The following is a 57,671-nucleotide window of genomic DNA, read 5'->3' on the forward strand; positions in this document are numbered from 1 at the left end:
CTCCCCGCTTGCCCAGTCTTATCAGTTCGAGCGCCAACTCAACCAACTGTTCGGGCGGTTCAGGGAGAATCCGGCGTGGGGACCCAAGCTACTTCTCGGTCGCAAGACCTGGATCCACACGGTCGCCCACGCCGGGCTCTCGGCACCCAAGGTGCCAGATTGGCAAGAGATAAGATCCACGCCATGCGTGGATGCGCGGGATACGGGTTGCCGGCCAGCGGCCGGCACTACCAAAGGCAGTAGATCCACGCCATGCGTGGATGCGCGGCATACGGGTTGCCGGCCAGCGGCCGGCACTACCGGAGGCAGTAGATCCACGCCATGCGTGGATGCGTGGGATACGGGCTGCCGGCCAGCGGCCGGCACTACCAAAGGCAGTAGATCCGCGCCATGCGTGGATGCGCGGGGTACGGGTTGCCGGCCAGCGGCCGGCACTACCGGAGGCAGCAGATCCACGCCATGCGTGGATGCGCGGCATACGGGTTGCCGGCCAGCGGCCGGCACTACCGGAGGCAGTAGATCCACGCCATGCGTGGATGCGCGGCATACGGATTGCCGGCCAGCGGCCGGCACTACCAAAGGCAGTAGATCCGCGCCATGCGTGGATGCGCGGGATACGGCTTGCCGGCCAGCGGCCGGCACTACCTGCCAACGGCTACCTCAACCCTTGTAGCCGTTGCTGATCGGGTAGCGACGCTCACGACCGAAAGCACGGCGCGACACCTTCGGGCCTGGCGCGGCCTGGTGCCGCTTCCACTCGCTGATGCGCACCAGGCGCAGCACGCGGTCGACCACGGCCGCGTCATAACCGGCGGCAACGATCTCCGTGCGCGACTGCTCCTGGTCGATGTAGCGGTACAGGATGCCGTCCAGCACGTCATAGGCCGGCAGCGAGTCCTGGTCCAGCTGGTTCTCGCGCAGTTCGGCCGACGGCGGGCGGCTGATCACCGCCGGCGGGATCACCGGCGCGCCGCCCACGGTGTTGCGCCACTTGGACAGCCCGAACACCTCGGTCTTGTACAGGTCCTTCAGCGGCGCATAGCCACCGCACATGTCGCCGTAGATGGTGGCGTAACCCACCGCGTACTCGCTCTTGTTGCCGGTGGTCAGCAGCAGGCCACCGAACTTGTTGGCCAGCGCCATCAGGATCACGCCACGGCTGCGCGACTGCAGGTTCTCTTCGGTCACGTCCGGCGCAGTGCCTTCGAACATCGGCGCCAGCGATTCCATCAGGCCCTTGAACGCCGGCTCGATCGAGACCGCTTCCAGCTTCACGCCCAGTGCCTGGCACTGCTCGGCGGCGAGATCGTTGGACATGCCGGCGGTGTAGCGCGACGGCAGGCGCACAGCGGTGACGTTCTCGGCCCCGAGCGCGTCGACCGCCAGCGCCAGTACCAGCGCCGAATCGATGCCACCGGACAGGCCCAGCCAGACCTTCTTGAAACCGTTCTTGCGGCAGTAGTCCTGGATGCCACGGGTCACCGCGCGCCAGGCCAGCGCGTCCATGCTCTCGTCGCCGTCGTCCATCCACACGTTCGGCATGAAGCGGCGTGTTTGGCCGTCGTACTCCACCACCAGCCACTGGTCGACGAAGGCGGCGGCGGCGGGGTGCACCGTGCCGTCACCATCGGCCACCACCGAGGCGCCATCAAACACCAGCGCATCCTGGCCACCGACCACATTGAGATAGGCAATCGCTGCCCCGCTCTCGCGGGTGCGTGCGGCCAGCACCGCATCGCGCTGGGCGTGCTTGCCGCGCTCGTACGGCGAGGCATTGGGTACCACCACCAGCTGCGCGCCGGCGCGCACGGTGTCGGCCAGCGGCTCGGCGAACCACAGGTCCTCGCAGATCAGCAAACCCACCGGAATGCCGTTGACCTCGAAGACGCAGCTGCCGCCGTCCGGATCAACATCGAAGTAGCGGCGTTCGTCGAACACGGCGTAATTGGGCAGCTCACGCTTGCGGTAGGTCTGCTCGACCAGCCCGTCGCGCAGCACGCTGGCGGCGTTGTAGACCACCGCGCCAGCCGCCTGCGGCCAGCCGACCACCGCGGTGATGCCGCGGCAGGCTGCGGCAATGCGCATCATTGCCTGCTCGCACTCGTACAGGAAGCCCGGGCGCAGCAGCAGGTCTTCCGGCGGATAACCGCTCACCGCCAGCTCGGGGAACATCACCAGCTCGGCGCCGTACTCGTCGCGCGCCTGGCCGATCATCTCGATGATGCGCTCGGTGTTGCCGGCGACGTCGCCGACCGGGAAGTCGAACTGCGCCATCGCGATGCGGATCGAAGCCATGGGAATCCAGCCTGTGGTTGCAATGCTGCCATTGTAGCGCTGCGCCATGCGCGCGCCGGGCGCGCTCGCTGCGTGGACAGCCACGGCTCAGTAGATCCACGCCATGCGTGGATGAGCTTGCCGGGATGGCCAGGGCGCCAGACGCAGAAAGGCCGCCCGGAGGCGGCCTTTCTGTTTCAGCAGCCGGCCAGCGGCCGGCCCTACAGCATCGTCTGCCGGAGGCAGTCGATCTTATTTCACCAGCTTGGCGATGGCAGCGCCCAGGTCGCCCGGCGAGCGGACGGTGACAACACCGGCAGCTTCCATGGCGGCGAACTTGCCTTCGGCAGTGCCCTTGCCGCCCGAGGCGATCGCACCGGCGTGGCCCATGCGCTTGCCGGCCGGAGCCGACGCACCGGCGATGAAACCGACGACCGGCTTCTTCACGTGGTTCTTGATGTACTCGGCACCGGCTTCCTCGGCGTCGCCGCCGATTTCACCAACCATGATGATGCCTTCGGTCTGCGGGTCTTCGTTGAACAGCTTCAGGCAGTCGACGAAGTTCAGGCCGTTGATCGGGTCACCGCCGATGCCGATGCAGGTGGACTGGCCCAGGCCGACTTCGGTGGTCTGCTTGACCGCTTCATAGGTCAGGGTGCCCGAACGCGACACGATGCCGATCTTGCCCGGCTGGTGGATGTGGCCCGGCATGATGCCGATCTTGCACTCACCCGGGGTGATGACGCCCGGGCAGTTCGGCCCGATCAGCACGGTGTCCGGATGCGAACGGGTCAGCACGTTCTTGACGCGCAGCATGTCCAGCACCGGGATGCCTTCGGTGATGCAGACGATGACCTTGATGCCGGCAGCAGCGGCTTCCAGGATCGCGTCAGCCGCGTACGGCGGCGGCACGTAGATGACCGAGGCGTTGGCGCCGGTGCTCTGCACGGCGTCGGCAACGGTGTTGAAGACCGGCAGGTCGATATGGGTGGTGCCACCCTTGCCCGGGGTCACGCCGCCGACAACCTGGGTGCCGTACTCGATCATCTGAGTGGCGTGGAAGGTGCCCTGCTGGCCGGTGAAGCCCTGCACGATCACCTTGGTGTTCTTGTTGATCAAAACAGACATTGGAATTCCTTGGTGTCGGTATCAGGCGGCGTTGTTGACAGCTTCAACGATCTTCTTGGCGCCATCGTTGATGTTGTCAGCCGGGATGATGGCCATGCCGCTGTCACGCAGCAGCTGCTTGCCTTCTTCCACGTTGGTGCCTTCCAGGCGCACCACGACCGGAACCTTGACGCCCACTTCCTTCACGGCGGCGATGATGCCTTCGGCAATCATGTCGCAGCGGACGATGCCGCCGAAGATGTTGACGAAGATGCCTTCGACCTTGTCCGAGGACAGGATCAGCTTGAAGGCTTCGATGACGCGCTGCTTGTTGGCACCGCCGCCCACGTCCAGGAAGTTCGCCGGCTCGCCGCCGTTGAGCTTGATGACGTCCATGGTGGCCATGGCCAGGCCGGCGCCGTTCACCATGCAGCCGATGTTGCCGTCCATGGTGACGTAGTTGATGTCCAGTTCCGAAGCGATCACTTCGGTCGGATCTTCCTGGGTCTTGTCGCGCATGGCGACCAGGGCCTTCTGGCGGAACGCGGCGTTGTCGTCGCTGTCGAACTTGCCGTCCAGCGCGTACAGGTTGCCGTCGTCCAGGATGGCCAGCGGGTTGATTTCAACCAGGGCCAGGTCCTTTTCGTTGAACAGGCGGTACAGGTTCACCATGATGCTGGCGAACTGGCCGGCCTGCTTGGCGGTCAGGCCCAGCTTGAAGCCGAAATCGCGGCCGTGGTAACCCTGCACGCCTTCGACGAAGTCGACGTTCAGCGAGTGGATCAGCTCCGGGGTTTCAGCAGCGACCTGCTCGATCTCCACGCCGCCTTCCGAAGAGGCGATGTAGGTGATGGTCTTGGTGCCACGGTCGACCAGCACCGACAGGTACAGTTCCTTGACGATCTCGCCGGCGGTGGTCACCAGCACCAGGTTGACCGGCAGTTCAACGCCAGCGGTCTGGTAGGTGGCCATCTTGGTGCCGAGCATCTTGGCCGCAGCGGCCTTCACGTCGTCGGTGGTCTTGCAGAACTTGACGCCGCCAGCCTTGCCGCGGCCGCCAGCGTGGATCTGCGCCTTGACCATCCAGGGGCCCTGGCCCAGGGAGTTGGCAGCGGCAACCGCTTCGTCCGGGGTCGCAGCGACCTTGCCGGCCGGGACCGGGATGCCGTACTCGGCAAGCAGTTGTTTTGACTGGTATTCGTGGAAATTCATGCGTCACCGTGGGAATAGGAACGACCGCACGCAATTCCTCAGGGCCCCGGCGGGGCGCCGGCATGGACCGCGGCGGGCCCACTATTGTGGCCGAGCCGGCGCCGGGGCGCAAAGAAGTCTGTACAAAACGCCAGACGCGGGCAGATTTCCACCGTCATTCAGGCAGTTGCACCCGGGCCGGGGCTGGCCACCGGTGTCCGCAACGGGCCAAATGCGCGATCCGGACCACTTCGGCGGCGCCCGGCCGGGGGCCCTATACTGCCCTTCGCAAACGCGACGTGCCGGCCCGACTTCAGGGGACGCCGGACAGGCCCGCCGCAGAATCCAGACCCAGGCAGCCAGAAGGGGAGTTCCGGCGTGTCACCCAGTGCTTCATTGATTGACCGCATCGAATCGATTCCGCGGCGTGAACTGTATTTCTTCGCGCTGTACCGGGTGCTGATCGCTACGGTCATTGCCGCCCTGCTCTACAGCCCGTTGTCGGCCATGGTCGGCGAAGCCCACCACCCGCGGCTGGCCGATGTCGTTGCGGTCATCTACCTGGCCCTGGCGCTGCTGGCCCTGGTGGTCGGCCGCAACGAACGCTGGCTACGCCCGATCGTGGTCAGTGGCGTGCTGGTGGATATCGTGGCCGCCACCCTGCTGTCGCACGCCCTGCCCGGCGCCAGCGCCGGTATCTCGATGTCGCTGCTGTTCAACATCGCCGCCGCCGCCACTCTGCTGCCGCTCAGCCTGGGGCTGGGCCTGGCGCTGGCCGCCAGCCTGGCCACCGGCGTCGAGTACACCTGGAAGCTGCTGGAAGGCGGCGACCCCACCCGCACCCTCGCCGAACTGGCGATGTTCGCTACCAGCTACCTGGCACTGGCCTTCATCAGCTACCAGGTGGGCAACCGCGCCCGCCGCAACCAGCAGCTGGCCAACCAGCGCGGCGACGAAGTGGCCAACCTGTTCCAGATCAACGAACTGATCATCCGCCGCATGCGCACCGGCGTGCTGGTGGTGGACGCCGACAACCGCATCACCCTGGCCAACGAAGCTGCCTCGATGCTGCTGGGCGACAACGACGGCAACGGCGAAAGCGGACGCCTGGACCTGGCCAGTGCCGCACCGGAACTGGCGCGCCGGCTGCAGCGCTGGCGCAATGGCTGGGCACAGGACGAACTGCCGCTGCAGCTCAACCCCGACCAGCCGGAAGTGCAGCCACGCTTTGCCCGCCTGCTGGCCGGCAGCGACCTTGCGCTGGTGTTCCTGGACGATTCCAGCGTGGTCTCGCGCCGCGCCGAATCGCTCACCCTTTCCGCCATGGGCCGCTTCTCGGCCAGCCTGGCCCACGAGATCCGCAATCCGCTGGCGGCGATCAACTATGCCGTGCAGCTGCTCGAGGAAGGCACCGGCTTCAACGAGAGCGACCGCCGCCTGCTGCAGATCATCCGCCAGCAGTGCCAGCGCACCAACGGCATCGTCGAGAGCGTGCTGGGCCTGGCACGGCGCGAACGCGCCACGCCGGAGAACGTGGACCTGGTCGCCTTCGTGCGCCGCTTCGTGCTGGAGTACAAGCAGGGCCAGACCCTGGAGACCGACAGCATCGAACCGATCATCAGCGACACATCGGTGATGGCCCAGGTCGACGCCAAGCATCTCTACCAGGTGCTGACCGTGCTGGTGCACAACGCACTGAAGTACGGCCGCATCGGCCAGCAGCCTGCACGGGTGCGGTTGCGCGTGGCCCAGCACGAACGCAGCGCGGTGATCGACGTGATGGACCGTGGCCCGGGTATCCCGGAGAGCGTGGCCGCGCAGCTGTTCCGGCCCTTCTTCACCACGTCCGAGCATGGCACGGGACTGGGCCTGTACATCGCGCGCGAGCTGTGCAGGGCCAACCAGGCCCGCCTGGACTACATCGCGGTGCCGGCCGGTGGCTCCTGCTTCCGCCTGGTGCTGCCCGGTCCACATACGCTGCTGCCGAGCTGATCCCCATTATGTGCGTCAAACATTTGTCGCTTCCAGCCCCCTCGTTTATCTTTCACGCCCATGAATGAAACCCGCAGCGCCCTCGTCGTCGACGACGAACGCGACATCCGCGAACTGCTGGTGCTGACCCTCGGCCGCATGGGGCTGCGCATCAGTACCGCCGCCAACCTGGCCGAGGCACGTGAGCTGCTGGCCAGCAATCCGTACGACCTGTGCATCACCGACATGCGCCTGCCCGATGGCAACGGCATCGAGCTGGTCAGCGAGATTGCCCAGCACTACCCGCGCACGCCGGTGGCGATGATCACCGCATTCGGCAGCATGGATCTCGCCGTGGAGGCGCTGAAGGCCGGTGCGTTCGATTTCGTCAGCAAGCCGGTGGACATCTCGGTGCTGCGCGGACTGGTCAAGCACGCGCTGGAACTCAACAACGCCGAGCGCCCCGCACCGGGCCCCAACGCCGAACAGGGCGGACGCCTGCTGGGCCACTCGCAGGCCATGGATGTGCTGCGCACCACCATCGGCAAGGTCGCGCGCAGCCAGGCGCCGGTCTACATCCTCGGCGAGTCGGGCGTCGGCAAGGAGCTGGTTGCACGCACCATCCATGCCCAGGGCGCGCGCGCGGCCGGCCCGTTCGTGCCGGTCAACTGCGGCGCCATTCCCGGCGAGCTGATGGAGAGCGAATTCTTCGGCCACCGCAAGGGCAGTTTCAGCGGCGCACACGCTGACAAGCCTGGCCTGTTCCAGGCTGCGCACGGCGGCACCCTGTTCCTGGACGAAGTGGCTGAACTGCCGCTGCAGATGCAGGTGAAGCTGCTGCGCGCGATCCAGGAAAAGTCGGTGCGCGCGGTGGGCGCGGCCACCGAGGAGCCGGTGGATGTCCGCATCCTCTCGGCCACCCATAAGGACCTGGCCGAGCTGGTCGAGGACGGGCGCTTCCGCCACGACCTGTACTACCGCATCAACGTGATCGAACTGAAGGTGCCGCCACTGCGCGAACGCCGCCAGGACCTGCCCGAACTGGCCGCCGCCGTGCTGGCCCGCCTGGCCCGCAGCCACGGCCGCGCCACCCCGCTGCTGGCGCCCTCGGCGCTGGAAGCCCTGGCGCAGTACGCGTTCCCGGGCAATGTGCGCGAGCTGGAGAACATCCTGGAACGTGCGCTGGCCCTGGCCGAGGAAGACTGCATCGGCGCCGATGACCTGCGCCTGCCACAGCACGCGCCGCGTGCTCCCGGCAGTGCGGCGCCCGCCGAAGCGGTGGCCGACCTGCAGCCGGGCAGCGCTGCCCTGCCCTCCTACATCGAGCAGCTCGAGCGCAGCGCCATCCAGCGTGCGCTGGAAGAGAACCGCTGGAACAAGACCCGTACCGCCGCGCAGCTGGGCATCACCTTCCGTGCGCTGCGCTACAAGCTGAAGAAGCTGGGGATGGAGTAAACCCGGGGGCCGGATCCCTTTCCAAAGGAAAGGGCTCTGACCCGGCGCGTACGACCGAACTGGTAGTGCCGGCCGCTGGCCGGCAACCCCATGCATCGCGTCATCCACGCATGGCGTGGATCTACCTCAATCCTTGGTGACGCGGTTGATCTCGGCCAAGCTGGTAATGCCCGCCGCCGCCTTCTTCAATGCCGACTGGCGCAGGTCATTCACCCCGATCTGCTGCGCCGCCTCGGCAATCTGCAGCGCATTGCCACCGGCCAGCACGATGGTGGCGATCTCATCGGTCATCGGCATGACCTGGTAGACGCCGGTCCGGCCCTTGTAGCCCTCGGTGCATTCGTCGCAGCCCACGGCCTCGTACAGCTCGATGCCCGCATCCAGCTGCGCCTGGGTGAAGCCTTCGGCCAGCAGCGCATGTTCGGGCAGGCTGGACGGTCGCTTGCAGTTGCCGCACAGGCGACGCGCCAGGCGCTGGGCGATCACCAGCGTCACCGAGCTGGTGATGTTGTAGGGCGCGATACCCATGTTCATCAGGCGCGCGATGGTCTGCGGCGCATCGTTGGTATGCAGCGTGGACAGCACCATGTGGCCGGTCTGCGCGGCCTTGATCGCGATCTCCGCCGTTTCCAGGTCGCGGATTTCGCCGACCATGATGATGTCGGGGTCCTGTCGCAGGAACGAGCGCAACGCCGCGGCGAAGGTCATGCCGCGCTTGTTGTTCTGCTGTACCTGGTTGACGCCGGGCAGGCGGATTTCCACCGGGTCTTCGGCGGTGGAGATGTTGCGCGTCTCGTCATTGAGGATGCCCAGCGCGGTATACAGCGACACCGTCTTGCCCGAACCGGTCGGGCCGGTCACCAGCACCATGCCGTACGGCTTGTGGATGGCATCCAGGAACAGCTTCTGCTGGTCCGGCTCGTAACCCAGCTTGTCGATGCCCAGCTTGGCCGCGCTGCCATCGAGGATACGCAGCACCACCTTCTCGCCGAACAGGGTCGGCAGCGTGCTGACGCGGAAGTCGATCTGCTTGGTCTTGGACAGGTTGAGCTTGATGCGGCCGTCCTGCGGGACGCGCTTCTCGGCGATGTCCAGCTGTGCCATCACCTTCAGGCGCGCGGCAATGCGCTGGTTCAGCTTCACCGGCGCGCGCGCCACCATCTTCAGCAGGCCGTCGATGCGCAGGCGCACGCGGTAATCGTCTTCGTAGGGCTCGAAGTGGATGTCCGAGGCGCCCTTGCGGATCGCATCGACCAGCACCTTGTTGACGAACTTCACCACCGGGGTGTCGTCACCCTTGGCGTCGATGCCGGAATCGCTGCCGGTGGCGCCGAGATCCTCGTCGCCGGCCGCCACGTCCAGGTTGCCCATGCCATCGTCATCGCCACCCAGGGCGTCGCCGAGAGTGTCATGGCTGGCGTGCCACTGTTCCAGCGTGCGCCGGATCTGGTCCTCGTCGACCAGGATCGGCTCGACCACCAGATTGGTGTGGAACTTGATCTCGTCCAGCGAGTGGGTCGGGTTGCTGGTGCCGACGAACAGCTTGCCACCGCGCTTGAAAAGCGGCAGCACGTTGTGCTTGCGCAGCAGCTCCTCGCTGACCAGGCTCATCGCGTTCTGGCTGGCGTCGAAGGTGGACACGTCGAACAGCGGCATGCCGAACTCGACCGCGTTGGCGGCGGCCAGCTGCGAGGCATTGACCAGCTTGTTCTGCGCGAACCAGGTCGGCAGTGGCTGGCGCGCGGCGGCGGCCTTGGCCATGGCGTCGCGGGCGGTGGCCTCGTCCAGGGCCCCGTCCTGCACCAGGCGACGGGCCAGGCCGGTGATGCCGACAAGATTGGCGGTGGTGACAGCGTTCATATGAATCCTTGGCTCATGGGGTCATGCCATGCCGTGCGTCTTGCACGGACACCGCACGGGGCAGCAGAACCCGCCGCGACCCAATGGCCATCGGCATCGCCAATCCATGAGCAACACTGCCTTGCCCGGCACTCCCGGCCCGGCAGGCACGATCCTGACTCCCCCGGGGATGATAGCCCCGTCAAGGGGCAGCCAGCATCCCATCGGATGCGCTGAAGTGTGATCAGCAGCCGGTCGGGCGATAGCGCGCTTCGAACGCGCTGCCATCGCAGCTCCAGATGCCCTCGGCGGAGCGGCGCAGGATCAGGTCCTTGCCGTCCAGCGCGCTGTGTCCCTTCAAGGTGCAGCTGATATGGCCGACGCCGGAATCGCTGAGTTCGGCTTCGACGTTGGAGCAGTGGGCGTTCTGGGCGCCACCGATGAACTCGGGGGTGATCAGACTGGCCGGACGGTTCTCGTTGACGAGGATTTCCACCTTGGTCTTTCCCGGCGTGATATCCGCAAGTGCCGCCGCCAACTGGGTGCGCACGACGTATGGCTGAAATGCCACAGCCGCAATCGCCGCAAGGATGGCGATGATGGCCACCACGATCATCAGTTCGATGAGCGTGAAGCCCTTCTGCGTGTTCATGACTCCCCCTGTTTAATCCAGCAATCCCCATTGCTGCGTGCTGACTGAATTTTGTATCTCGGTCAGCACAAGGCCCGCCGAAGCGGGCCCTGTGTCAACTCTGATGACAGCTACAGGAGCAGAAAATTCCTATGCCTGTCACGTCAAGAGTATTAGGTACCAGTGCAGCCCTTCGGACGGAACTTTTCCGCCACACTGGTGGTAACACAGGCGAAGCCACCAGCAGTGGTGATAGCGCCCGTAGCGGCATTTACAGTAGAGTCGGTGTAGGTCAAGGCAATGGTGGACTCGCTACCAATACGGCCCGGATCACGGATGGTGCAGGTCATGCCATCACCGTCCACTGCGATCAATGAGCAGCTACCCGTCGAAGTGCCCTGGAAACCGGCGCTATTCGGATTCGGATCACGGCCCGCGCTCTTCTCCATCTCGAACTGGGTCTTGTGCGAGGCCAGGTCGGCCAGCGCAGCGGTGACCTTCGACTTCGAGGTGTAGTCCTGGTAGGCCGGCAGCGCGATGGCGGCCAGGATGGCGATGATCGCGACGACGATCATCAGTTCGATAAGGGTGAAGCCCTTCTGGTTCTTCATTGGTACATCCCCAAGATAGTGGTGGTTGAGTTCAGTGCACGGGATCGGACCGGGCTGTGCCGGTTGAGCGGGCCCCATGCCCTGCGGGTGGATCAACGCAGGTTGCGTGCCAACCCCGGCACGCCTCCCCCTGGATTTCCCCGCGCCCATGATGGCAGCAATTTCGCGGATGGGAACCCCCCGCATCCGAATCTGCGATGGACGCGGCAATGTGACGCAGTGCGTCACCTTTGGTCGGCACCCGGCACGAAATCGCACGCTGGGCCGCCTGCCAACTGCCCATCCGGCCTTGAACCCGCTACCATCGATGGCTAGTTACCCGCCTGGGGATGGCGGGTCTTGGGGAGCCAACATGTCTGTCAGTCGCAGTGCGATCAAGAAAGAGCCGGTGGCGCGTGCCACCATGGAGCTGCAGCCGTTTGTCTGGGAGGGGACCGACAAGCGGGGCGTGAAGATGAAGGGCGAGCAGCTGGCCAAGAACGCCAACCTGCTGCGCGCCGAGCTGCGCCGCCAAGGCATCAACCCGGGCCAGGTCAAGCCGAAGTCGAAGCCGCTGTTCGGCGCTGCCGGCAGCCCGGTCAAGCCCAAGGACATCGCCTTCTTCAGCCGGCAGATGGCCACGATGATGAAATCCGGCGTGCCGATCGTGTCGGCGCTGGACATCATCGCCAGCGGGCACAAGAACCCGCGGATGAAGAAGCTGGTCGACACCATCCGCACCGACATCGAGGGCGGTTCCTCGATGTACGAAGCAGTCAGCAAGCACCCGGTGCAGTTCGACGAGCTGTACCGCAACCTGGTGCGGGCCGGCGAAGGCGCCGGCGTGCTGGAAACCGTGCTGGACACGGTGGCCACCTACAAGGAAAACATCGAAGCGCTGAAGGGCAAGATCAAGAAAGCGCTGTTCTACCCGATCATGGTGGTCGTGGTGGCCATGCTGGTCAGCGGCATCATGCTGGTGTTCGTGGTGCCGCAGTTCGAGGACGTGTTCAAGAGCTTCGGCGCCGAGCTGCCCGCCTTCACCCAGCTGGTGGTGAACCTCTCAAGATTCATGGTGTCGTGGTGGTGGCTGATGCTGCTGGTCGCGATCGGTACAGCGGTCGCTCTGGTCATGTCCTACAAGCGCTCGCCGAAGATGCAGCATGCAATGGACCGGTTCGTGCTGAAGGTGCCGGTGATCGGGCAGATCATGCACAACAGTGCCATCGCCCGCTTCTCGCGCACCACCGCGGTGACCTTCAAGGCCGGCGTGCCGCTGGTGGAGGCGTTGGGCATCGTGGCCGGCGCCACCGGCAATACCGTGTACGAAGAGGCGGTGCTGCGCATGCGCGACGACGTCTCGGTGGGTTACCCGGTGAACATGTCGATGAAGCAGACCAACCTGTTCCCGCACATGGTCATCCAGATGACCGGCATCGGCGAAGAGGCCGGTGCGCTGGACGCCATGCTGTTCAAGGTGGCCGAGTACTATGAGCAGGAGGTCAACAATTCGGTGGATGCCCTGAGCAGCCTGCTGGAGCCGATGATCATGGTGTTCATTGGTACCATTGTGGGCGGCATGGTGATTGCCATGTACCTTCCCATCTTCAAACTCGGCGCCGTCGTCGGATAACACATACATGGCTTTTCTCGACCAGCATCCTGGCCTCGGCTACCCCGCCGCGGCCGCCTTCGGACTGCTGCTGGGCAGTTTCCTGAACGTCGTCATCCTGCGCCTGCCCAAGCGGCTGGAATGGCAGTGGAAGCGCGATGCGCGCGAAGTCCTGGAGGAACCGGACTTCTATGAGCCGCCCCCACCGGGGATCGTGGTCGAGCCGTCGCACTGCCCGCACTGCAAGCACAAGCTGAGCTGGTACGAGAACATCCCGCTGTTCAGCTGGATCATCCAGGGCGGCAAGTGCCGCCACTGCAAGGCGCCGATCTCGCTGCAGTACCCGCTGGTGGAGGCGCTGACCTCACTGCTTGTGGTGGCCTGCGTCTGGCAGTTCGGCTTCGGCTGGCAGGGTTTCGGCGCCATCGTGCTGACCTGCTTCCTGATCGCGCTGTCCGGCATCGACCTGCGCACCCAGCTGCTGCCGGACCAGCTCACCCTGCCGCTGATGTGGCTGGGGCTGATAGGCAGCATCGACAACCTCTACATGCCGGCCAAGCCCGCCCTGGTGGGCGCGGCGGTGGGCTATCTGTCGCTGTGGACGGTCTGGTGGCTGTTCAAGCAGCTGACCGGCAAGGAGGGCATGGGCCACGGCGACTTCAAACTGCTGGCAGCGCTGGGCGCCTGGTGCGGGCTGAAGGGCATCCTGCCGATCATCCTGCTGTCGTCGGTGCTGGGCGCCATCATCGGCTCGATCTGGCTATACAGCCGGGGCCGTGACCGCGCCACGCCGATTCCGTTCGGCCCTTACCTGGCCATTGCCGGCTGGTTGTACTTCATGTGGGGTGCGCCGCTGGTGGAGCAGTACATGGTGATGAGCGGGCTGCGCTGAGGGGAGTCCCCATGAGCCGCTATGTGGTTGGCCTGACCGGTGGCATCGCCTCGGGCAAGAGTGAAGTGACCCGGCGCTTCGAAGCGCTGGGCATCGTGGTGGCCGATGCCGACCTGGCCGCCCGGGCCGTGGTGGCTGCCGACAGCCCGGCGCTGGCCCGCATTGCCGAGCGTTTCGGCGCCGACATGCTGCTGGCCGACGGCAACCTGGACCGGGCCCGCCTGCGCGCCCACGTCTTTGCCGATCCGGCCGAGCGGACGGCGCTGGAAGCCATCACCCACCCGGCCATCCGCCTGCTGATGCAACAGCAGTGCGAGCAGGCTGAGAGCCCCTATGCGATTGCGGCCATTCCGCTGCTGACCGAGGTGGGCGGGCGGAAGGCTTACCCTTGGTTGGACCGGGTATTGCTGGTGGATGCACCGGAAGCCGTGCAGCATGCCCGGCTGATGCAGCGCGATGGCATTGATGCTGCGCTGGCCGACCGGATGATTGCTGCGCAGGCCAGCCGTGCGCAGCGCTTGGCACTGGCCGATGACGTAGTGGTCAATGATGGGCAGCCGGAGGACCTGCAGGTGCAGGTGGAACAGCTGCATGCGCGGTATCTGGGCTTGGCCGGGGCTTGAGGCCTGGTTGCCGGCCAGCGGCCGGCACTACCGAAGCGCATCCATGCGTGGCGTAGATCTACTGGCCGATTCGATTGCCGGCCAGCGGCCGGCACTACCAAAGCGCATCCATGTGTGGCGTGGATCTACTCCAGCTGCTGGCGGGCGTAGCGGGCCAGTTCGCGGGCGCCCAACAGCAGGCCGTCGACCACATCGGGATTGAGCTGCTGGCGGGCGCCACCCTGCTCCCGCGCGATTTCGGCAGCGTGCAGCAGCTGGATCAGGGTATTCAGGCCGGCAAGCGTGCGGCTGAGACCAGCCATCGTGGCGGCCTGCGCCGGGCTGCCCCCCTGCACATCCAGCCGCTGGCCGTCGGCGGCGTCGCCGCCATCCATGCGCGCCAGCAGGGCGGGCAGCAGGTCCCTGGGGTCATCCAGCAGAACTTCGACCCGCTCGGCGACGTCGGCAGGCAGCAGGTGGGCGGCATCGCCGATCAGGGCGTGCAACTGGGGGAACAGCGGGCGGGTGGACATGATGAAGCTCCTCGCAGACGGCAGGCCACCTGCAGATGCAAGGTGGCGGACGGTGCGGGTTGGCGTACCGGAGACCCAACAACTCAAAAGCGAAGGAAAAAGACTCCAGCGGATTCTGGCGAATCCCCACGCACCGTCCGCCAAAGCGAGGGCAGACGATGCATTTTCCATGATGAGCTAGAGCACATCCGGAGCTTTTGATTTGTTGGTTTTTTTCAGGACGCCAATCCCGGCCAAGGCACCTGCCCCGGCCAGGTCATCAGGCCATCGCCGCGCACGGCAATCTGTAAGGAAATTCCCAAGTGCGGCGCGGGCTTGCCAATGCGTGCGTTGGAACACGCGCGGGGCGCGGCAGCGATCACGGTGGTGTCGTGTCGGGCCTGTGATGCGATGTTCGCGTGCGGGAGATTCAGTGGCACAAGCGACACAGGGCGTGATGCAAGGTCGGCAGGGTCCGTGCCGACCAAGGTCGGCACCCACCAAAGCAGGGCCGCTTACAACGGCTTCGGCGAGAACGTCAGGGTGGCGATCACGCCACGCTCGCCACCGGGGCGCACGCTCACCTGCCAGCCGTACAGGTCGCACAGACGGCTGACGATCGACAGGCCGATGCCGCCGCCCTGCGAATGACCAGCGTGCGTGCCGCGGTAGCCACGCTGGAACAGCTTGGCCGCGTCTTCCTCGCTCAGGCCCGGGCCGCTGTCGGTCACCGACACCGAATTGGCGCCCACGAAGACGCGTACTTCGCCATCCTGCGAGTACTTCACCGCGTTGCCGATCAGGTTGCCCAGCGCCACCGACAGCGCCGCCTCGGGTGCATCGATCACCAGGTTGCGCTCGCCTTCCAGCAGCAGCTCCAGCGGCTTGCCACCCAGCTGCGCGCGGTGCGCATCCAGCAGCTGCTCGGCCACGCGGGCCACGTTGCTGGTGCCCTGCCCGCGCTCGTTGCGCGACAGCAGCAGCAGTGCGCCGATCAGGTCGCTGCACTGCTGCTCGGCACGCTGGATACGCTGCAGGCGCTGCAGCACCTTCTCGTCCAGGCCGGGCCGGGTCAGCAGCAGCTCGGTGGCACCGCGGATCACTGCCAGCGGCGTGCGCAGTTCATGGCTGACGTCTGCATTGAACTCGCGATCGCGCTGCACCACTTCGGTCAGCCGCGAGGAATAGTCGTCCAGCGCCTGTGCCAGCTGCCCCACCTCGTCATCGGGAAAGCGCGGCGCCAGGGGCTCGGGCTCACTGGTACCGCCGCGGTACGCACGCAGCCGCGCGGCCAGGTCCGACACCGGCTTCATCACCTTCGACGCCGACCACCAGCCCAGCACCAGCGACAGCACGCTGAACACCAGCACCGACAACACCAGCGCGCGGTTGAGCTGCTTGCCGCCGCGCACGCTGTCGGTCATGTCATAGGCGAGGAAGAACCAGGCGTCGTCGGCCTTGCGTACCGCCAGCTTGTAGGCATACGGCTGCCCCTGCTCGTCGGTGCCACTGAGGTTGTAATTGCCGTTCTGCAGGTCGGCCCACTGCGGCCACGACTCGCGGGCCTTGTCGAACTTGTCAGCCGAGTAGGCGTACGCCCGGATCTGCTGCACGGGCACTGCCGGATTGCGCCCCGGATGCTCGTAGAAGCGCCGCGCATACTCTTCGATGTTGTGGTTGATCACGTCTTCCACCAACTGGTTTTCCACCCGCATGCGGGCCCAGTTGGTGGCGAACGCGAACAGTGTCGTCAGGCAGAAGCCCAACAACACGAACGAGACGATGATGCGGCTGCGCAGGCGCCGCCGGTATGGCGTGCGCCGGCGCTCCCCCTTGGCTGCCACGGAATCAGGCTTCCGGGGTGGCGATGCGGTATCCGATGCCATGGCGGGTCTGGATCAGCGGCACTTCAAACGGCTTGTCGACCACCGCACGCAGGCCATGGATATGCACGCGCAGCGAATCCGAATCGGGCAGTTCCTCGCCCCACACGCGGGTTTCCAGCTCCTGGCGGGTCACCACCGCCGGTGCCGCTTCCATCAGCGCCTGCAGGATCTTCAGCGCGGTCGGGTTGAGCTGCAGCAGCTTGCCCTGGCGGCGCACTTCCAGCGTATCCAGGTTGTATTCCAGGTCGCCGGTTTCCAGCACGCGGGTCTGCACGCCCTTGCCGCGGCGCGACAGGGCGTTCAGACGCACTTCCACTTCCTGCAGCGCGAACGGCTTGATCAGGTAGTCATCGGCACCGGAATCGAAGCCGGCCAGCTTGTTGTCCAGCGAATCGCGGGCCGTCAGCATCAGCACCGGGGTCTGCTTGCGCGCTTCATTGCGCAGCTTGCGGCAGACCTCGATGCCGTCCATGCCTGGCAGGTTGAGATCCAGCACGATCGCGTCGAACTCGTGCACCACGGCCAGATGCAGGCCGGTGACCCCGTCAGCCGCGAAGTCCACCGTATGCCCCCGGTCCTCCAGATAGTCGCCCAGGTTGGCCGCAATGTCGCTGTTGTCTTCGATTACCAGGATTCTCACTGTCACCTCTAATTGACTGTACTGCCGGCGCGCATGACCTGCCTCATGTCCTGCTGTGCCCGTTCCTTCTGCCGAGCGCGCTCGGCAACGGTCATGCACTGCGTCGTGGTCCGGTTGGAACCGATGGGCTTTTCACGTTGGCATATTAGACGACTATCTTCACGCGCCTGTGTCAAAACCGTGTTCACGACCTGCTGATCGTTGAAGACCTGGGTTTGCACCGGTTCAGGCATGGAATCGCGTGCCGGGTACTGCTCCACCGCTGCGCGCATGCGTGCCAGGGCGTCGTTGACGCGGGTGCGCTCGTCCTGCTTGAGTTCCGAATAGGTTTCGCCGTCCTTGAGCTCCACCTCGATACGCGCGATCTGCTGCTGCAGCGGCTGGCCGGGCACGAACACGTCCTTGCCCCTGGATGCCGATGCGGTACTGACCAGGGCGAGTCCTGACAACAGGACGGCCGACATCAAAGCCTGTTTCATGGCAAACAAATCCTTGTCTGTGGCGAATCCCGACTCTATTCGCACCCCCTTCACGCCAGCAAGTGCCAATGGTCGGGGCAGCGGAAGCCCTACCGCGAGCTGGCAGGGTTGAAGTTGTTGAAGGTGCGCTGGTCGTTCAACAGCGCCTTGCCCTTTTCCTCGATCCGGCGGCGCTCGGCCACCGTCAGGCAGCGGCTTTTGGGCATGTTGCTGCCGGTACTGCGCGTGTGCTGGCAGATCTGCCGGCTGTCCTCGTGGGCGCGGGTGAGCAGGGTATTGATCCGCTCCTGGTCGTTGAAGACCTCCCCCTGCACCTGCGGCGGCAGTTCCTGCACGCTCTGGTGGCCGCCCATCCTCGCGGTGATCCGGGCCAGCGCTTCGCGCACGGTGCTGCGGTCATCAGCGGAAATCTCGCTGTAATCGCCATCATCCAGGGCCTTTTCGACCTGGCGCACCTGCTCGGCCACCGGCGACTGCCGGTCCATCTGCACAACGGCTTTCTCCGGCTTGGCCGCAGCAGATCCGGCCAGGCCCAGCAACAACGCGATCATCGTGATGCGGTACATCGCCAGCCTCCGATCCATCCAGGAACGATGGGGGCCACTCTACGGCCGTCACGCCACCTCCACAAGGGACAGCGGGCAGGCATAAAAAAGACCCAGGCGGTGCCCCCGCCTGGGTCTGAAGTTGTATCCCGATACCGATCCTGCTGAGAGGCAGAGCTGCGGTTCGCTGAAGCCTACGCGTGGGCCGATTAAAGGCTTGTTAAAGCCGGCCTCATCCGCCTGTGAGAATCTCAAGGCGCTGAATAATCAGGGTTTTTTAAGCTTCTCGACGTGCTCGATGATGCGCGTGGCCACGTCCACCCCGCACGCAGCCTCGATCCCTTCCAGCCCCGGCGTTGAATTGACCTCCAGCACCAGCGGGCCGCGCTCGGAGCGGATCAGGTCCACCCCGCACACTGACAGTCCCAGCGCCTTGGCCGACCGCACCGCCACCTGCTGCTCGGCACGGCTGGCCTTGGCCGCCACCGCCGTACCCCCGGCATGCAGGTTGGAGCGGAAGTCACCTTCCGGCGCCTGCCGCTGCATCGAGGCAACCACCTGGTCACCGACCACGAAGCAGCGCAGATCGGCGCCCTTGGCCTCGCCGATGAATTCCTGCATCAGGAAATTGGCGTACAACCCGCGCAGGGCCTCGACAATGCCGCGCGAGGCGCTGGCCTTCTCGGTCAGGATCACGCCGCGCCCCTGGGTACCCTCGTTGAGCTTCACCACATGCGGCGGTGGGCCCAGCATGGACAACAGGTCGACGGTGTCGTCGGGGTTGTCGCCGAACACAGTGACCGGCATGTCGATGCCCTTGGCCGCCAGCAGCTGGTGTGCGCGCAGCTTGTCGCGCGAACGCAGGATCGCGTCGGACGGATTCGGGGTGCGTGCACCCATCAGTTCGAACTGGCGCAGCACGGCCGTGCCATAGCGGGTGATCGAGGCACCGATGCGCGGGATGACCATGTCCACGCCGGTCATCGGCCGGCCCTTGTAATGCATCGAAAAGCCATCGGCGGCAATGCGCATGTAGCAGCGCAGCGGATCGAGGATGCGCACGGTGTGGCCGCGCGCGCGCGCCGCCTCGACCAGCCGGCGGGTGGAATACAGGGAACTGTTGCGGGACAGGATGGCGAGCTTCATCGCGGCAGGATCGGGCGGCAGGCGCGCAGCATAGCGCGGGCGTGTGGCGGGCGGATGATGCCCTGCGGCGTGGCTTGCTCAGGCGCAGGCGGCACACTGCGGGGCAGGCCAGACCGCAAGGAAACCCGATGTCGATCACCGTATTCCCGCGCTTCTCCGAAGTGGATGTACTCGGCCACGTCACCAACACCGCCCTGCCCGTCTGGTTCGAGGAAGGCCGCCAGGAGATCTTCCGGCATTTCAGCCGCGAGGCCAGCATGCGCGACCTGGCACTGATCCTGCGCCGCTACGAGATCGACTTCCTGCAGCAGATACAGGCGGGACACGAAGCGCGCATCGAGACCCGGATCGAGAGCATTGGCCGCTCCTCGCTGTCGATCGTGCAACAGGCGTTGCAGTTCGAGGCCCTGGTAGCCAGCGGGCGCTGCGTGATGGTTCATTTCGACTACACGGCCAACGCCTCGCGCGAGATCGATGCGGAGCAGCGCCAGGCGTTGTCGGGGCTGTTCACCGAGGAATATGCACAGTCGCTGCGGGAAACGAGCGCGCGCGCCGCCGAGGCCTGATCAGCGCGAGGGAAGGCGCAGCCTGAAGCGCCCATCACGGGCGCGCAGCGCCAACCCGGTTTCACGCCATTCCACAGGCAGCTCCAAGGCTGTGTGGCGCGTGGGGTTTCGATGGACGGCATCGAACTCCCAGCGTTCCTCATAGGCTTCGCACTGGAGTGTGCCGTCATCGTCAGCATCGATCACATTGATCCAGGCCACGCTCCGGGCCTTGCCGAAGCCGCCCATCGCATGACGGGCAAAGGCTTGCCAACGACCCTGCCAGCAGACAAGCCACACGCCCTCGATGGGTCGCAGGTTCTCATCAAGCACACTGCCGGCCACCACCAGGCAGCGTCCCGACGGGCTCGCGATCACCGTCTCCAGATCACAGGCGTGGCGACCACTGGAGGCGTCGTCAAGGTAAAGGGCATACGGGCAGATGCACGCGAACAGCGCCGGATGCGCGGTCACGCGCAGATCCTCGGGAAGCAGCGGGACCGCGCGCAGCACCCGGGCATCAGGCAGGACGTGCCTCAGCTCCCGCGGCACTCCGGCGGCCAGCGCCGGATGTCCCTGCTCCAGCCATAGGCCCCGGCAGGGATGCAGCTGGGTCATGCCGCCGGGCTGGCTGCGCAGCCACGCCTCCGCACCGGCGTCCCCATCGGACTGCTGGCGCTCGCTCAGCTGCTGCCGGAACAGGCCGGGAGCAGCCGCAAGCACCTGCACCGTCTTTTGGCGCTCGTCGTAGACGATCACTGCTTCGCATCGATCAACATACCCGCTGGCCAGGCGCAGCGCGCCTCCCGGCAGGTCCTGCCATTCACCACTGGCATCACGACTGCCTCCAGTGGATACGCCTTCGACGATGGCGCCATCGCGCAGCATCTGCGTGCTGTACGCCGGTCCGCCCATGCCCAGCTCGCCCCAATCCAACAGCACATCATGTGCGGGCGGCCGTTCGGCAAAGGGCTTCATCGATCGCGAGTGCAGGCGTGAGCCGCCCACCGCATCGCCGACCAGATCGATGCGCTGCAGCGCGCCCCCCAGCGCAAGGCACACGGCAAGGCCGACAATCACTCCCAGAGGCGACCACCAGGCCACACAGACGGCGACCAGGGCCAGGAACGGCAACCACTGGGTGTAGCGCCGCAGGGCGGTTCGATCAAGGGACATGCGGATGAGAGAGGCGCCCCAGCGAACCGTCCACGTCTTCAATGCCGATCCGATCGATTGCGGCCGATGCCGGTTCAAGCATCCTGCGCTCCTGGAACTGCGCCAAATCGATTCTCTTCCTCGCTCCCGGGAAGCAGCATGACTGGAAAGAGGACGAACACCCCCAAGGGAATGAACGCGATCACGGTGTACCAGCCTGACTCGTCGATATCGTGCAATCTCCTCACGGTCAGGGCCAGCATCGGAGGCAGGAAGACGAAGACAGCGCAGACGGTCATGACCCATCCCACCTTCCACAGGATCTCGGACGTTTCCCGATCCAATGACAGGTACCCGACCAGCCAGTAACCGCGATCCATCACGCTGTAGCTCACCGCCATCACGAACCCGGCCAGCAGCGAATACGACCAGAACTCCCGCCGGTCGGATCGCCCGGAAAAATCAAAGCATCGCCTGATGGGCACAAGTGCAGCGATCATTCACGCTCCGGGCAACGGATGATGGGCGTCAACAGCTAACGATCTTTTAGCATTCCCAAGCCAAGCATCAACTGAACCCTGCAGCCTGACCAAGCCCGGAAGGCCACAGCGCTGGGGCAGGGGAATTCCTGTCCTGCAGGCTATGCGCAAGGATGCATTCGGACACGACCGATCCGGCCGAGGGATGTTTGCGAAGCGACGTCCAGCCCTGGCGTTCACCGGGCATCTCGACCGGGATCCATGCGCGGAAAAGCGGGGTTCGGATATCGCGGAGCGTCTGCCTGATACAGACCGCTGGAGACATGGAGCGGGCGATGGGAATCGAACCCACGTCAGTAGCTTGGGAAGCTACAGCTCTACCATTGAGCTACGCCCGCGTTGCGGTGGAAAGTCTATGCGCTGGGCCCCGTGTTGCGCAATGGTGCCCATCGCATCAGGCCGGGGGTCAAAGCCCTCTCGTTGCCGAGAGGGCCGACCCCGCCTGGTTTCTGCTTAGAAGCTGCCGCTGAAGTTGGCGAACAGCGTTGCGTCCTGGGCACGCTTCTGCCCGGCCGATGCACTCAGGCCGAAGTTGCTCTGCAGCCCGAACAGTTCGGTGCGGGCGCCCAGCACGACGGTCGCGTAGTCCTTGTCGAACTTCAGGCCCGGCACACGGTAGCTGCCCAGTTCCGGCAGGGTCTGCAGCCACGCGCTGCCCTGCTTGGTGTCTTCGAACTCATGGTCGTAGGTCAGCTGCGCGTACGGCTTGAGGGTGCCGCCATCGAAGCGGGCCTGCCAACCGATCCGACCAACGGTCGAATCAACGTTCTGGCGGTCGTAGCCCAGCGCGGTGGCCAGGGTGCCGGCCGCAGCGCTTTCGGTGTAACCATCGATCTTCACCTTCTGCCAGATCACCGAAGCGATCGGGCCGTGGCGGAAGCCGCCTTCGGTGCCGAACTCGTAACCGGCGTTCAGGGCGGCGGTCAGGTTGCTGCCGTCCGGCGAACCACCGTGCTCGCGGGTGGCCGGGCCGAGCTGGACCTTGCGGTTCACGTCATACGACAGCCAGGTGTAGCTGACCTGGCCGTTCACCCAGATGCGATCGCCGTACCAGCCGGCGAACAGACCGGCGGTGGTGTCCTTCTGGGTGAAATCGCCACGGCTGTTGCCGAAGTCGGCGTTGAGGCGGCCGAAGCCGGCGAAGCCGCCGACCACCATGCCGTCGCGCGCCCAGTCGATGCCGAACAGGCCGGCCGGCGCCAGGCCGTCGTACAGATCCGCGTGGTCGTAGCGCTGCAGGTCACCGCGGACGCCGCCCCACCAGGACAGGCCGTCGGCCGGACGACCGCCCAGGTGCATGCTGACCTGATCGGCACGCGAACGACCGATGGTCTGTGCCGAGTGGCTCAGCAACTGCTGCAGGCGCGGGGCTTCCAGCACCGAGACCGCGTACTGGCCCAGCAGCTGGTGGCCCGCCGTGGTCGGATGCACGCCATCGGCGAACAGATAGGTGTTGGCCGCATCCGGGCTGACGTAGCTGGTCGGATTGCAGGTCAGGATGCTCTGAGTCGAATTGGCCGGATCGATCTTGCAGGCGGTGCTGGTGACGTTGGTGAAGCCGTACATGGCCGGATTGGCGGCGACTTCGCCCAGCACGGTGAAGGTATCGAGCGGGATGAACTCGATGCCGGCCTGCTTCAGGCCACCATAAAGAGCCTTGTTGTAGCCGGCTGACAGCGCGGTGGCGGTGGCCGCGTTCGGGCCGCGGAAGGCCGGAGTCAGGCCGACGTTCGGCAGGTTCGGCACCAGCACGTACTGCGCACCGGCCTGCTTCAGCGCACCCACCAGAGCGATCTGGTCGGTGACGGCGGCGCCGATGATGGCCTGTGCCTGCGCCGGTGCAGCTGCGGCGGCGAACAGGTCATTGGCGCCGCCCCACACCGTGTACAGGACATTGCCGTCAGCCTTGCCGCCGTTGGCGGCCAGATAACGGGCCGCCTGCGACTTCAGCGAGGGGATAGTCCCCATTGCGCTCGGCACGTCCACGCCAACGCGGGCACCACCGACCGCGTAATTGTCACCGTTCTGGCCGTTACCATTGGCGGCGCCATTGAGGCCATAGTAGTTGGCGACCTGCTGCGACCACACCCAGCCCGGGTTGGTGGTGAACTGGCCGGTCACCGGACGCACATCGGCCGGCAGCAGCGGGCGGAAATAGCCGGCATCGGTCAGGCTGTCGCCGAAGAACACGGCCTTGGAATACGGGGATTCGCCTGCCATGGCCGGAAGCGCGGCCAGCGCGATCGCGGCCGCCATCAGGGTGCGGATCGGGCGTTTGCTGAGCAGCATGAAAAAACTCCTGTGGGGATATCGTTGAGGACCCGGCGGACGTACGCCGGCGCACGGTGAATGGTTTCACTGCGCCGCGTTTTGCTCACGCTGCGCCGCCGCATGGATTGTCGCCCGATCGCCGGGAAACCTGCTGTGCCGGAGCTGGCGCCCCGCTCAATTTGCAGGTGTTCCGATCCCGGCGGGCTATCGGCGACAATGCACGGATGAACATCCAGCTCAATGGCGAACCCCGCGCCCTGCCCGCTTCGGCAACCCTCCACGACCTGCTCGAGGCCGAACAGTTGCTGCAGCGCCGGGTGGCGGTCGAGGTCAACGGCGAGATCGTCAGCCGCAGCCGCCACGGCGAGCACGTCCTGGCCGAAGGCGACGTGGTGGAGATCGTGCACGCGTTGGGCGGGGGCTGAGACCTCCGGGTGGTGCCGGCCGCTGGCCGGCAATCCGACGCTGTCAAGCAACCTGCATGTGCCGGCCAGCGGCCGGCACTACCCTCGCCCTCCTGCGGACAGCACCGCCTTGCGTGATCCCATCTTCAGGCGGATAGGCGATAATCGCGCCATGAACGTTCATGTCTCCCCCGATTCGCTGGTGATCGCCGGCAAGACCTATGGCTCGCGGCTGCTGACCGGCACCGGCAAGTTCAAGGATCTGGAAGAAACCCGCCTGGCCACCGAGGCCGCAGGCGCCCAGATCGTCACCGTGGCGATCCGCCGCACCAACATCGGGCAGAACCCGGGTGAGCCGAACCTGCTCGACGTGCTGCCGCCGGAGCGCTACACCATCCTGCCCAACACCGCCGGCTGCTACACCGCCGAAGACGCCGTGCGCACCTGCCGCCTGGCCCGTGAGCTGCTGGACGGCCATAATCTGACCAAGCTGGAAGTGCTGGGCGACCAGAAGTCGCTGTACCCGGACGTGGTGCAGACCCTCAAGGCTGCCGAGCAGCTGGTCAAGGACGGCTTCGAAGTGATGGTCTATACCTCTGACGATCCGATCCTGGCCAAGCGCCTGGAGGAGATCGGCTGCGCTGCGGTGATGCCGCTGGCCGCGCCGATCGGTTCGGGCCTGGGCATCCAGAACAAGTACAACCTGATGCAGATCATCGAAGACGCCAAGGTGCCGATCATCGTTGACGCTGGCGTCGGTACCGCGTCGGATGCCGCGATTGCGATGGAGCTGGGCTGCGACGGCGTGCTGATGAACACGGCCATTGCCGGTGCGCGCCACCCGGTGCTGATGGCCAGCGCCATGCGCAAGGCGGTCGAGGCCGGCCGCGAGGCCTTCCTGGCCGGGCGCATCCCGCGCAAGCGCTACGCCAGCGCCTCCTCCCCGGTGGATGGGCTGATCGGCTGATGACCAATCCTTTCGACAGCGCCGGTTCCAAGGCTCCGCCCAAGCCCTTCACCGTAAGCGAGGGCCGCCGCGAGGTGCGCAGCTTCGTGTTGCGCCAGGGCCGCTTCACCCCCGCCCAGCAGCGCGCGTTCGACGAACGCTGGCCGCGCTTCGGCCTCGACTACACCGGCCAACCGCGTGACCTGGACGCCACCTTCGGCCGCCCGGCACACAAGGTGCTGGAAATCGGCTTCGGCAACGGTGCCGCGCTGCGCTTTGCCGCCCAGCACGACCCGTCACGCGATTACATCGGCATCGAAGTGCACGCCCCGGGCGTGGGCAGGCTGCTGAACGCGCTGGCCGACGACAACGCCGACCACGTGCGCCTGTACCACCACGACGCGGTGGAAGTGCTGCAGAACGAGATCGCCGATGGCGCGCTCGATGAAGTGCGCATCTACTTCCCGGACCCGTGGCACAAGAAGCGCCACAACAAGCGCCGCCTGCTGCAGCCGGCGTTCGCCGAACTGCTGGTGCGCAAGCTGCGCCCGGGCGGCCGCCTGCACTGTGCCACCGACTGGGAGGACTACGCCGAGCAGATGTGGGACGTGCTCGATGCCACCGCCGGCCTGGTCAACCGTGCCGGCCCGCGTGGCAGCGTGCCGCGCCCGGACTGGCGCCCGCAGACCCACTTCGAGACCCGCGGCCAGAAGCTTGGCCATGGCGTCTGGGACCTGCTGTACGACCGCACCTGACGATCGCCTGAGGACGCCGCGCCCCACATGGATACCGCGCTGACGCTGACCAACGACATGAAGCTCGTGCTCGGGCTGGTCGGCTTCACGATGGCGATGTTCCTGTTCGAGCGCATCCGCGCCGACGTGGTCGCGCTGGTGGTGCTGGTGGTGCTCGGTGTCACCGGGCTGATCGCGCCGGAGGAAATCTTCGGCGGCTTCTCCGGTAACGCGGTGATGAGCATCATCGCCACCACCATCCTCGGTGCCGGCCTGGACCGCACCGGGGCGCTGAACCGGCTGGCCGCGTGGCTGCTGCGACGCGGTCATGGCGTCGAGCAGCGGCTGCTGATGATGACCACGGCCATTGCCGGCCTGAACTCGTCCTTCATGCAGAACCCGTCGGTGATGGCGCTGTACCTGCCGGTGGCTTCGCGACTGGCAGCGCGCACCGGCCTGACCCTGCAGCGCCTGCTGCTGCCGATTTCGGCGGCGATCGTGATGGGCGGTGCGCTGACCATGGTCGGCAATTCACCGCTGATCCTGCTGAACGACCTGCTGGCCTCGGCCAACAACAACCTGCCCTCGGGCCTGGCCACCATCGAGCCGCTGCGCATGTTCGCGCCGCTGCCGATCGGCGTGGCGCTGCTGATCGCCTCGCTGCTGTACTTCCGCTACTACGGCGACCGCAAGCTGATCGAGGAAGAGAACCTGGCCAACGACGGGGTCACCCCGGCGCGCACCGAAAGCTACTTCGCCAAGACCTATGGCATCGAAGGCGATGTGTTCGAGCTGGTGGTCAGTGCCGAAAGCCCGCTGGTCGGCATGACCCTGGGCGAGGCGGAGAACCTGCACGATGCCCCGCTGCTGCTGGCCCTGAAGACCGGCAACGACACGCGCCTGGCGCCGCCGGCGGAGATGCGCATCTGGGTGGGCAGCGTGCTCGGCGCAATGGGTCCGCGCGAGCAGATCAACGACTTCGCGCAGAACCAGTTCCTGCGCATGTCTTCGCGCCTGAAGCACCTGGGTGACCTGTTCAACCCGAGCCGCGCCGGTATTTCCGAGGCGGTGGTGCCGCCGACCTCGAACGTGATCGGCAAGAGCGCGGCCGACCTGCGCCTGCGCAAGGAGCGCGGCATCAGCCTGCTGGCGATCAACCGCGACAAGCAGGTGATCCGCGAGGACGTGCGCGACGTGCAGTTGCGTGCAGGCGACATGCTGGTCTTCCACAGCATCTGGACCGACCTGGCACAGGCGGCCAAGAGCCGCGACTTCGTGGTGGTGACCGACTACCCGACCGGCGAACAACGCCCGCACAAGTTCAAGATCGCCATGGCGATCTTCGCGTTGACCATCCTGATCGCGCTGACCAGCAAGCTGCCGGTGGCGCTGACGCTGATGACCGGCGTGGCCGGCATGCTGCTGACCGGCGTGCTGCGCATGGACGAGGCCTATGCCTCGATCAACTGGAAAACGGTGTTCATGATGGCCGGGCTGATTCCGCTCGGCTGGGCGATGGACTCCAGTGGTGCGGCGGCGTGGGTGGCCGGCCATACCATCGACAAGCTGCCCACCGGCATCCCGGTGTGGGTGCTGGAGGTGGCGCTGGCGCTGCTGACCACGGCGTTCTCGCTGGTGATCAGCCACGTGGGCGCGACCATCGTGATGGTGCCGATCGCGGTGAACCTGGCACTGGCGGCGGGCGGCAACCCGACCGCGTTCGCGCTGATCGTGGCGCTGTCGGCGTCCAACAATCTGATGACGGCCTCCAACCCGGTGATCTCGATGATCACCGGCCCGGCCAACTACACCCCGCGCGAGATGTGGCGGGTCGGCGGCCCGCTGTCGCTGATCTACACCTGCGTGGTGGTGCTGATGATCAACCTGATGTTCTGAGGGGCTTGATCGGCAGGGCTGCGCCCTGCACCTGCAGAAGCCGAAGCAACAGCAACAGCAACAGCGAGCATTCCGTGGGATGGCGGGGCACTGTGGGTTTGCGGGGACGCCGTAAACCCATCCATGGGGGCTTGGTCGCGGCATCCATGCCGCTCACACCCCGCAAACCCACAGTGCCCCGCCTTCGACAGTTTCACGAGGCTGGTGGTGGGTGCCGACCGTTGGTCGGCACGGATCTCGCTCTGGTAGCTGTCGACCTTGGTCGACACGGCTTTTGTAGAGTCGAGCCGTGCTCGACTGTTTCTGGCCTCAAGCCAGGTAAACCTGCCCGTCGCGCACGTCCACCGGCACCACGCGCAGGCGGTCGCCCTTGCAGGGGCCGGCGATGCAGTCGCCGCTGTCCAGCGCGAACGAGGCGCCATGCGCGGCGCAGACCAGGTGGCCTTCACGGCTCTTCAGGAACCGGCCCGGGGCCCAGTCCAGGCGGCGGCCGGCGTGCGGGCAGATGTTCAGGAACGCACGCACCTGCGCACCGTCGCGGTACAGCACCAGCGATTCGGCATCGCCATCAACCACCGCTTCGACCTCGGCAAACGCGCCATCGGCAATGGCATCAAGGGCGATCAGGGCGGCAGAGGCAGTCATGGCGAAGGCTCGGACAGTAAACCCGCATTGTCGCACGCCCACTCAGGTGACTGGCTGCGACATGAACACAAGTCATTGATCCGTAATAAGCACAGGCTATATTTAACGAGTTTTTCACTCAATGACAGTGGCGCGTCCCGATACTCTGGTTTCGCTGATCCCAGCCTATCGAGCCGCCATGTTCAATCGCGCATCCGCCTTCAACCAGTTCCGCACCCTGTTCGCGCCGCGCAAGCCGCGCCATCCGCTGGTGCGCGTTGCCGTGGGCCTGCTTGGCCTGGCGATCCTGGCCGCGATGGTGTTCATCGGCGTGTTCGTCGGTGCAGCGATGATCCTGGTCGGCCTGGCGTGGAAGCTGCTGGCCTCGCGCAAGCCGGGCGTTGCCCGTCCGGTGGATCCGACCGTGGTCGAAGGCGAGTACCGCGTGGTGCGCAAGCCGGTGCTGCCGGCCCCGCGCTGATGCGGGTCTTCCGCGCCCGCTGACGGCGGGCGCCATGCGTTCTAGACTGCGGGCACGCCCTTCCTGGATGCCCGCATGTCCGATGATGTCTCCGATGTGATCCCTGCCGTAGCCCTGCCGCGTGTACCGGTGGTGGGCGGTGGCAGTTTCCCCGTGCACCGCATCTACTGCGTCGGCCGCAACTTCGCCGACCACGCCCGCGAAATGGGCGCGGCGGTGCCGGCGGCCGATGACCGTGGCCGCCCGATGTTCTTCAGCAAGCCGGCCGATGCGATCGTGGTCGGCCATGACGACGCCATCCCCTACCCGCCGGCGACCGCCAACCTGCACCACGAAGTGGAGCTGGTGGTGGCGATCGGCCGTGATGCGCCCGCAGGCGAACTGGCCGTGGCCGATGCCGAAGCACTGGTCTACGGCTACGCCGTCGGCCTGGACCTGACCCGCCGCGACCTGCAGGCTGCGGCCAAGGAAAAGGGCCACCCGTGGGATGCCGCAAAGGGCTTCGACGCCTCCGCGCCGATCAGCGAGATCGTGCATGCCGCCGAAGTGGGCGATCTGGCCGCGTTGAATCTGTCATTGGAGGTCAACGGCGAGGTGCGCCAGCAAGCGCTGCTGGACCAGATGATCTGGAACGTGCCGGAGATCCTGCACGAGCTGTCCAAGCTGTGGCAGCTGCGTGCCGGCGACCTGGTGTTCATGGGCACCCCGTCAGGCGTGGCTGCACTGAAGCCCGGCGACCGCTTCAGCGCGCGCCTGGAAAACGTGGCCGAGCGCCACGGCGTGATCACCGGCTGACATTACCTGCGCTACCCTGCGCGCTGTCCACTTCCCCACCGGAGAAAAACAACAATGGGAATGCTCACCGAGTTCAAGGAATTCGCGATGCGCGGCAACGTCATCGACCTCGCCGTCGGCGTGGTGATCGGCGCGGCCTTCGGCAAGATCGTGACGGCGCTGGTCGAGAAGATCATCATGCCGCCGCTGGGCCTGCTGATCGGCAAGGTGGATTTCTCGCAGCTGGCGTGGACGCTGTCACCGGCCCGCATCGGGCCGGACGGCAAGGAGATTCCGGCCGTGGTGATCGGCTATGGTGACTTCATCAATACGCTGATCCAGTTCGTGATCGTGGCCTTCGCCATCTTCATCGTGGTCAAGGCGATCAACCGCCTGTCGCGCAAGCAGGAAGCGGCACCGGCCGCACCGGCCGAAGAAGTGGTGCTGCTGCGCGAGATCCGCGACAGCCTGAAGAAATAAGGCCGCAGAACGGTAGTGTCGGCCGCTGGCCGGCAATATCGGAACATGCGGAAGCCGGCCAGCGGCCGGCACTACCGCGACTGCGCGAAAGCCCCGCTCCGGCGGGGCTTTCGCTTTGCCGGACATGGCGGAAAACAGCGTTCGCGCCAGCCATGACCTCCCGCCCATGCGCCGGGCTGAACGACTGTTAAGCTCCAAGGCTTGGTCCCTTCCCGGAGCTGTCCATGCGTCGCCGCGTCCTTGCCATCGCATCCTCCCTCGCCCTGCTGGCCGCCCCGGCCTTCGCGGCGCCGCATACCACCACCCTGCCCCCGGCGTCGCTGGCCACCGCCGCACAGCTGCGTGACCAGGCGCTGGCCGATGACACCGGCTGGAAGGTGGTCGAATCGCTCACCACCGAAATCGGCCCGCGCATCGCCGGCAGCGAGGCCGACGCCCGCGCCGTGGCCTGGGCCGAAGCCAAGTTCAAGGCACTGGGCTTCGACAAGGTGTGGAAGGAACCGGTGACCTTCCCGAAATGGGAGCGCCGCAGTGAACACGCTGCCGTGACCGGCAGGAACCAGCAGCCGCTGCAGATCACTGCGCTGGGCGGCAGCCCGGGCGGCACGGTGGAAGCGGAGGTGGTGCGCTTCGCCGATCTGGCCGCCCTGCAGGCGGCACCGGCCGGTTCGCTGAAGGGCAAGATCGCCTTCGTCGATTACCAGATGCTGCCGTTCCGCGATGGCCGCGACTACGGCCGCGGCGGTGCAATCCGCAGCAAGGGACCGTCAGAAGCGATCCGCAAGGGCGCGGTGGGCTTCCTGATGCGCTCGGCCGGTACCGACTCCCACCGCGTGCCGCACACCGGCATCACCCGTTTCGATGACGGCCTGACCCCGGTGCCGTCGGCCGCGCTGTCGGTGCCCGATGCCGACCAGCTGGCGCGCCTGCTGGCCCGTGGCAGCACCACGGTGAAGGTGGCGCTGGACTGCGGTTGGGATGGCACGGCCACTTCGTACAACGTGATCGGCGAGATCACCGGCCGCAGCCTGCCGAAGGAAGTGGTGGTGATCGGCGGTCACCTGGATTCGTGGGACCTGGGCACCGGCGCCGTGGATGACGGCGCGGGCGTGGGCATCACGATGGCCGCCGGCCACCTGATCGGCCAGCTCAAGCAGGCACCGAAGCGCACCATCCGCGTGATCGCCTTCGCCAACGAGGAGCAGGGCCTGTACGGCGGCAAGGCCTACGCCGAAGCGCACGCCAAGGACGTGGCCCTGCACCAGCTGGCCGCCGAGAGCGACTTCGGTGCCGGCCGCATCTATGCCTTCAATACCGGTTCGCCGAATCCGGAAGGCTCACGTGAAGCGACGAAGCAGATTGCCGAAGTAATGAAGCCGCTGGGCATCGAGTACCAGGCCGACAAGGGTGGCCCGGGCCCGGACGTCGGCCCGCTGGCCGCCAAGGGCGGTGCGTGGGCGTGGCTGGCGCAGGACGGCTCGGACTACTTCCACCTGCACCACACCGCCGACGACACGCTGGACAAGATCGACCCGAAGGCGCTGGCGCAGAACGTGGCCGCCTACACGGTGTTTGCCTACCTGGCGGCAGAAGCCGATGGCAGCTTCGGCAGCGAAGCCAAGGCGACCACGCCTCCGAACGAGTGATGCGGTAGTGCCGGGCCATGCCCGGCGAGCGCAGCGGCAGGAGCGGTGCGAACCAAGGTTCGCACCCACCAAGGCGGGTCCTGAATCAGGAACCCGGCAGGGTCAGAGCCCTCGCCTGCGGCGAGGGATCCGACCCCGATCATGCGAGCCCGGATACGGGATCACCCGCGTCGACTGGCCCATTGCGCCAGCAGCACCGCCGTGGCCGAGGCCACGTTCAGGCTCTCCACCGCGCCACTGCCGGGAATCGAGACCCGCATGTCGCATTCGCTGGCCAGGCCGCGGTCCATGCCCTCGCCTTCAGCGCCCATCACGTACACCAGCCGCTCCGGCAGCGACGCACGGAACACGTCGTCGCCACCCTCAACGAGGGTCGCCGCCAGCCCGAAGCCGGCCGCACGCAGCTGCGCCATCGCCTGAGCAGTCTCCGGCAGCTGCACCAGCGGCACCGACTCCGCCCCGCCTTCGGCCACGCGTGCGGCAGCACCGGACAGCGCCAGCGTACTGCCGGCCGGCAGCAGCAGCGCCTTGACGCCGAAATGCGCGGCCGAGCGCAGGATCGCGCCGAAGTTGTGCGGGTTGCCGACACCATCCAGCCACAACGCCAGCACCGGGCCCTGCTCCAGATCGGCCAGCCACTGCGCCAGCGGCACGGCCGGCGCACGCAGCACGTCGGCCACCAGGCCCTCGTGATGGGTCGTGGCAGCCAGCTTGTTGAGATCGCCTTCCTCCACCACGCGATAGCCCACGCGGTTGGCCACGCACCACTTCAGCACCGGCTGCATGCGCGGAATCAGCGCGTCCACCAGGTACAGCTTGCGCAGCGCCTGCGGGCGCTTGGCGAACAGCGCCTGTACGGCGTTCCAGCCATACAGGCGCAGTTCGTCGTTGCCGCGCCCCGGCGGCGGCGGGGTGCCGCCCTCACGCGGTGGCAGCGGGGTGGCCCGCGGCGGTCGCGACGACGGGCGGCGGGCATTCTTCCAGGGATCATTCACTACGGGACAACTCCAGCTTGCGTTGACGCCAGAAATCGGCGTTCTTGATGCCCAGGGCATCGGGGTCGAAGATTGGATCGAGGCCGAGCTTCTTCTGTCGTTCGTAATCACGCAGGGCGAGCATGGCCGGCTTCTGGATGATGAGGATGGCAATGATGTTCAGCCAGGCCATCAGGCCGACGCCGATGTCACCCAGCGCCCAGGCCAGGGTCGCATTATGGAACGCGCCGAACACCACCATGCCGATGATGCCCAGGCGCAGCACCAGCACGGTCAGCGGGCGCTTCCTGTTGTGGTTCACATAGCTGAGATTGGTCTCGGCCATGTAGTAGTACGCCATGATGGTGGTGAACGCGAAGAAGAAGATGGCGATGGACACGAACGCCGAACCCCAGCCCGGCAGCACGGCTTCTACGCCGGCCTGGGCGTAACCGGCGCCTTCGGGAATGCCGGCCAGGCCCTGGAAGATCGGCGGGGCGCCGGCACCTGCCGGCGAGTACACGTTGTAGGTGCCGCTGGCCAGGATCAGGAAGGCGGTAGCGGTGCACACCATCATGGTGTCGAAGTAGATGGCGAAGGCCTGCACGTAGCCCTGCTTGGCCGGGTGCGAGACTTCCGAGGCGGCCGCTGCATGCGGGCCCGAACCCTGGCCGGCTTCGTTGGCGTAGATGCCGCGCTTGATGCCCCACTCCACTGCCAGGCCCATCATCGCGCCGAACGCGGCGTGGGTGCCGAAGGCGCTGCTGAAGATGATGTTGAACATCTCCGGCACGCGGTCGTAGTTGATGATCATGATGACGATGGCCATCAGGATGAAGCCGGCGGCCATGAACGGCACCACCACTTCGGCGAAGTTGGCGATGCGCTTGACGCCACCGAAGATCACCACGCCCAGCAGCAGCGCGACCACGATGCCGATGCCCAGCTTCAACGCCTGCACCGATTCCATGCCGAAGGCCTGGCCATCGAGCGGACCGCACAGGGCGGTGCCACGGCAGGCGTTGATGATGCTGTCGGCGATCGCGTTGGCCTGCACGCCCGGCATCAGGAAGCCGGCGGCGATGATCGTGGCGATGGCGAAGGCCAGCGCGTACCACTTCAGGCCCATGGCCTTTTCGATGTAGTAGGCCGGGCCACCGCGGTAGCGGCCTTCGGCGTCCTTGGTCTTGTAGATCTGCGCCAGGGTGCATTCCACGTACGAGGTGGACGCGCCGAGGAAGCCCATCACCCACATCCAGAAGATCGCACCGGGGCCGCCGAAGGCGATGGCGGTGGCCACGCCGGCGATGTTGCCGATACCCATGCGGCCGGCCATCGACATGGCCAGGGCCTGGAACGAGGACACGCCGGCGTCGGATTTCTCACCCTTGACGGTGAGGCGGCACATCTCGAGGAAGCCGCGGATCTGCATGAAGCGCGTGCGCAGGCTGAAGAACAGGCCGGCGCCCAGGCACACGAAGATCAGTGCCTTGCTCCAGATGATGCTGTTGATGAAATGTACGGTTGCTTCCACGCGCGCTCTCTCCAGTCGGCGGGTTGTAAGGACGTCCCGTCGGCTGGAAGGGACCGGTCGATTCTCCCTGATCGAAGGCCGCTGCGGTAGCGCCAAGAGGATGGGGTCACGGCAGCTGGGTGCGTACCCGGGCGAAGCGGCGCAGGTCGTGCAGGACGCCGCGCTTGTAGACCGCACAGCGCTCCACGCCCTCTTCCTGGAAGCCGTTCTTCTCCAGCACCCGGGCCGAGCCGAGGTTGAAGTCGACCACGGTGGCCTGCAGCCTGAACAGGCGCAGTTCGTTCATCACCCACGGTGCGAACAGGCCAACCACGCGGGTCATCACGCCCTGCCCCCAGTAGGCCTGGCCGAGCCAGTAACCCAGTTCGGCGGTGTGCCCACGCTCGGCCACGCCCTGCTGGGCGCCGACGCTGCCGCAGGCCTGGCCGTCGATCTCGATGGCCAGGTTCAGCGTGCCAGGGGCCAGCACGCGGCCGGCGAGGAAGGCCTCGCCATCCTCGCGCGTGTACGGGTACGGGAAGCGATCACGCAGGCCGCGCGATACCTCGGCGTCGTTGGCATGGCGCAGCAGCGATTCCAGGTCTTCCGGGCGCCAGGGGCGCAGGCGGAAACCTTCTCCCTGTAGTGGCGGGGTCAGAGCCCTTTCCGTTCCGGAAAGAGCTCTGACCCCTGGACCGACCCCGTCGGCAGGCCGGTCAGGCATGCCCGCCCACCGAGGGCGATTCGGCTTCCTGCTTCTCCAGCTCGCGCTTCACCGCTTCCGGCGAGCGGGTGTACGGGGCCAGCCGCGCGTAGAACGCCGGCACCACGAACAGCGACAGGAACGTCGAAAGAGTCACGCCGAAGATGATCACGATGCCGATCGTGCCACGGCTGGCCGAGCCGGGGCCACCGGCCACCACCAGCGGAATCGCGCCGACCACGGTGGCGATCGAGGTCATCAGGATCGGGCGCAGGCGCACCATCGCCGATTCGATGATCGCCTCGCGCACGGTTCTTCCGTCGTCGCGCAGCTGGTTGGCGAATTCGACGATGAGGATGCCGTTCTTCGCTGCCAGGCCGACCAGCATGACGATGCCGATCTGGCTGAACAGGTTCACCGTGCCGCCGCTCACCCACAACCCGACCAAGGCACCGAGCACGCCCAGCGGCACGGTCAGCATGATGGTGAGCGGGTGGATGAAGCTCTCGAACTGCGCGGCCAGCACCAGGTAAACCACCAGCAGGGCCATGGCGAAGGTCAGCAGCACCGCGCCACCCGCACTCTGGTACTCGCGCGATTCGCCCTTCCAGTTCACCTGCGCGTACTGCGGCAGTTCCTCGCGGGCCACGTTCTGCGCCCAGGCGATGGCCTCGCCCAGCGGATAGCCCGGTGCCAGGCCGGCGGTGATGGTGATCGAGCGCAGGCGGTTGAAGCGGTTCAGCGTGCCCGCCTCGGCCACTTCACTGAGCGTGACCAGGTTGGACAGCGGCACCAGTTCGCCGGAGGTGGCGCGCACGCGGATCGCAGCCAGGTCGGCCGGGCTGGCACGGCCATCGCGACCGGCCTGGACCAGCACGTCGTACTCCTCGCCGTTGTCGACGAAGGTGGTGACGCGGCGCGAGCCCATCATGGTTTCCAGTGCCGAACCGATCGCGGTGACCGGCACGCCGAGATCCGCCGCACGCTGGCGGTCGATGTTTACCCGCATCTGCGGCCGGGTTTCCTTGTAGTCCGAATCCGGGCCGACCAGGCCCGGGTTGTCGGCCATGCGCAGCAGGATGCGGTCACGCCACTGCGCGATCTCGGCGTATTCCGGGCCGCCCAGCACGATCTGGAACGGCTGGCCGCCACTGCGCACCAGCCCGCCACCCACCTGCGTACGCACGCGCACGCCGCGGATGGTGTCCAGTTCCTTCTGCAGTGCGTTGGCCACGTCCGGCGTGGCCTCGCTGCGCTGGCGCCACGGCTGCAGGAAGATGCTGACGCGGCCGGTGTGCATTTCCTCGCTGGCACCGAAGCCGCCGGGCACGCGCGGGTTGGCACGCACGATCGGCTTGTCGGCGCCCACGTGCGGGGCCAGCAGTGCCTCCACCTGCTGTACCTGCTGCACGGTGTAGTCGTAGCCGGCGCCTTCCGGGCCGTCGATCATGATCTGGAACGAACCGCGGTCTTCGGCCGGCGCCAGCTCCGACGGCAGCAGTTTCAGCAGGCCCCAGCTGGCGGACAGCGCGGCCACCATCACCAGCAGGTAGATCCACGTGCGGTCCACGTGATGGTCGAGCACGCGGCCATAGCCGGAGGCCAGGCGCTCCAGGTTGCGGTTGACGAAGCCATGCAGGCCGCGCGGTGCCTGCCCGGTGTGCGGCTTGAGCAGTTTGGAGGCCATCATCGGCGTCAGCGTCAGCGCCACGAACGCGGACAACGCAACCGCTGCCGCCAGCGCCACCGCCAGTTCGCGGAACAGGCGGCCGGTATTGCCTTCCAGGAAACCGACCGGCAGGAACACCGCCACCAGCACCGCGGTGGTGGCGATCACCGCGAAGGCGACCTGCGTGGTGCCACGCTTGGAGGCCACCAGCGGGGGCTCGCCCAGGTCGATGCGGCGCTGCACGTTTTCCACCACCACGATCGCATCGTCCACCACCAGGCCGATGCACAGCACCAGGGCCAGCAGGGTCAGCAGGTTGATCGAGAAATCGAACGCATACAGCGCGATGAACGCCGCGACCAGGCAGACCGGCACCGTTACCGCCGGGATCAACGCGGCGCGGAAACTGCCGAGGAACAGCCAGATCACCGCCAGCACCAGGATCATCGCTTCCACCAGCGTGGCATAGACGCGGTCAACTGCGGCTTCGATGAAGGTGGTGTTGTCGAAGGCGACGAAGATCTGCGTGCCCTTGGGCAGGGTCAGTGCCACCCGCTCGGCTTCAGCGCGCGCGGCACGCGCCACGTCCAGCGAGTTGGCGGTGGAGGTCTTGACGATGCCCAGGCCGATGCCCGGCTCGCCGTTGCTGCGGTAGTACGCGCGACGCTCGGCCGAAGCCAGTTCGATCTTCGCCACGTCGCCCATGCGCACCACGTAGCCGTCGCGGCCCTTGCCCAGCGGGATGGTCGCAAAGTCTTCCGGCTTGATGTAGTTGCGCTCCACGCGCAGGGTGAAGTCACGGTCGGTCGACTCGATGCGGCCGGCCGGCAGTTCCACGTTCTCGTTGCGCAGTGCGGTTTCCACATCGCCAGTGGTCAGCCCGCGCGCGGCCAGCTGGTCACGGTCCAGCCAGATGCGCATCGCATAGCGCTGGCGGCCACCGATGCGGACCTGGGCCACGCCATCGAGGCTGGAGAAACGATCGACCACGTAGCGGTCGGCGTAGTCGCTCAGCTCCAGCGTGTCCATGGTCGAGGACACCATGTTGAACCAGATGATCGGGTCGGCATCGCTCTCGACCTTGGCGATCTCCGGCGGACGCGCTTCTTCGGGCATGCGGTCGGCGACGCGGCTGACCGCATCGCGCACGTCATTGGCGGCCGCTTCGATATCGCGGTTGGAGGTGAACTCGATGCTGACCTGCGAGCGGCCGTTGGTGCTGCGCGCATTGATCGTATCGATGCCTTCGATGCCGGCCAGCGCATCTTCCAGCACTTGGGTGATGCGGCTTTCGATGACCGCCGCCGAGGCGCCGGTGTAGTCCACCGACACCGACACGATCGGCGGATCGATGGCGGGCAGTTCGCGCAGGGTCAGGCGGGTGAAGGACATCACGCCCAGCACCAGCAGCAACAGGCTCATCACCACGGCGAACACTGGCCGCTGGATGGAGATGTCGGACAGCTTCATCCGCCGTGGCCCTCGGCCGCGGCCGGCGCCGGTGCATCCGCCGGTTTGGCACCGCTGGCCGGGGCCGCATCCTTGGCCGCGACCTTCAAGCCCGGGCGCAGCTTGCCGGTGCCATCGACCACGATGCGCTGGCCGGCTTCCAGGCCCTGTTTGATCTCAACCACGCCGGCGCGGCGCGCACCGGTCACCACGTCCACGCGTTCGACGCTGTCGTCGCTCTTGATGCGGTACACGAACGTGTCGCGGCCCACCTGCACCACGGCGATTTCCGGCACCACCAGCGCCGGGCGCTCGGGGCGGAACAGGCGCACGTCCAGCAGCATGCCCGGGCGCAGCGCGTGGTCGCTGTTGGCGAAATCGCCGCGCACGGTCACCGCACGGGTCGCCGGGTCGATGCGTGCGTCGATGGTACTGACCACGCCCTCGAAGGTGCGGCCCGGCCACGCCACGCTGGTGGCGCTGACCTTGTCACCGACGCCCAGTGCGGCCAGTTCCACTTCCGGCACCTGGAAATCGATGTGCATGTGCTCGATGTCGTCGAGCGTGGCGATGACCGTGGTCGGGGTCACCAGCGAGCCCGGGCTGACCTGGCGGATGCCGAGCACGCCGGCGAATGGTGCGCGTACACGGCGATCACCGATGTCGGCCTGCATCTGCATCACGCGCGCCTCGGCGGCATCGCGGATCGACTTCTGCGTATCCAGCGTGGCACTGGACACCAACCGCTGGGAGGCCAGCTCGCGCTGGCGCTTGTACAACTGGTCGGCCTCGTGGAAGGTGGCCTGCGCCTGCACCAGCGCCGCTTCCTGGGCCTGCCCGCGCAGCGTCACGATCGGGGCACCGGCGGCGATGTGCTGGCCGCTTTCGAAATGCACCTTCTCGACGATTTCGCTGACCTTGGCGGTGACGCTGATCGACTCGCGCGCCTTGGCCGTGCCCAGCGCCTGCAGGGTGTCATTCCACTGCGTGGGCTGCACCACCTGCGCCGTGACCGGCACTGCTTCGCCCTGCCGACGCGCGGCGGCCTCCTGTTTGCCTGCGCACCCGGCCAACACGGCCAGGCTGAGGCCAAGGGCCAGGGTCGAAGCGATACGAGCCAACATGAAGGGTCCTGATTGATCCACGGCCGCCGAGTGTAGGCAAGGCCCCGCAGAAGCGGTATGTGCCAAGCGTTTACCATCGTGGAACCGAAGCCGTGATAGCGCCTTGAACCCGTTCCGTGCAAGGCTGCCCTTGGCGGTGTCGGCGTGTGTCGGGTTGTATCCAGCCGTGCACCACGGGCGTTGCCATCGTAGAGTCGAAGCTGCCCGACAGAGGGCGTCGGGCGGGGACGGATCCTGGCGGGGATCCGGCCCCGGTTTTTTTTGCACCCGGCGGATCAGTACCGGTAGTTCACCTTCATCCACAAGCTGCGCCCGGGCTCGTTGATGCGCACCGGGTCGGCCGGGAAGCCGAAGTCGGCACTGCCGGCCAGGTTCAGGTGCTCGCTGTAGGCGCGGTCGAACAGGTTGTCGACGCCCGCGCTGAGCTGCAGCTGCGAACTGAAACGGTACGCGGCGTTGAGCGCGAACGTGGCGAAACCGGCACTCGGCCCCAGGTCCTGCGCAACGACATTGCCTTGGCCATTTGCGACACGATGCTGGTGGATCACCGCACGCAGCAGTGCCCCGGCGCTCCAGCGCTGGCCTTCCCAGTTCGCACTCAGGCGCGTTTCCAGCGGCGGCATCTGCGGCAGCGGACGCTGCTGGTCGCGGTTCTCGCCCCAGGCATAGGCCAGCGTGCCCCCCAGTTTCCACTGCTCGGCCACGCTTACCTCCAGCCCCGCCTCGGCACCGGCGATGCGCGCGTCGACATTGCGGGCCTGGCTCATGCCCATCATGCCGCTGCCGTGGTACGTGAACAGGATGTAGTCCTGGATCTGCCCGGCGTACGCCGAAACCCACGCCTGCACGCGCGGTCCCTTGTACTGCAGGCCGACGTCGAGCTGGGTGGTGCGTTCGGGCTGCACGCCGGTGAACGCGTTCACTGCGCCGGCCGGGCCATGGTTGGGCGAGAACAGCTCCCAGTAGTCGGGCATGCGTTCACTGTGGCCGAGCCCGGCGTACCAGGTCAGGCCGTCGGCCAGATCCTGCTCGTAGCGCAGGAAGCCGCTGCCGAGCCAGTCCTTGCGGCGCTGGCCCGCAGTCGGATTGGGCCTGTTCCCCATCATTCCGCGGATCGATTGCCGCTCATCTCGGACGCTGGCGCGGTCGATGCGCAGGCCGCTGATCCAACGCTGATCGGTGCCGGCGCCGAGGGTCAACTCGGTGAACACGCCATAGCGGCGGAAGTGGGCATCGGTCCCCCAGGCGGCCTGGCGGTAGGTGTCGCGGCCCATGCCCATGCGGCCACGATGGCGGCTGTCTTCGCCGTCCACACCCGCCACCAGTTGCACGTCCTGCCAGTGCCACTCGGAACTGACCCGGCCGCCCTGGGTACGGCGGTCCACGTTCGACGCCATCGGCATCGGCATCATGCTGTTGGGATTCGGCGTGCGCAGCGTGTAGTTGTCCATCACGTGGTCGGCTTCGTTGTAGTACACGTTGGCCTGCAACGTGTCCCACGCACCGGGCAGATTTCGTTTTTCGAAGCGCGCGGCATAGCTGGTGCGTTCGAACGCGGCACCGTCCATGCCGCGCCCGGCGTAACGCGCGATGGCATCGCCGGCACCGGCGGAAATCTCCAGCAGCGTGTCGGCATCCGGCGTCCAGCCGATGGCCACGTCGCCATTCCACTTGCGCCACTTCGACGGCACCACGTCACCGTGGCCGTCCTTGTAGTCATCGGCCTCGGAGCGGTTGCCGCTGGCGCGTACATAGCCGGTCGGATTGCCCAGGGTCAGGTCCAGTACCTGGTCATTGCGGTTGCGCGAGCCGACCAGCGCACTGGCATCGGCACGCAGGCCGGGTTCATCGAAGCGCGGCGTGTCGCGCTCGAAGCGCACGGTACCGGCCGAGGCACCTGCGCCCCAGCGCACGCTCTGCGGGCCCTTGATGATGGTCAACCGGTCGAAGCTTTCCGGCGCGATGTAGGACAGCGGATTGTCCATGCGCGACGGGCAGGCACCGATCAGGTTGCCGTCGTTGCTGAGGATGTTCAGGCGCGAACCGAACATGCCGCGCAGCACCGGGTCGCCGTTGGTGCCGCCATTGCGGATGGCAGAGAAGCCGGGAACGGTTTTCAGGTAATCGGCACCATCACTGGCCGGCACCGGCTGCCGCGGCAGGCGTGGGTCGGTCACCCAGTGCAGCGGCGAGGACGGTGCGGCGGCGGTGACCACCATCGTATCGAGGGTACGCGCCTCGTCGGCGGGCGCAGCGTGGGCCAGTGACGCGGCCACGGCCAGGCCAAGGGCAACCGGCAGACGCGCGCAGGCGCCCGCGGGGCGGGAAGTCATTTTCATCGGAACAGCTCCAAGGTACGCACGCGCGCACGGCGCCCGGTCAGGCGCGTCGTGCGGCAGATTCACGGGGATATCAGCGGACGATGGAGACGCGCGGTGGCCCACGTGCGGCATGTGCGGGCCAGTGCGGTGCGGGCAGCACCCGTTGCGACCACGGGAACACCAGGCGCGGCCGCCACAGCAGCGGCAACAGCAGCACCAGCACCGCCAGCCATGGCAGCAGGCGCATGGCCAGTACGCAGTATTCGCAGGCTTCGCCATGCATGGCGTGGGGATCGGCCGGGCGGTCAGGCGCTGCCGGCGCGGCGCCGTGCTGATCGTGCCCGGCCATGGCCATGTCATGCATGTCGTGACCCATGGCGGCGTGGTCCATGCCCGCCATTGCGGTGTGGTCCATCGGCGGCGCCTGCAGCGCGCGGCTGACCAGCGGCGCAAGCACCATCAGCAGCGTCGCCAGGATGGCGAGCTGGAGCAGAAGACGCTGCGGGCGGGGCAGGCGGGTCACCCCGCTAGTGTAGAGGCGGGTCCAGGGTTGCCCGTGCGACGAACCGTCGCAGGAGGGGGTTTATCGGCAGGGCTGCGCCCTGCACCCGCTGCGAGCTGGAGCAACAGCAACAGCCGAAGCAAAAGCGGGCTTCCTGTGGGTAGGCGGGGTGGGTCCGGTTGCGGGAGACGCCGTAAACCCATCCTTGGGGGCTTGGCCGCGGCATCCATGCCGCGGACACTCCCGCAACCGGACCCACCCCGCCTTCGACAGATCTCTGCGATCTGCAGTAGATCCACGCCATGCGTGGATGAATCTCAATCGGAATCGAATATTTCGAACTGGAATCGAAAAGCATCCACGCATGGCGTGGAACTATCGTGTCGACCAAGGTCGACACCTACCAGCAGCCATCGGGATCTGTCAGAGGTGTGGCGGTGTGGGCAGGCAGGACCGTTGGCGCCATGGATGGCGCCATCGAGCCCCCAAGGATGGGTTTACGGCGTGTCCTGCCTGCCCACACCGCCCCGCCCCCAACGGAAGCCAGCTGTTGCTTCGGCTGTTGCCATTGATTCGGCGGGTGCAGGGCTGCAAGCCCTGCTCGCCCCCCCTCACACCGTGATGGTCTGGGTCAATGACTCCCACGTCGGCGGCACCGGCCAGGCGGCGGCCTGGTTGCCATCCAGCACCCTGCGCAGATCGCGCGGATCAATCTGCGGTGCCAGCACGTGCACCAGCTCCAGCGCGTAATCGCGCAGCACCCGGTCGCGCGGCAACACCGCCCAGGCAATGCACTCGCTGATCGGGTCCGGCGCCGGCCACGAGCGCAGGTCTTCGTCGCTGGAACTGACCGCCATCTCGGCCAGCAGGCCTACGCCCAGACCGGTACGCACATAGGTCTTGATCAGGTCCGCATCGAGCGCGGTCAGCGCCAGGTCCGGCGCCAGGCCGTTTGCAGCGAAGGCGCGCTGCAACGAGGAATTCGGGCGGGTCGAGGATTCGTAGCTGATCAGCGGCTGCCGGGCCAACGCGGCCAGGTCCGGTGCGCGGCCGGCGCGGTCCAGCGGGTGCCCCTTGGGTACCACCACCAGGCGTCGCCAGCGGAACAGCGGCACCGCGATGCCATCGGTGGGCTCACTGCCGGCGGTGCTGATGATCGCGATATCCGCGTCACCCTGGTTCAAGCGGTCCAGCGCGTCGGTTTCACCGGCCTGCTGCAGGTGCACGCTCACCTGGGGATAGGCCTGCTTGATCGCTGCCACCGCCGGCGGCAGCACGAAGCGCGCCTGCGTGTGGGTGGTGGTCAGGATCAGCTGGCCCTGGCTCTCGCGGCGCTGGTTGGCCGCGTAGGTGCGGATGTTGTTGGCCTCGGCCAGCACCGCGCGGGCGCGGGCGATCACCTCGGTACCGGCCGGGGTGACCGACTCCAGGCTGCGGCCCTTGCGCACGAACAACAGGAAGCCGAGCTCGTCTTCCAGCTGCTTGAGCTGCTTGGACAGGCCGGGCTGGGTGGCGTGCACGCGCGAGGCGGCCAGCGTGATGTTCAGCTCGGCGTCGGCGATGGCGACCAGGTAGCGCAGCTGGGTCAGCGTCATGGGAGGCGGGCGGCGTGGGGCGGAGGTCCACTCTAGGGTCAATTGCCGTCACCAGCTTATAACCAAAGGTTGTTTAAGAAAGGTATCTGGTCATTTCCGGGCGTCATATGCCGGCGCTACGGTCAGCCGGCAGCCGCTGGCCTGAACAGCCAGCCCTCCCCTTCTGCCCGCCGGCGTCCGGCGCGGCCCTGTTTCCGGAGCGCTTCCATGGCCCTGTACGACTCCATCCTCGATACCGTCGGCAACACCCCCATCGTCAAGCTGCAGCGCCTGGCGCCGCCGCAGGTCAGCGTCTACGCCAAGGTCGAGTCGTTCAACCCGGGCGGCTCGGTCAAGGACCGCCTGGCGCTGGCGATCATCCTCGACGCCGAAGCACGTGGCCTGCTCAAGCCGGGCGACACCATCGTCGAAGCCACTTCTGGCAACACCGGCGTGGCGCTGGCGATGGTCGCCGCCGCGCGCGGCTACAAGTTCGTGGCGACCATGGTCGAGACCTTCTCGGTGGAGCGCCGCAAGCTGATGCGCGCCTATGGCGCCAAGGTGATCCTGACCCCGGCCGCCGAACGCGGCAGCGGCATGGTGCGCAAGGCGCGCGAACTGGCCGAGCAGCACGGCTGGTTCCTGGCCAGCCAGTTCGCCAACCCGGCCAATCCGGCGTATCACCGCAACACCACCGCCGCCGAGATCCTGCGCGACTTCGCCGGCAAGCGGCTGGACTACTTCGTCAGCGGCTGGGGCACGGGCGGCACGCTCACCGGCGTGGGCGAAGTGCTGAAGGTCGCGCGTCCGCAGACCCGCATCATCGCCACCGAGCCAGCCGGCGCCGCACTGCTGAAGGGCGATGACTGGAAGCCGCACAAGATCCAGGGCTGGACCCCGGACTTCGTGCCCGACGTGCTCAACCGTGATGTGGTGGATGAACTGCTGACGGTGGAAGATGACCGCGCGATCGCCACCGCGCGCCGACTGGCCGCCGAGGAAGGCATCTTCGTCGGCATCTCCGCCGGCGCTACCGTGGCCAGCGCACTGGACGTGGCCGCACGTGCCGAACCGGGTTCAGTGATCCTGGCGATGCTGCCGGACACCGGTGAACGCTACTTCTCCACGCCGCTGTTTGCCGACGTGAACGAGGGTTCCGACGACGACTGGCTGGCCGGCCTGCCGTGACACCCGGGCTCAGAGCCTCTTCCATCCGGAAAAGGATCTGACCCCATCCTGTTACATGCCCAGGGTCGGATCCCTTTTCCGCAGGGAAAGGGCTCCGACCCCCTTCTGCTTCAGCCTGCATGAAGGCGTCGCCCGCCATCGTGCGTGAAGGCCGTCGGATCGCAGCGCGTGAGACGGTCATGACGCAGTATCGATGCCCTGTCCCCTACCGTGGGAACAGCCGGCGCAGACGCTGCGCGGATCACCTCACAGGCAGGAGACGGACGCATGAAGATCGAAGTTTGGCAGGGCGACATCACGACCCTGGCGGTGGATGCGATCGTCAACGCGGCCAATGAAACGCTGCTCGGTGGTGGCGGTGTCGACGGCGCGATCCATCGTGCGGCCGGGCCCGCGTTGCTGGCCGAATGCGGGCAGCTGCCGGAGCTGCGCCCGGGCGTACGTTGCCCGACCGGCGAAGTGCGCGCCACCAGTGCTTACGCTTTGCCTGCACGCTACGTACTGCACACGGTGGGCCCGGTCTGGCACGACGGCCAGCGCGATGAACCGGCGTTGCTCGCCAACTGCTACTGGAAGTCGCTGCAGCTGGCCGAATCGCTGGGCGTGCAGTCGATCGCATTCCCAGCCATCAGCTGCGGCGTATACGGCTATCCGCTGTACCAGGCCGCGCAGATCGCAGTGACCGAAACACTGGCCTGGCAGCGCAGCCATGCGCAACCGATGCGCATCGTGCTGGTGGCGTTCAATACCGCTACGGCCAAGGCCTACCAGCAGGCGTTGAGTGCCGCCGGGCAAAGCGCCGACAGCGAACCGCGCGGGTCGATGCTGCCGCCCCTGGGTGACGCGGGTTTTGCCGCCGCGCATTGAATCGCAACGCAGCGCGGAAAGGAAAAGGCCGGGCATTGCCCGGCCTTCTCAGTTGCATCGTTGATGTCATCCACGCATGGCGTGGATCACGCTCAACGACTGGCAGCTTCCACCGCAGCGGCGTCATCGGCCACGGCGGCTGCAGCGTCGGCAGCGGCACGTGCAGCCGATGCGGCAGCACCCTCGGCGCTGGCTCCTTCCACCTGCACGCGCACCTCGACCATGCCTGCGCCATTGTTCAGGCTGGACACGTCGACGGTGTAATGACCGGCCGGCAGAGTCTCTTCCAGGCGCGAGTTGGTACCGTTGCCACCGTCGTCGTCGGTCAGCTCGACATCGCCACCGACCACGCGCAGCACGGTATCGACCTGGCTGGAAATCGCGTCCAGGCGCACGTCGGCCGGCCGGTCCAGGGTCAGCAGGAAGCGGCGACGGCCTTCGTTGTCCAGCATGGTGTACACGCTGCCCGACTTCGGCAGGGCGGTGCCATCGCGCTCGACCAGATTCCCCGGCAGTTCGATGCGGGAGGCAGACAGGGTGAACATGCCATTGACACCGCTGCCGAGGCCGCGCGCGGTCAGGGTGTACTTGCCCGGCTTCAGCGACAGGGTCAGCCGCGAGTTGGTGCTGTCGTTGCCATCGTCGTTTTCGGCTTCAACGCCCTGGCCCGACAGCTTCAGCACCGGATCGAAGACATCCGACACCAGGCGGATTTCGTACAGGCCGGCCTTGTCCACCTGCAAGGTGTAGTCCTGCGAATCACTGGCCAGCATGTCCACGATTTCGCCACTGCCCGCCAACGGCTTGCCGTCGTAAGGTTTCAGCTTCTCGGCTCGCAGGCGATACGGACCAAAGGCGGTCGGGCCATCGGCATTGACCGCCACCTGGTAGGTGCCGCCGCCATTGGCACGGAACGCCAGCGAGACGTCGCCTTCGCGTTCGTAACCGGTGTTGCTGGTGGAAACAAGACTGCCGTTGTTGAACACGGCGATCGAGCCGCTGAGGGCACCAGTAAGTTTCAGGCCGACCAGATCCTTGTCTTCCAGCTTGATCTGGTAGAGCTGGTGATGGCTGCCATCATTGAAGTTGATGCCGCTGCGCGAGGTGATCTCGCCGGACACCGGCTTGTCGAAATCGAGCGACGCGGCCTTGCCTGCCTCTGCGCCGCCGCCGATACGGTTGCACCCGCCGGCGACCAGGACCGTGGCTACGGCCAGTGTGATTGCTGCCAAACGCATGTTGTTTCTCCTTGGCCTTCCATGTGGTTCCCGCGTACCGGCCGGGCACGCGGGGGCGGAAAAGATACCCGCAAAAGCAAACGCCGGCGTGATGCCGGCGCTGCCTTGTTCATCCAGCGATGGGACGGATCAGCCGTTCCACTTGCCCAGCGCAGCCAGGCCGTTGTCCTTGGCACGCTCGTACACGGTCTTCTGGGCGGCTGCGTAGTTGCCCTTCATGTCCTTGGCCCACAGCTTCAGCGCGGCCTGCTGCATGGCGCGGCCGTAGGAGAAGCTCAGCGGCCACGGCAGGTTGCCCAGCTGGTTCATCGCGTTCAGGTGCTCGGTGGACTGCTCGTCGCTCTGGCCACCGGACAGGAACACCACGCCCGGCAGGATGGCCGGCACGGTGCTCTTCAGGCACATCACGGTCGACTCGGCCACTTCCTCGACGTCGGCCTGCTCATCGCAGTTCTTGCCGGAGATGACCATGGACGCCTTCAGGATGGTGCCTTCCAGCAGCACGTTCTGCTGGTACAGCGCGTCGAACAGCGAACGCAGGGTGGCTTCGGTGACTTCGTAGCAGGTCTCGATGTCGTGGTCGCCGTCCATGATCACTTCCGGCTCGACCATCGGCACCAGGCCGCATTCCTGGCACAGGGCGGCATAACGGGCCAGCGCATGGGCGTTGGACTCGATGCAGGTGCCCGACGGAATGCTCTCGCCGATGTTGATGACCGCACGCCACTTGGCGAAGCGCGCACCCAGCTTGTAGTACTCCTGCAGGCGCTCGCGCAGGCCGTCCAGGCCTTCGGTGACCAGCTCGCCCGGGCAGCCGGCCAGCGGGTGCGCACCCTTGTCCACCTTGATGCCCGGAATCATGCCGTGGTCGGCCATGTACTTGGCGAACGGCACGCCGTCCCTGGTCGACTGGCGGATGGTTTCGTCGTACAGGATGGCGCCGGAAATGTGCTCGTTGAGCTTCGGCGTGGTCAGCAGCAGCTCGCGGTAGGCACGACGGTTCTCCTCGGTGTTCTCGATACCGACGCCGGCGAAACGCTTGGCGATGGTAGCGGTGGATTCGTCGATCGCGATGATGCCCTTGCCCGGGGCGACCATGGCCTGGGCGGTTTCGGCCAGCTGTTCGATGCTCATGTATTTCCTGTGGCGGGTGCGGGAAAAACGTAAGTATAGCCCCGCTGCCCGTTGCCCCGGTGTCGAGGCCAGGATGGAAACGATTCCAATGTCCGCGCAGGACAAGGGATGTCCTGCGGCATGGGGTCAGAGCCCCTTTGGGGATCTGACCCCGGGTCGGATGCGCGCAGCGGCTCCGATCCAAGGCCGACTGGGTTTACAGATCGCCCAGCCCAATGGCACGGCCGTCTTCACCCACTTCCAGCAGGCGCAGGGTATTGGTGGCACCGTGGGTTTCCATGTGCTCGCCGCTGGTGAACACGACGCGGTCGCCGGCCTGCAGCAGTTCGGCTTCCACCAGCAGGCGGATGCTGCCGCGCGCGGCTTCGCGCGGGGTCAGGCCGCGGCTGTCGAAGTTGATCGGGAACACATCGCGCATCAGCGCCATCTGCCGGCGCGCGCCGTCATGGCGGGTCACCGCGAACACCGGCGCCTTGGCGCGGAAACGCGACAGGTAACGCGCGGTGCCACCGGACTCGGTCATTGCCACGATCGCGCGCACGCCCACGTGCTGGGACAGGAACATGGTGGCCATGGCAATGGCCTGGTCGGCACGCTCGAGGTTGCGCGGCGAAGCGTTGAAGTCGGTCTCGGTCTGGAACTGGCGCTCGGCCCCCAGGCAGATGCGCGCCATTGCTTCGACCGCCTTGACCGGCCAGGCACCTGCAGCGGTCTCGGCCGACAGCATCACCGCATCGGTGCCGTCGATGACCGAGTTGGCCACGTCCAGCACTTCGGCACGGGTCGGAATCGGGCTTTCCACCATCGACTGCAGCATCTGCGTGGCGGTGATCACCACCTTGTTCTGTGCCAGCGAGGCCTTGATGATCTTCTTCTGCAGGCCCGGCAGTTCGGCATCGCCGATCTCCACGCCAAGGTCGCCACGGGCGACCATCACCACGTCGCTGGCCTCGACGATTTCTTCCAGGTTCTCGATGGCCTCGGTGCGCTCGATCTTCGATACCAGTGCAGCATCACAGCCATGCGAGCGGGCGATGTCACGCGCATCGTTCATGTCCTGCGCGTTGCGGCAGAACGACACGGCGATGAAGTCGACACCGATCTTGGCGACGATGCCGATCAGTTCCTTGTCGCGCTCGGTCAGCGCGCCCAGCGAGAGGCCGCCGCCCTGCTTGTTCAGGCCCTTGCGGTCGGACAGCACACCGTCGTTCAGTACGGTATTGATGATGCGTTCGCCCTGCACCTCCACCACCTGCAGCTGCATCAGGCCGTCGTCGAGCAGCAGGACGTCGCCCGGACCCACGTCCTGCGGCAGGCCGAGGTAGCTCACACCCACCTGGGTGGCATCACCCGGGCCGGCGCCGGTGCTGGCGATCAGGTCGAAGCGGTTGCCCGCCTTCAGCTGCACCTTGCCTTCTGCGAAGCGCTCGATGCGGATCTTCGGGCCCGGCAGGTCGGCCAAGATGCCCACTTCCACGCCGACGCGGGCGGCGGCGGCACGCACTTCGGCGGCACGCTTGGCCTGGCCGGACGGGTCACCATGGCTGAAGTTGAGGCGCACCACGTTGACGCCGGCGCGGAACAGATCCTCCAGCACGCCCGGCGGATCAGTGGCCGGACCGAGGGTGGCAAGGATCTTGGTGCGACGCTGACGCTCGAACATGGTGAATGGGCCTCTCCCGATAAAGAACGGAAATTAGCACATCCTTCACGCCGCATGTATACGGTTACAGCCTTGTGCTGCCTGACTTCGCGGGTCATGGAACGGACATCACCCGGACATACGCTGGCGCAGGGTGTTCTGTAGAGCCGGGCCATGCCCGGCTGCACCGTGGGCCGCAATCAGCCGAGCGTGGGGCCAGCTCTACAGGCAAGGGCGGCTAGGCCAACAGCGTCGTCAGCTGTGCCGGCTCGCGAGCCAGCTGGCCCGCACCGGCTTCGGTCAGTTCGGCCTCACCGCCAAAGCCCCACAGCACGCCCACGCTGCGCAGGCCGTGGTGGCGTGCGCCCTCGATGTCCATGCGGCGGTCGCCGATCATCCAGCACTGTGCGGGCTGCAGCTGCAGGCGGCGCAGTGCCTCCCCGACCAGCTCGGGCTTGTGGCTGCGCGAGCCGTCCAGGGTCGAACCGACGATCTCCTCGAACAGCCCGCCAAACGGCAGGTGCGCAAGGATGCGGCGCGCATGCGGCTCGTTCTTGGCGGTGACCACCGCCAGGCGGTGGCCTCGGCCATGCAGCGTGCGCAGGGTGTCTTCCACCTGCGGGTACACCGTGTGTTCGCGCCAGCCTTCGGCATCGAAGCGCTCGCGGTAATAGCCCACCGCCTGCTCCACCCGCGCTGGTTCGACGAACAGTGGCGTGAAGGTGGTACGCAGCGAAGGACCGATCCAGCCCAGCAGCGTCTCCTGCGGCGGCACCGGATGGTCCATCTTCTGCAGCGCATAGGCGATGCAGGCGGTGATGCCCACCTGCGAGTCGATCAGCGTGCCGTCCAGGTCGAAGAACAGGACATCCTTGCTGTGCCCGGCACTCATGCGCCGCGCGCGTCGAGTGCGGCCACCGCCGGCAGGGTCTTGCCCTCCAGGAACTCCAGGAACGCGCCGCCGCCGGTGGAGATGTAGCTGACCTGCTGGGCGATATCGAACTTGTCGACCGCCGCCAGGGTGTCGCCGCCACCGGCGATGGAGAACGCCCTGGAGCTGGCGATGGCGCGGGCCAGCGCTTCGGTGCCCTTGCTGAAGGCCTCGAACTCGAACACACCGACCGGGCCGTTCCAGACCACGGTACCGGCCTTGTCGATCAGCTGCGCGTACTGCGCCGCGGTCTGCGGGCCGATGTCCAGGATCAGATCATCTTCGGCAACGGCGTCGACTGCCTTCACCTCGGCGACTGCGTCGGGCATGAACTGCTTGGCGGTCACCACGTCCACCGGCAGCGGGATGTCGGCGCCGCGCGCCTTGGCATCGGCCACGATCTTCTTCGCGGTGTCCAGCAGGTCCGGCTCGTACAGCGACTTGCCGACGTTGTAGCCGGCGGCAGCGATGAAGGTGTTGGCGATGCCACCACCGACGATCAGCTGGTCGACCTTGCCGACCAGGTTGGCCAGCAGTTCCAGCTTGGTGCTGACCTTGCTGCCGGCGACGATGGCCAGCAGCGGCTTGGCCGGTGCATCCAGCGCCTGCGCCAGTGCGTCCAGTTCGGCCATCAGCAGCGGGCCACCGGCAGCAACCGGGGCGAAGCGGATGACACCGTGTGTGGAGGCCTGCGCACGGTGCGCGGTGCCGAAGGCGTCCATCACGAACACATCGCACAGGGCGGCGTACTTCTTCGACAGGGCTTCATCGTCCTTGCCCTCGCCGACGTTCATGCGGCAGTTTTCCAGCAGCACCAGCTGGCCCGGCTGGACCTCGACGCCGTCGACCCAGTCGCGCACCAGCGGAACCTCGCGACCGAGCAGCTCGGACAGGCGCTGGGCCACCGGCGCCAGCGAATCGGCTTCGCTCCACACACCTTCCTTCGGGCGCCCCAGGTGCGAGGTGACCATCACCGCCGCGCCCTGCTCCAGCGCGCGCTTGAGCGTCGGCAGCGAAGCGGTGATGCGCTGTTCGGAAGTGATGCGGCCATTCTCGATCGGCACGTTCAGATCCTGGCGGATCAGCACGCGCTTGCCGGAGAGGTCGAGGTCGGTCATGCGGACGATGGACATGGGCAACTCTTTGGCTCGGGGACGGGATGCCGGGGTACGGCAGACGGCCATTGTATCGGGTGCGGGTGGTGGGAGGGCTGATGCCTGCGGCAGGCAGAGGCGTAGGGCAACAGCAACAGCCAGAGTCAGAGCCAAAGCGCTGGCGCCTTGTGATGCTGTGGGTGGGCCGGGGCGGTGTGGGCTGGCAGGGGACGTCGTGAACCCATCCATGGGGACTTGGCAGCGGCATCCATGCCGCTGACACCCCTGCCAGCCCACACCACCCCGGCCTCGACAGGTTCATGAGGCGGAGCGGACGGCGAAAGCAAAGGCGGTTTCTGGTGTCGGAGGGAGATGGAAGGTTGAGCCGAGCTGATGCTCGGCTGGAGATCTCTTGGAGAGCAGCCGAGCGTGGGCTCGGCTCTAGAAAGAGCGCCCAGCCAAGCAGCTTTTGCTCTTCTTTTTTTCTTTCCGTGGGTGGACGCACACGGAAACTGTCAGAGGCCGGGCGGGTGGGCTGGGCAGGGGTATCCGCGCCATGGATGGCGCGGCTAAGCCTCCAGGGACGGATTCACGGCGTCCCCTGCCCTGCCCACCCGCTCGGCCCATCCCCGGGATCGCGCTTTGCAGCCACCCACGAGGGGCTGCGCCGTTCGCTGGAACCTATTCCGAAGGCGCCGGCTTCTGCCGAAGCAGGCTGACCGCCAGGCCGCCAACAACCAACACACCCAGCCCCAGCAACGCCCACAGCAACCACGCCTTCCAATCGTGCTGCGGCTTCAGCGCCGCGTCACCGGCCAGCGGCTCCGGGCTGCCCTCCAGGCGCGCCAGCGTCGGCTGCCACGACGGATCATTGCGCTGCCGCAGTTCCTCGATCAACACACCGATCGGCGCTTCCATGCGGCGCGCGGTCGCGCTGCCCACTGCCAGTGCATACGGTGCTGCCCCCTGGCTCAGGAACACCAGTACTTCCGGCTGGTAGCCCAAGCGCAGGGTCGGTGCGGTCGCAGTTTCCGCCGGGTTCGCCACCAGCTTCCAGTAGCGGTCACGATGCACGCCCCCCAGCGGCTGGGCCGCTGATTGCTGGCGCTGGCCCTGCGCGCCCTGCTGCAGTTGGTACGCGATCCATGGCGCACTGCGGCGCTGCCATTCCGCACTCTCGTCATCGCGGCTGAACAACGTCCACTGCACCAGGCTGTTGTCGGTGCTGGTCACATCCGCGCGCGCTACCGGGAAACGGCCGTCGAGTTCGAAGGTGTATTCACCCTTGCCCTTCGAGGTCGGTTCCAGCGACAGCCACTCCCACGGCAGCGTGGCCGGCGCCGGCGGCAGCTCGGCCAGCACGCTGCGCAGCGTCGGCAGGCGCGCATCGCCCTGCGCCAGCACGCGCAGATAGCGCGCCTCGCCGTCCACCTGCAGGCGGCGCTGCAGCAGGCGCTTGCCAGCACGCTGCAGGTCGACCAGCGGGATGTCACGCCCGATCGGACGCCAATGCTGCAGGTCGTCGCTGGCATCCAGCTGCACCTGCGCCTGCAACGGCTGTCCGCTGTCAGCCCAGTCCAGCACCAGTGCCGCCAACGGTTGCTGGCCGAGCACGCTGGCATCGATCAGCCAACCACCCTGCCCGTTCGCTGCCGCACCGCCGCTCACGCGTGCTTCGACGCGACGGACACGGCCATCGGTATCGCGCTCGGTCAGCAACTGCAGATCGTTGCGCTGTGCCTCGGCCAGCGGCGGCAGCGCGAACCACGGCAGCTCACGCTGCACCGGCGGCTGTGCCAGCGGCTGGTTTGGCGCCAGCAATGCCGATGGCAACGATTGGCCGGCGGCGTTGAACACCTGCAGGTCACCCAGGTCTGCGGCACCTGCACGGCGATAGATCGCCGGCTCCAGAACCACCCTGTACGCACCGGACTGTGCGCTGGACAGCGTCAACGGCCACTGCTCGGCGTACTGCGTGCGGTAGTCGGCGGCCTGCACCGCGACGGCGGCCAGCATGCCGAACATCGCCGGCAGCAGCGCCCTGCTCCACTTCCTCATTGTTTTTCCTCCACGGACGGCGCCGCGCTGGGCGGTGCCGGTGCCAGATAACCCACGACCGTGCACAGCAGGCCGTAGGCGATGAACGATGCGATGCCCAGCAGGTTGCCCAGGTGCTGGCGATCGACGATGACCAGCTTGGCCAGCACCACGCCCATCAGCACGGCACCGACCATCCACAACACGCGCTGGCCACGGCGCGATCCCCACACCCAGGCAATCACGCCAAGCACGCTCCACAGCACGGTCAGGCTGGTCTGCGCCAGGCTGGAACGCATCATCGACGCACTCCACGACAGGCCGCCCCAATGGTGCACGCCATGCAGCACCACGCTGGTCAGCGCGACGAACGTTGCCAGTGACAGCAGCGGCATGCGGATTCCCGACAGGGTCTTCGGCGCCTGATCGCTGTACAGCCAGCGTGCAAGCAGCAACAGGCTCAGCCACTGTCCGAGCTCGGCCGGATTCAATACCGGCAGCCAGAGCAGCGGCGCAGCATCGCCCGGCAGCAGCTGTCCGAACAGCCAGCCGATCGACAACAGGCCGAACAGCACGCACTGCAGCGGCTGGCGCACGCGATCGAACGCTGCACCCAGCGGCCAGCGAAGCGCATTCCAGCGCCACAGCGACAGCGCCGCCATCAGCAGCCACGGCACCGTCACCAGCAACGTGGTCCAGCCCTGTGCCAGCCCGGCCTCGCCACCGCCCCACAGGGCCAGCAGCGAAAGCAGAGACGGCCACAACAGCCACCACAGGAACTGCGCGATGCGCGCCACGCTGTCGCCCCCCTGGCGCAGGCAGAGCAGCGTGCGCACGCCCATCACCGCGAACACCGCCCAGGCCAGCGCACCGTAGCCGGCGAATGGCTGATGGTGCGCGTCGCTCTGCATCAGCGCCAGCGGGAAGCCCAGCGCCAGCATGGCCAGCGCGGTCACGCCCAGTGCGCGTGCCGGCTGACGGCGCTGCATTTCGGCGGCCAGCCAGGCAGTGACGGCGGCCAGCACCAGCAACGCGTCCACTTCGGCGCGGTACGGGAAGAAGCGGGTGATCTCATGCACCATGCCGCCCAGCCACCACAGCAGGCCCCACAGGTAGTAGACCAGGGCGATCTCGTGGCGTGACCTGCGCTGGTAGCTCCAGGCCGACGCGAAGCCGGCCAGGGCCAGCAGCAGCGCCCCGATGGCAGTCGGATTGATCAGGAAACGCAGGTCCTCATGCCAGTGATCGCCACCGGCCACGAAGGCGAACGCAGCGCCCATCTGCAGCAGCGCGCCGGACACCTGCGGCAGCCAGCGCTTCTGGCGCAGGCCCAACCAGGCCAGTCCGGCGCCTTCCAGCGCGAAGACCGCGCCGGTGGCCCGCGCCGACAAGGCCAGCGGCACCGCCAGCGTGGCAAAGCCCACCGCCAGCACCGCGTGCGACTGCGCCAGCACGGTGTACGACGCGCGCCTGATCAACGCCCACGCCAGCGCCGCGTAGATCGCGGCCAGGCCCAGTGCGCACAGCGCCAGCGTCATCGGCTGCTGGTACAGCATCCCCGCCTGCAACGAGAACGCGACCAACGGCGTACCGAACACCAGGCTGCCATCGACCAGGTCACGCTGCCCGGCGGGCTGCCGGCGTGCGTAGAGCAACGGGATCAGCAGGTAGAAGGCGAAGAACAGCAGCAGGAACGGCTCGGTGCTGCTGAACTTGTCAGGCGCGTACTGCAGCACGCCCCAGAACGTGCCGATACCGAAGGTGAAGGCGAAGCCCAGCAGGTTCAGCGCGCGCCACGGTCGGAACCAGGCAATGGCGAAGATGCCGGCGTTGAGCACGGCGTAGTAGCTGAACAACCCCACGTGGTTGCCGCTGCCGGTGGACAGCCACAGCGGTGCCATGAAGCCGGCGAGGATGCCCAGCACCGCCAGCGTACGCGAGTTCTGCACCACCGCCAGCACGCACAGCGCGGCCACCAGTGCAATGGAGCTGACGAAGGCGAAGCCCGGCGGAATCAGCTCGAAACGCTTGAAGGCCGCGAAGATGGTCAACAGCAGCACGCCGATGGCACCGCCCTGCAAGGCCAGCCCAAACAGGCGCCGGCGCTCGCGCTGGTGCCAGCCGAACGCCAGCAGGCCCAGTGCACCGACGGTGACACCGGCCAGGCGCAGCTCGATCGGCAGCACCAGCCAGCCCTGGTCGCTGACGTACTTCAGCAGCGCAGCGACACCGGCCAGCAGCACCAGCATGCCGATCTTCACCGGCACGTTGCCCTCGGTGAACCAGCGCTTGACCGCGCCACTGCCGCGCTCGATGAAGTTCGGCAGCGCCGGTCCGGAAGGCAACGGTGGCTGCATCGGCGCGGGTGGCACCGGCGGTGGTGCGATCGGGCGCGGCGCCTCCGTTGCCGCAGGCACCGCTTCGCGCACCGGCGTTGGCTGAGGCGGAGGCGGAGACGGAGGCGGTGCAGCAGCCGCCACCGGCCGCAGGAACGGTGGATCGGCACTGGCCACAGGGGGGGCCGCAGGCCGTTCAGGCGCGTGCATGGCGGCGACCGGCGCGGCAGCCATGGCGCTTTCCAGCGCGGCGACGCGGCGGCGCAGGCCGGCAATCATCACCAGCGCCACCACCAGCAGCAGCGGGATGGCCAGCAGGACCAGTACGACCAGGGCAATCAGTGCTTCCATTGCGTGCTTCCATAGCGTTCCCGCGCCCCAGCGGCAGCGGTCGACCGGCCCATGCTACGACAGGGCCGGCCCCATAAACGACGAACCCCGGCCAGGCCGGGGTCCGTGTGCGATCTTCGCCGGCCTTACTTGGCGGCGATGACCTTGGCCATTTCCAGGCACTTGTTCGAGTAGCCCCACTCGTTGTCGTACCAGGTGACCAGCTTGACGAAGGTGCCGTCCAGGGCGATGCCAGCGTCGGCGTCGAACACCGAAGTGCAGGTTTCGCCGCGGAAATCGGTGGCCACCACCTTGTCTTCGGTGTAGCCCAGGATGCCCTTCAGCGGGCCTTCGCTCTGTGCCTTCACTTCCGCGCAGATCTCGGCGTAGGTGGCTTCCTTTTCCAGTTCGACGGTCAGGTCGACCACCGACACGTCCGAGGTCGGGACGCGGAAGCTCATGCCGGTCAGCTTCTTGTTCAGTTCCGGGATGACCACGCCGACGGCCTTGGCCGCACCGGTGGACGACGGGATGATGTTCTCCAGGATGCCACGGCCACCGCGCCAGTCCTTGTTGGACGGGCCATCGACGGTCTTCTGGGTGGCGGTTGCCGCATGCACGGTGGTCATCAGGCCGCGCTTGATGCCCCACTTGTCATTGATGACCTTGGCCAGCGGGGCCAGGCAGTTGGTGGTGCACGAGGCGTTGGAAATGATCGCCTGGCCGGCGTAGGTCTTGTCGTTCACGCCGTAGACGAACATCGGCGTGTCGTCCTTCGACGGCGCCGACATGATGACCTTCCTGGCGCCGGCATCGATGTGCTTCTGCGCGGTTTCCTTGGTCAGGAACAGGCCGGTGGCTTCCAGCACCACGTCGGCACCGACTTCATCCCACTTCAGGTTGGCCGGGTCGCGTTCCTGGGTCAGGCGGATCTTCTTGCCGTTGACCAGCAGGTCGTTGCCCTGCACTGCCACGTCGGCCTTGAAGCGGCCGTGCACGGAGTCGTACTTGAGCATGTACGCCAGGTAGTCCGGCTCCAGCAGATCGTTGATGGCCACGATTTCGATGTCGTCGCCGAAGTTCAGCACCGCCGAGCGCAGGACGTTACGCCCGATGCGACCGAAACCGTTGATACCAACCTTGATTGCCATTTCTCAAGCTCCTGCGGCCGCTACGGG

At 66.7% G+C, this 57,671-nt stretch carries 48 protein-coding genes and 1 tRNA gene; 16 read left to right on the forward strand and 33 right to left on the reverse strand.

The features are described from left to right. Nucleotides 1-660: 660 nt before the first annotated feature. From H4O10_RS15810 to sucC, 3 genes are all read right to left on the reverse strand, one after another. Nucleotides 661-2,295 carry an NAD+ synthase gene (locus H4O10_RS15810; RefSeq protein ID WP_033833113.1) on the reverse strand — a complete coding sequence of 545 codons (1,635 nt, stop codon included), beginning with the start codon at nucleotides 2,293-2,295 and terminating at the stop codon, nucleotides 661-663. 231 nt (nucleotides 2,296-2,526) lie between these two features. Further along, nucleotides 2,527-3,402, reverse strand: a complete 876-nt coding sequence (gene sucD / locus H4O10_RS15815; RefSeq protein ID WP_005410793.1) for a succinate--CoA ligase subunit alpha — start codon at nucleotides 3,400-3,402, stop codon at nucleotides 2,527-2,529. A gap of 21 nt (nucleotides 3,403-3,423) precedes the next feature. Next, a complete protein-coding gene (gene sucC / locus H4O10_RS15820; protein ID WP_049452343.1) occupies nucleotides 3,424-4,593 on the reverse strand; it encodes an ADP-forming succinate--CoA ligase subunit beta in 1,170 nt (389 codons plus the stop codon). Nucleotides 4,594-4,950: 357 nt separating this feature from the next. On the opposite strand from sucC, the gene H4O10_RS15825 reads away from it, so the two are divergent. Next, nucleotides 4,951-6,564 carry an ATP-binding protein gene (locus H4O10_RS15825; RefSeq protein WP_005410794.1) on the forward strand — a complete coding sequence of 538 codons (1,614 nt, stop codon included), beginning with the start codon at nucleotides 4,951-4,953 and terminating at the stop codon, nucleotides 6,562-6,564. Between the two features lie 60 nt (nucleotides 6,565-6,624). After that, nucleotides 6,625-7,998 (forward strand): sigma-54 dependent transcriptional regulator, encoded by a 1,374-nt coding sequence (locus tag H4O10_RS15830; protein WP_049452342.1) that lies wholly within the window; start codon nucleotides 6,625-6,627, stop codon nucleotides 7,996-7,998. Nucleotides 7,999-8,124: 126 nt separating this feature from the next. Here the strand turns inward: H4O10_RS15830 and pilB are convergent, their stop codons facing one another. The 3 genes from pilB to H4O10_RS15845 all read right to left on the reverse strand — a co-directional run bounded on the left by pilB (nucleotide 8,125) and on the right by H4O10_RS15845 (nucleotide 11,079). Further along, nucleotides 8,125-9,858, reverse strand: coding sequence for a type IV-A pilus assembly ATPase PilB (pilB, locus tag H4O10_RS15835; protein WP_005410796.1), 1,734 nt, complete (start codon nucleotides 9,856-9,858; stop codon nucleotides 8,125-8,127). A 223-nt stretch (nucleotides 9,859-10,081) separates the two neighbouring features. Continuing rightward, the gene (locus tag H4O10_RS15840) at nucleotides 10,082-10,489 is read right to left on the reverse strand and encodes a pilin (protein ID WP_024956772.1); all 408 of its coding nucleotides are present in this window, start codon (nucleotides 10,487-10,489) and stop codon (nucleotides 10,082-10,084) included. Between the two features lie 152 nt (nucleotides 10,490-10,641). Continuing rightward, the gene (locus H4O10_RS15845; RefSeq protein WP_024956771.1) at nucleotides 10,642-11,079 is read right to left on the reverse strand and encodes a pilin; all 438 of its coding nucleotides are present in this window, start codon (nucleotides 11,077-11,079) and stop codon (nucleotides 10,642-10,644) included. 352 nt (nucleotides 11,080-11,431) lie between these two features. Here H4O10_RS15845 and H4O10_RS15850 point away from each other — a divergent pair, with 352 nt between their 5' ends. Genes H4O10_RS15850 through coaE form a run of 3 tightly spaced genes read left to right on the forward strand, consistent with a single transcriptional unit; the run spans nucleotide 11,432 to nucleotide 14,185 of the window. Continuing rightward, nucleotides 11,432-12,691 carry a type II secretion system F family protein gene (locus tag H4O10_RS15850; protein WP_049452341.1) on the forward strand — a complete coding sequence of 420 codons (1,260 nt, stop codon included), beginning with the start codon at nucleotides 11,432-11,434 and terminating at the stop codon, nucleotides 12,689-12,691. Between the two features lie 7 nt (nucleotides 12,692-12,698). After that, a complete protein-coding gene (locus H4O10_RS15855) occupies nucleotides 12,699-13,562 on the forward strand; it encodes an A24 family peptidase (protein WP_005410800.1) in 864 nt (287 codons plus the stop codon). An 11-nt stretch (nucleotides 13,563-13,573) separates the two neighbouring features. Next, nucleotides 13,574-14,185 (forward strand): dephospho-CoA kinase, encoded by a 612-nt coding sequence (gene coaE / locus H4O10_RS15860; protein ID WP_049452340.1) that lies wholly within the window; start codon nucleotides 13,574-13,576, stop codon nucleotides 14,183-14,185. A 125-nt stretch (nucleotides 14,186-14,310) separates the two neighbouring features. Here coaE and H4O10_RS15865 read toward each other — a convergent pair whose 3' ends face one another. The 6 genes from H4O10_RS15865 to rimK form a co-directional block, all read right to left on the reverse strand. Then, nucleotides 14,311-14,697, reverse strand: a complete 387-nt coding sequence (locus H4O10_RS15865; protein WP_049452339.1) for a hypothetical protein — start codon at nucleotides 14,695-14,697, stop codon at nucleotides 14,311-14,313. A 494-nt stretch (nucleotides 14,698-15,191) separates the two neighbouring features. Further along, entirely contained in the window at nucleotides 15,192-16,520 is a 1,329-nt protein-coding gene (locus H4O10_RS15870; protein WP_005410803.1) for a HAMP domain-containing sensor histidine kinase, read from the reverse strand. 4 nt (nucleotides 16,521-16,524) lie between these two features. Continuing rightward, on the reverse strand, nucleotides 16,525-17,202 hold the full coding sequence (locus H4O10_RS15875) for a response regulator transcription factor (RefSeq protein WP_005410804.1): 678 nt from the start codon (nucleotides 17,200-17,202) through the stop codon (nucleotides 16,525-16,527). An 8-nt stretch (nucleotides 17,203-17,210) separates the two neighbouring features. Then, nucleotides 17,211-17,681 carry a hypothetical protein gene (locus H4O10_RS15880; protein ID WP_005410805.1) on the reverse strand — a complete coding sequence of 157 codons (471 nt, stop codon included), beginning with the start codon at nucleotides 17,679-17,681 and terminating at the stop codon, nucleotides 17,211-17,213. Nucleotides 17,682-17,770: 89 nt separating this feature from the next. Further along, entirely contained in the window at nucleotides 17,771-18,247 is a 477-nt protein-coding gene (locus H4O10_RS15885) for a hypothetical protein (RefSeq protein WP_033833115.1), read from the reverse strand. Nucleotides 18,248-18,493: 246 nt separating this feature from the next. Continuing rightward, nucleotides 18,494-19,372 carry a 30S ribosomal protein S6--L-glutamate ligase gene (rimK, locus tag H4O10_RS15890; RefSeq protein ID WP_033833116.1) on the reverse strand — a complete coding sequence of 293 codons (879 nt, stop codon included), beginning with the start codon at nucleotides 19,370-19,372 and terminating at the stop codon, nucleotides 18,494-18,496. 128 nt (nucleotides 19,373-19,500) lie between these two features. Here rimK and H4O10_RS15895 point away from each other — a divergent pair, with 128 nt between their 5' ends. Continuing rightward, nucleotides 19,501-19,938: a thioesterase family protein gene (locus tag H4O10_RS15895; RefSeq protein WP_049431812.1), complete on the forward strand. Its 438-nt coding sequence runs from the start codon at nucleotides 19,501-19,503 to the stop codon at nucleotides 19,936-19,938. Here the strand turns inward: H4O10_RS15895 and H4O10_RS15900 are convergent, their stop codons facing one another. The 4 genes from H4O10_RS15900 to H4O10_RS15915 form a co-directional block, all read right to left on the reverse strand. Continuing rightward, nucleotides 19,939-21,093 carry a hypothetical protein gene (locus H4O10_RS15900; RefSeq protein ID WP_049452338.1) on the reverse strand — a complete coding sequence of 385 codons (1,155 nt, stop codon included), beginning with the start codon at nucleotides 21,091-21,093 and terminating at the stop codon, nucleotides 19,939-19,941. A 74-nt stretch (nucleotides 21,094-21,167) separates the two neighbouring features. Further along, complete coding sequence (locus H4O10_RS15905; protein ID WP_049452337.1) at nucleotides 21,168-21,572, reverse strand: DUF805 domain-containing protein; 405 nt, start codon at nucleotides 21,570-21,572, stop codon at nucleotides 21,168-21,170. A gap of 303 nt (nucleotides 21,573-21,875) precedes the next feature. Next, nucleotides 21,876-21,949, reverse strand: a tRNA-Gly gene (locus H4O10_RS15910). A 115-nt stretch (nucleotides 21,950-22,064) separates the two neighbouring features. Then, nucleotides 22,065-23,900, reverse strand: coding sequence for an autotransporter domain-containing esterase (locus H4O10_RS15915; RefSeq protein ID WP_049452336.1), 1,836 nt, complete (start codon nucleotides 23,898-23,900; stop codon nucleotides 22,065-22,067). Nucleotides 23,901-24,106: 206 nt separating this feature from the next. Here H4O10_RS15915 and thiS point away from each other — a divergent pair, with 206 nt between their 5' ends. The 4 genes from thiS to H4O10_RS15935 all read left to right on the forward strand — a co-directional run bounded on the left by thiS (nucleotide 24,107) and on the right by H4O10_RS15935 (nucleotide 27,862). Continuing rightward, complete coding sequence (gene thiS, locus H4O10_RS15920; RefSeq protein WP_005410812.1) at nucleotides 24,107-24,307, forward strand: sulfur carrier protein ThiS; 201 nt, start codon at nucleotides 24,107-24,109, stop codon at nucleotides 24,305-24,307. Nucleotides 24,308-24,458: 151 nt separating this feature from the next. Next, nucleotides 24,459-25,253 (forward strand): thiazole synthase, encoded by a 795-nt coding sequence (locus tag H4O10_RS15925; RefSeq protein WP_049452335.1) that lies wholly within the window; start codon nucleotides 24,459-24,461, stop codon nucleotides 25,251-25,253. Continuing rightward, the gene (gene trmB, locus H4O10_RS15930) at nucleotides 25,253-25,987 is read left to right on the forward strand and encodes a tRNA (guanosine(46)-N7)-methyltransferase TrmB (RefSeq protein WP_005410814.1); all 735 of its coding nucleotides are present in this window, start codon (nucleotides 25,253-25,255) and stop codon (nucleotides 25,985-25,987) included. The genes H4O10_RS15925 and trmB overlap by 1 nt, the downstream gene beginning before the upstream one ends. Before the next feature lie 27 nt (nucleotides 25,988-26,014). Next, entirely contained in the window at nucleotides 26,015-27,862 is a 1,848-nt protein-coding gene (locus H4O10_RS15935; protein WP_043034315.1) for an SLC13 family permease, read from the forward strand. A 309-nt stretch (nucleotides 27,863-28,171) separates the two neighbouring features. On the opposite strand, the gene H4O10_RS15940 is transcribed toward H4O10_RS15935, so the two are convergent. Next, nucleotides 28,172-28,507, reverse strand: coding sequence for a Rieske (2Fe-2S) protein (locus H4O10_RS15940; protein ID WP_182681059.1), 336 nt, complete (start codon nucleotides 28,505-28,507; stop codon nucleotides 28,172-28,174). 178 nt (nucleotides 28,508-28,685) lie between these two features. Between H4O10_RS15940 and H4O10_RS15945 the strand changes: the two genes are divergently transcribed. The 4 genes from H4O10_RS15945 to H4O10_RS15960 all read left to right on the forward strand — a co-directional run bounded on the left by H4O10_RS15945 (nucleotide 28,686) and on the right by H4O10_RS15960 (nucleotide 31,867). Then, nucleotides 28,686-28,967, forward strand: coding sequence for a hypothetical protein (locus tag H4O10_RS15945; protein WP_049452126.1), 282 nt, complete (start codon nucleotides 28,686-28,688; stop codon nucleotides 28,965-28,967). Between the two features lie 75 nt (nucleotides 28,968-29,042). Further along, nucleotides 29,043-29,762 carry a fumarylacetoacetate hydrolase family protein gene (locus tag H4O10_RS15950; protein WP_049452125.1) on the forward strand — a complete coding sequence of 240 codons (720 nt, stop codon included), beginning with the start codon at nucleotides 29,043-29,045 and terminating at the stop codon, nucleotides 29,760-29,762. Between the two features lie 54 nt (nucleotides 29,763-29,816). After that, a complete protein-coding gene (gene mscL, locus H4O10_RS15955) occupies nucleotides 29,817-30,221 on the forward strand; it encodes a large-conductance mechanosensitive channel protein MscL (protein ID WP_005410819.1) in 405 nt (134 codons plus the stop codon). A 224-nt stretch (nucleotides 30,222-30,445) separates the two neighbouring features. Next, nucleotides 30,446-31,867: a M28 family peptidase gene (locus H4O10_RS15960; RefSeq protein WP_033834422.1), complete on the forward strand. Its 1,422-nt coding sequence runs from the start codon at nucleotides 30,446-30,448 to the stop codon at nucleotides 31,865-31,867. A gap of 161 nt (nucleotides 31,868-32,028) precedes the next feature. On the opposite strand, the gene H4O10_RS15965 is transcribed toward H4O10_RS15960, so the two are convergent. The 8 genes from H4O10_RS15965 to H4O10_RS16000 form a co-directional block, all read right to left on the reverse strand. Beyond that, entirely contained in the window at nucleotides 32,029-32,862 is an 834-nt protein-coding gene (locus H4O10_RS15965; protein WP_033834421.1) for a TrmH family RNA methyltransferase, read from the reverse strand. After that, nucleotides 32,855-34,375, reverse strand: coding sequence for an alanine/glycine:cation symporter family protein (locus H4O10_RS15970; protein WP_005414320.1), 1,521 nt, complete (start codon nucleotides 34,373-34,375; stop codon nucleotides 32,855-32,857). Before H4O10_RS15970 ends, H4O10_RS15965 begins: the two co-directional genes overlap by 8 nt. 106 nt (nucleotides 34,376-34,481) lie before the next feature. Then, complete coding sequence (locus tag H4O10_RS15975) at nucleotides 34,482-35,078, reverse strand: GNAT family protein (protein WP_033834420.1); 597 nt, start codon at nucleotides 35,076-35,078, stop codon at nucleotides 34,482-34,484. Further along, the gene (locus H4O10_RS15980) at nucleotides 35,071-38,196 is read right to left on the reverse strand and encodes an efflux RND transporter permease subunit (RefSeq protein WP_049452124.1); all 3,126 of its coding nucleotides are present in this window, start codon (nucleotides 38,194-38,196) and stop codon (nucleotides 35,071-35,073) included. The genes H4O10_RS15975 and H4O10_RS15980 overlap by 8 nt, the downstream gene beginning before the upstream one ends. Then, nucleotides 38,193-39,299 (reverse strand): efflux RND transporter periplasmic adaptor subunit, encoded by a 1,107-nt coding sequence (locus H4O10_RS15985; RefSeq protein ID WP_033834418.1) that lies wholly within the window; start codon nucleotides 39,297-39,299, stop codon nucleotides 38,193-38,195. The genes H4O10_RS15980 and H4O10_RS15985 overlap by 4 nt, the downstream gene beginning before the upstream one ends. 275 nt (nucleotides 39,300-39,574) lie before the next feature. Then, a complete protein-coding gene (locus H4O10_RS15990; RefSeq protein ID WP_049452123.1) occupies nucleotides 39,575-41,638 on the reverse strand; it encodes a TonB-dependent copper receptor in 2,064 nt (687 codons plus the stop codon). Between the two features lie 73 nt (nucleotides 41,639-41,711). After that, nucleotides 41,712-42,143: a DUF2946 domain-containing protein gene (locus tag H4O10_RS15995; protein WP_049452122.1), complete on the reverse strand. Its 432-nt coding sequence runs from the start codon at nucleotides 42,141-42,143 to the stop codon at nucleotides 41,712-41,714. Nucleotides 42,144-42,733: 590 nt separating this feature from the next. Beyond that, entirely contained in the window at nucleotides 42,734-43,717 is a 984-nt protein-coding gene (locus tag H4O10_RS16000) for a LysR family transcriptional regulator (RefSeq protein WP_005410828.1), read from the reverse strand. 207 nt (nucleotides 43,718-43,924) lie between these two features. Here H4O10_RS16000 and cysK point away from each other — a divergent pair, with 207 nt between their 5' ends. Continuing rightward, nucleotides 43,925-44,884 (forward strand): cysteine synthase A, encoded by a 960-nt coding sequence (gene cysK, locus H4O10_RS16005; protein ID WP_005410829.1) that lies wholly within the window; start codon nucleotides 43,925-43,927, stop codon nucleotides 44,882-44,884. A gap of 267 nt (nucleotides 44,885-45,151) precedes the next feature. Beyond that, nucleotides 45,152-45,751 carry an O-acetyl-ADP-ribose deacetylase gene (locus H4O10_RS16010; protein WP_049404060.1) on the forward strand — a complete coding sequence of 200 codons (600 nt, stop codon included), beginning with the start codon at nucleotides 45,152-45,154 and terminating at the stop codon, nucleotides 45,749-45,751. Nucleotides 45,752-45,843: 92 nt separating this feature from the next. On the opposite strand, the gene H4O10_RS16015 is transcribed toward H4O10_RS16010, so the two are convergent. From H4O10_RS16015 to gap, 8 genes are all read right to left on the reverse strand, one after another. Next, the gene (locus H4O10_RS16015) at nucleotides 45,844-46,989 is read right to left on the reverse strand and encodes a hypothetical protein (RefSeq protein WP_033834920.1); all 1,146 of its coding nucleotides are present in this window, start codon (nucleotides 46,987-46,989) and stop codon (nucleotides 45,844-45,846) included. 129 nt (nucleotides 46,990-47,118) lie between these two features. Further along, nucleotides 47,119-48,123: a class I fructose-bisphosphate aldolase gene (locus H4O10_RS16020; RefSeq protein ID WP_005410832.1), complete on the reverse strand. Its 1,005-nt coding sequence runs from the start codon at nucleotides 48,121-48,123 to the stop codon at nucleotides 47,119-47,121. A gap of 196 nt (nucleotides 48,124-48,319) precedes the next feature. Next, nucleotides 48,320-49,786: a pyruvate kinase gene (gene pyk, locus H4O10_RS16025; protein WP_049453301.1), complete on the reverse strand. Its 1,467-nt coding sequence runs from the start codon at nucleotides 49,784-49,786 to the stop codon at nucleotides 48,320-48,322. A 217-nt stretch (nucleotides 49,787-50,003) separates the two neighbouring features. Then, entirely contained in the window at nucleotides 50,004-50,657 is a 654-nt protein-coding gene (locus H4O10_RS16030; protein WP_012481127.1) for an HAD hydrolase-like protein, read from the reverse strand. Next, nucleotides 50,654-51,829, reverse strand: a complete 1,176-nt coding sequence (locus H4O10_RS16035; protein WP_012481128.1) for a phosphoglycerate kinase — start codon at nucleotides 51,827-51,829, stop codon at nucleotides 50,654-50,656. Before H4O10_RS16035 ends, H4O10_RS16030 begins: the two co-directional genes overlap by 4 nt. Nucleotides 51,830-52,471: 642 nt before the next feature. Continuing rightward, nucleotides 52,472-53,848, reverse strand: a complete 1,377-nt coding sequence (locus tag H4O10_RS16040) for a DUF3999 domain-containing protein (protein ID WP_049453302.1) — start codon at nucleotides 53,846-53,848, stop codon at nucleotides 52,472-52,474. Next, complete coding sequence (locus H4O10_RS16045; RefSeq protein ID WP_049453304.1) at nucleotides 53,845-56,514, reverse strand: DUF2339 domain-containing protein; 2,670 nt, start codon at nucleotides 56,512-56,514, stop codon at nucleotides 53,845-53,847. Before H4O10_RS16045 ends, H4O10_RS16040 begins: the two co-directional genes overlap by 4 nt. A gap of 125 nt (nucleotides 56,515-56,639) precedes the next feature. Next, nucleotides 56,640-57,644, reverse strand: coding sequence for a type I glyceraldehyde-3-phosphate dehydrogenase (gene gap / locus H4O10_RS16050; protein ID WP_005410838.1), 1,005 nt, complete (start codon nucleotides 57,642-57,644; stop codon nucleotides 56,640-56,642). Between the last annotated feature and the right edge of the window lie 27 nt (nucleotides 57,645-57,671).

Source organism: Stenotrophomonas sp. I18B00994 (genome assembly GCF_014145825.1).
Classification (GTDB): Bacteria; Pseudomonadota; Gammaproteobacteria; order Xanthomonadales; family Xanthomonadaceae; genus Stenotrophomonas; species Stenotrophomonas maltophilia.

Coding starts and splice junctions, on each gene's coding strand:
- H4O10_RS15810 (WP_033833113.1), bottom strand. CDS start 2,295: ATGGCTTCGATCCGCATCGCGATGGCGCAGTTCGACTTCCCGGTCGGC.
- sucD (WP_005410793.1), bottom strand. CDS start 3,402: ATGTCTGTTTTGATCAACAAGAACACCAAGGTGATCGTGCAGGGCTTC.
- sucC (WP_049452343.1), bottom strand. CDS start 4,593: ATGAATTTCCACGAATACCAGTCAAAACAACTGCTTGCCGAGTACGGC.
- H4O10_RS15830 (WP_049452342.1), top strand. CDS start 6,625: ATGAATGAAACCCGCAGCGCCCTCGTCGTCGACGACGAACGCGACATC.
- pilB (WP_005410796.1), bottom strand. CDS start 9,858: ATGAACGCTGTCACCACCGCCAATCTTGTCGGCATCACCGGCCTGGCC.
- H4O10_RS15840 (WP_024956772.1), bottom strand. CDS start 10,489: ATGAACACGCAGAAGGGCTTCACGCTCATCGAACTGATGATCGTGGTG.
- H4O10_RS15845 (WP_024956771.1), bottom strand. CDS start 11,079: ATGAAGAACCAGAAGGGCTTCACCCTTATCGAACTGATGATCGTCGTC.
- H4O10_RS15850 (WP_049452341.1), top strand. CDS start 11,432: ATGTCTGTCAGTCGCAGTGCGATCAAGAAAGAGCCGGTGGCGCGTGCC.
- H4O10_RS15855 (WP_005410800.1), top strand. CDS start 12,699: ATGGCTTTTCTCGACCAGCATCCTGGCCTCGGCTACCCCGCCGCGGCC.
- coaE (WP_049452340.1), top strand. CDS start 13,574: ATGAGCCGCTATGTGGTTGGCCTGACCGGTGGCATCGCCTCGGGCAAG.
- H4O10_RS15865 (WP_049452339.1), bottom strand. CDS start 14,697: ATGTCCACCCGCCCGCTGTTCCCCCAGTTGCACGCCCTGATCGGCGAT.
- H4O10_RS15880 (WP_005410805.1), bottom strand. CDS start 17,681: ATGAAACAGGCTTTGATGTCGGCCGTCCTGTTGTCAGGACTCGCCCTG.
- H4O10_RS15885 (WP_033833115.1), bottom strand. CDS start 18,247: ATGTACCGCATCACGATGATCGCGTTGTTGCTGGGCCTGGCCGGATCT.
- rimK (WP_033833116.1), bottom strand. CDS start 19,372: ATGAAGCTCGCCATCCTGTCCCGCAACAGTTCCCTGTATTCCACCCGC.
- H4O10_RS15895 (WP_049431812.1), top strand. CDS start 19,501: ATGTCGATCACCGTATTCCCGCGCTTCTCCGAAGTGGATGTACTCGGC.
- H4O10_RS15900 (WP_049452338.1), bottom strand. CDS start 21,093: ATGTCCCTTGATCGAACCGCCCTGCGGCGCTACACCCAGTGGTTGCCG.
- H4O10_RS15905 (WP_049452337.1), bottom strand. CDS start 21,572: ATGATCGCTGCACTTGTGCCCATCAGGCGATGCTTTGATTTTTCCGGG.
- H4O10_RS15915 (WP_049452336.1), bottom strand. CDS start 23,900: ATGCTGCTCAGCAAACGCCCGATCCGCACCCTGATGGCGGCCGCGATC.
- thiS (WP_005410812.1), top strand. CDS start 24,107: ATGAACATCCAGCTCAATGGCGAACCCCGCGCCCTGCCCGCTTCGGCA.
- H4O10_RS15925 (WP_049452335.1), top strand. CDS start 24,459: ATGAACGTTCATGTCTCCCCCGATTCGCTGGTGATCGCCGGCAAGACC.
- trmB (WP_005410814.1), top strand. CDS start 25,253: ATGACCAATCCTTTCGACAGCGCCGGTTCCAAGGCTCCGCCCAAGCCC.
- H4O10_RS15935 (WP_043034315.1), top strand. CDS start 26,015: ATGGATACCGCGCTGACGCTGACCAACGACATGAAGCTCGTGCTCGGG.
- H4O10_RS15940 (WP_182681059.1), bottom strand. CDS start 28,507: ATGACTGCCTCTGCCGCCCTGATCGCCCTTGATGCCATTGCCGATGGC.
- H4O10_RS15945 (WP_049452126.1), top strand. CDS start 28,686: ATGTTCAATCGCGCATCCGCCTTCAACCAGTTCCGCACCCTGTTCGCG.
- H4O10_RS15950 (WP_049452125.1), top strand. CDS start 29,043: ATGTCCGATGATGTCTCCGATGTGATCCCTGCCGTAGCCCTGCCGCGT.
- mscL (WP_005410819.1), top strand. CDS start 29,817: ATGGGAATGCTCACCGAGTTCAAGGAATTCGCGATGCGCGGCAACGTC.
- H4O10_RS15960 (WP_033834422.1), top strand. CDS start 30,446: ATGCGTCGCCGCGTCCTTGCCATCGCATCCTCCCTCGCCCTGCTGGCC.
- H4O10_RS15975 (WP_033834420.1), bottom strand. CDS start 35,078: ATGCCTGACCGGCCTGCCGACGGGGTCGGTCCAGGGGTCAGAGCTCTT.
- H4O10_RS15980 (WP_049452124.1), bottom strand. CDS start 38,196: ATGAAGCTGTCCGACATCTCCATCCAGCGGCCAGTGTTCGCCGTGGTG.
- H4O10_RS15985 (WP_033834418.1), bottom strand. CDS start 39,299: ATGTTGGCTCGTATCGCTTCGACCCTGGCCCTTGGCCTCAGCCTGGCC.
- H4O10_RS15990 (WP_049452123.1), bottom strand. CDS start 41,638: ATGAAAATGACTTCCCGCCCCGCGGGCGCCTGCGCGCGTCTGCCGGTT.
- H4O10_RS16000 (WP_005410828.1), bottom strand. CDS start 43,717: ATGACGCTGACCCAGCTGCGCTACCTGGTCGCCATCGCCGACGCCGAG.
- cysK (WP_005410829.1), top strand. CDS start 43,925: ATGGCCCTGTACGACTCCATCCTCGATACCGTCGGCAACACCCCCATC.
- H4O10_RS16010 (WP_049404060.1), top strand. CDS start 45,152: ATGAAGATCGAAGTTTGGCAGGGCGACATCACGACCCTGGCGGTGGAT.
- H4O10_RS16015 (WP_033834920.1), bottom strand. CDS start 46,989: ATGCGTTTGGCAGCAATCACACTGGCCGTAGCCACGGTCCTGGTCGCC.
- H4O10_RS16020 (WP_005410832.1), bottom strand. CDS start 48,123: ATGAGCATCGAACAGCTGGCCGAAACCGCCCAGGCCATGGTCGCCCCG.
- pyk (WP_049453301.1), bottom strand. CDS start 49,786: ATGTTCGAGCGTCAGCGTCGCACCAAGATCCTTGCCACCCTCGGTCCG.
- H4O10_RS16030 (WP_012481127.1), bottom strand. CDS start 50,657: ATGAGTGCCGGGCACAGCAAGGATGTCCTGTTCTTCGACCTGGACGGC.
- H4O10_RS16035 (WP_012481128.1), bottom strand. CDS start 51,829: ATGTCCATCGTCCGCATGACCGACCTCGACCTCTCCGGCAAGCGCGTG.
- H4O10_RS16040 (WP_049453302.1), bottom strand. CDS start 53,848: ATGAGGAAGTGGAGCAGGGCGCTGCTGCCGGCGATGTTCGGCATGCTG.
- H4O10_RS16045 (WP_049453304.1), bottom strand. CDS start 56,514: ATGGAAGCACTGATTGCCCTGGTCGTACTGGTCCTGCTGGCCATCCCG.
- gap (WP_005410838.1), bottom strand. CDS start 57,644: ATGGCAATCAAGGTTGGTATCAACGGTTTCGGTCGCATCGGGCGTAAC.